The organism is Pantoea sp. At-9b (genome assembly GCF_000175935.2).
GTDB lineage: Bacteria > Pseudomonadota > Gammaproteobacteria > Enterobacterales > Enterobacteriaceae > Pantoea.
Genome location: NC_014837.1, coordinates 2,415,697 through 2,472,210, shown reverse-complemented (window position 1 = coordinate 2,472,210; position 56,514 = coordinate 2,415,697). Strand labels below are relative to the sequence as shown.

Genomic DNA, 56,514 nt, shown 5'->3' with positions numbered 1-56,514 from the left:
TTCTTGAGGCAAAGTGAATCCCGGCGGGTTTACGCCAACTAATTGCTTTGGTTTATTTAGTTCGAAAGAGTCATTCGTTTAGGGAATAAACTGACAACGGCTTTCAGGTGGTTCATTGCACGAATCAGCGCGTTTCTTTCATCGGCAGTTAGATCAGTGAAATTGGCTGAGTGCCTGTCTTTGCCGATATTCGCCAGGAAAAAGATGGCGCTTAACGCACGTTTGTTATCCTGATAATTGCAGTCAGTCACATCTCGCATTTCAGCAATAAAACGGGCCACATCTTTTTCGCAATTTCCGCCCATCAGTTGTGCGCGAAGCAGAGCAACATGATTAAGCGCGGCAACGCGTTGACTGGTAGTTAATTCGACCAGCATGGAATCGCCTTCGATAGCCATGATTTACCTCTCTTTGGTAATGCCTGAGACTTTGCTCCAGATGATGACGGCGCTGCTGGATTCCAGCGTTTACCATCTTCTCCCATGATCCAGCCGTGCCCGTAAGACATGGATGGGCTTTGACGTTTAAGCCTTCCTGCCATCGAGATCATGAATGCACCTCAACTCATGCCGAGTGATGCACCGATACCGCTGATAGCATCGACGGTAGAGGACAACGCTGGGTTAGCCTGAATTCGGGCCTGCACCGCGATTGCTGCCAGTGTTAAGCAGCGGATACCGTTATTAACGTTTTGCAGCAAACCGCGTTTACTGCTGGCGGTCATAGGCTCTGTAGAAATTGCGCCAGCGGCTAACTGGCCCACTTCTGCGGTTGCTTTCATGACATACAGAGGTAACTTTTCGTTTGCGACTTCGTTGATTGGTACGCATGGCAGGCACTGAATTTGTGCCAGCAGGCCATCAACGAGCGTTGCATCTTCAGTTACGTCGGTAAGAGTAAGAACCTCTGTTACTGTAAGCTGATGCGGCTGATCCGGGTTGAGCTTGTTACGCAGCGTTTGCGCGCGCATTCCGGCTTTATTCGCAATGTCTTCCATGTTGTGCGCTAAGGCGAATTTCCGACAGGCATCGTCATAGTGCGCATGGGTAGAAACCTTAAAATCAAACATGTTCAAATCCCTCGCAACTTGCAAAATCAAATTAGGGTTTGATATAGCGACATTTGATTGCTTGTTGGCGATTCTTTTCACGCCAGGCGGCAACATTGATAAGCGGATTTCCATGTTTAGTCATGGTGGTTTCTACCACTTCGCCGGTCTTACGGTTGGTGCGGTTTTGCGTGTATGTGAATGATGGGGTGGGAGCCAGCAATACAACGCCGTTAGCGATCCATTTCTCCAACACAGACAGGCTGATGCGGTTTGCTGTGGCGAAGTCCTGCTTAGACATAGTGGGGGAGGTTGCCAGCGTGACAGCTTTGTTGACGGCGTCATTAACCGCTTCGCTGATTGCTGGCATTAAAATGGCGGCAACATTGGCAATAAAATCTTGAGATTGCACTAAGTCAAATGCGTTCTGACTGTTTGCATTTTCAGTATGCATAACGCAGTATCTCCTCGTGGTCGTTTTGTTCTATGGTGTTTCATGTGGTGTGAGTACACTTTAGATCGTAAAAACGATTTGACAAATGATTATTTATCACTTATTGGTGTTTTTATGGTCAATGGGAAGGGCCATAGTGCTCAAATTCTAGAAAGATTGATGTCTTCTTACGGTGTAAGCACACAAAAGGACTTGGCAGCAGCACTTGCTATACCTGCTAATAACATCAGCGGCTGGACGCAGCGTGATAGTGTTCCGGGAAATTCCATAATCAAATGTGCGCTAGATACAGGCGCTGATTTGCAATGGTTAGTTACTGGTGAGCTTGCAAATGCAAACATGGGGGAGAGGCCCTATATCCTTAGGGGAGAGAGTCTCTACAATGAGATAACATCTAATGGTGGTAAGCCTGTATTACGCCGTGTCATGGATGCCTATGGGTTTACTATGCAAAAGCAACTTTGTGAGCTATTAGGCATATCTTCAGGAACTGTTAGCACATGGGTGCGAAGAAACTATTTTCCTGGTGATGTCGTTGTAACCTGCGCTCTTGATACTGGAGTGTCATTGAAATGGCTTGCTACTGGAAAAGGTACACAACATGTATTTAACGCGAGTGAAAATAAATCTATTGCTTTCCCTCGAAAAAACCTTAACGCAGGAGTGTTGCATGATGATGGTTTTTGGATCGTTGATTTAACATTTTTTCCCGAACATATTAAAGAACCATTATTTATAAAAGGCCCACTGTCTGCGTGGATAGTGGATGTTAGCATTAAAGAGATAAGTAATGGTCGGTGGTTGCTAAATATAGGAGGGAAGCTAGATGTTTATGATGTTACACTTTTGCCAAACAATAAAATAAATGTTTCGAGCAGTGGTGTAAGTTTTTTTTGTGGGGTTAATGAATTAACTCCTGAAGGGAAAGTGATTTTTACAATTAATTATGATTATTAAGTATGCAAGACATTTAATCAAAGTATCTATCTGAGTGGTCGACCAATGAAGATTTATTTGAATTATTCAAGGTATGATGAAAGTCTGGCTGTAATGATTAAAGAGTCCTTAGCCAGTGGGGATATAGAGGTGGTTTCATCTAGTTTGTTCTTATCGTTTACAAACAACGTAGCAACGAAAAAAGTGATTGTTAATGAACAGGAGAAATTAAATTATGATGTCGTCTTTAACATTCTTACGAACAGTTTCTTTAAATCAAAATATGCTGTAAATAAACTGAACGAAACTATCTTGAATAACGGGAAGATATTTAACATTGTTTTTGATGACTTGATTGTTCCTGATTATTTGAATGCATACCCTTATTACAGGCTCAAACCTAAAGGCATAAATAGTTTCAGGCAGTTAGTGAAGCACCTTAATCTCGACAGTTTTGTTAGTTTGGATTTAGCGTCACCACCACTCAAAAATGATGAAGTGAAAGAAATCACAGTAATTGATAAGATAAAGCTAAGCCTGAATTCAGGGAAGTTGACATTATTTTGTGGTGCTGGCACATCATTAGATGCAGGCATTCCCACGTGGAATAAATTACTTGATAACTTATTCGTCGAAATGTTGGATGTTATAAAAAAACAAAATGAAAATCTCAAATTTGACATCGACACTGTTAAGGATAGTGATGTTTCGAACTCTGTTTCGCCATTGATATTGGCTAAATATATAAAAAACAACGTAAAAACAAAGTTTAATGAAGTCTTAAGGAATGCATTATATAAAGAAAATCCAACTACTTGTGATTTAATAAATGCGATAGCAGAAATATCCAGACCTAGGAGGGATGGAAGGTCTATTGATTCAATCATAACATTTAATTTTGATGGGCTGATTGAAGAACGGCTATCTTCAGAACGAATTAAATATAAAGCCATACACTCTGAATCAGTTAAATTTACATCTAATGAGTTACCAATCTATCATGTTCATGGATTTCTTCCTCGGGATGGTGATATAGATAATGAGAGTAATGTTGTATTTAGTGAGGATGGGTATCATAGTCAGTTTATGGAACCATTTAGTTGGTCAAATATAATTCAGCTTCAGAAACTAACACAAAACGTCTGTTTGTTTGTTGGGATTAGTCTCACTGATCCTAATATGAGGCGTTTACTTGATGTGGCATGGAGAAAAAGTACTGATGATAATCTAGAGCATTTCATAATAAAAAAATCTCCTAAGCAGGCGAACTCAGAATCAACCAAGTTTGTTATGTATCTTGAGGAGCAAGATGCAAATGAACTCGGACTCAATGTGCTGTGGGTTGATGATTATAAAGATATACCAAAGCTACTCTTGAGCCTTAATGAATAAAAAAATCTAACAATGCTATTAATTTTCAATGCTCATAATTAAAAAATGGATTTAAAATGGCGGCATGGTGATGCATTGGCCAAATAGCCGCCACTCTTGCTAGTAACTATTTGAATTTAAGTGGTTTTAATAGTATTCGGTCTTTTTTGTCTGCACCTCTTACTAGATCATTTCCCCAGCACTTGACGCTCACCCGGCATTCAATCGATGCTACTTACCCCAACCATCTACTCACGCCGCCATGCCTGGAGCAGGTCCCGCGATGGTGAGTGCTGAAACTGTAACTTTCGTCCCGACATTGCGCTGTTGCACCCTCCGGGATGGTGCCTGATTTTGTATGTGCCGGGCGATGGATCTGTTTGCCGTCCGAGTTGGTATAGTCACCCTGTTCGATGAGTTCACTATCTTGAGATGGAACGGGTTTGTGCTGCTTTGCCTGGACCGGGTTAACGAGAAGCAACATAGCCAGAGTGAAACTTGCCAGTAACCGCATTTGTGCAATACTTCCTTATTGAAAGGTAACTCCTTTGTTTGAGTGCAATGAGATTACTCTCAATTGAGTTTAAGGCAATCCTGATATCTGAACAGCTTGGCTTGGTGCTGATTATTCTGCCGGGCAGTGATAAATCGCGCGCATGGCAGTTATTATTAAAAAACCAATAGAGTAAATTGTAATAATTTATCTCGGCGATGATTATTTTTAAGGTGGTGCTGTGGGGTGTGACAGACGCCGGTTTAAACATCAGGTACGCGCCCCGATTGGCTCGCGAGGGTGATTAGGCATTTTTGTATCCACCCAGCTGTAAGGTTATTTAAAATCTTCAGATACAATAACTAATAAAAATTACGCAAAATTTAATTTAAGCGAAGAACGTTGAAAAAATACAGATGTCAACGCTATATAAACCAACCAGTGATGTTTCTTCTAACCGCTTGGCTGGTAATGTATGATGTTTTTATGTGTGGTTGAAGTATTGAGGGCGATTATGATTTTTGATAACAATTCTGCATGTCTCTATACAGCAATATTCGGTGACTATGAAAAACTGAATGAACTGGAAGGCGATGCAAAGAAATCAAAGATTAGAAAGATATGCTTTACCGATGATAATGAGCTTACGAGTGAAACCTGGGAAATCAGGGTGGTAAAACCTGTATTTCCGCTGGATTCTGTGAGAAGCCAGAGAATGGTTAAAGTGAATCCACATCATTTTCTTTCTGATTTTAAAAGCTCTTTTTACATCGACAATACGGTGCGGCTGCTTGTCGATCCGGCATTATTGATTGAGGAGTTCTGCAGTTATGGCAACATAACCTTGCCGATCCACTCTTATCGGGAAAGTGTTTATGAAGAGTTCTTCGAAGTCGCGCAGGCAGGGCTTGATGACTCTGCAAGAGTGTTTGAGCAACTGAACCATTACCAGATAATTTGCCCTGAATCATTACACCGCAAGCCGTATTGGGCAGGAATGATTCTGCGTAACCATATGGAATCTGATGTCATCGAAATTATGGAAGAATGGTACAGGCAAATTCTGAGATATAGCCGACGCGATCAGCTTTCTTTGGTTTATTCCGAGATGATGACCGGAAATAACATCAGAAAACTCGTAATTGATAGCCATGAATCAAGTTTTCATCAATGGCCGGTTACTAATTCACGGGATTTTAGTAAACGTTCCTGGTCGTCGTCACTTTCAGGCGCGATGCCCATTTTCGAGAAGATTAAAACGGCAAAAGCCGCTGAGCGTGATGTGGAAGAAAAAATCAGACGTCTGGCGAAAATGGGTGAGGAAATAGCCGACACGTATAAACCATCCATGACACCTGAAGGTTTTGACCCTGAACTCTATCTTGCGCTTAATAAAGATGTCGCGGCTGCGGGTGCCGATGCAGTGAAACATTATCTCAGACATGGATGGCGAGAAGGCAGGCGCTGGCATTAATTATTTTGAAATCAGAAAAAGAGGAAAAGGAGTTCCTTTTTTCATTAATACGTTAACAATATCTCCCATCTAATTAATCACCCTTGTTATAAAAACGCTTCCCCTCCGCTCCCGCGTGACCCCTTTGCTGCTTCCCGGTTTAGCAAGAAATCCAGACATGACCAGATCATTCCTGCTAGCTTAACAGGACCGATTATTACCACAGGAAAAACTGTCGTGTACAAACCACTCTGCCTGCTTGCCGTCCTGTTCCTCAGTGGTTGTGCACTGAAACATTACCCGCAAGCGCCAGCGGTGACTGATGACGAAGCAAAAAGTTATGACTGCCCAGCCTTACAGACGGAGATTGCCAAAACACAGGCGATGCAACAACAAATCGATAAAACCGGGGAATTTGATGCCCTGACGGTGATCGGCTTTGTGGGCGACTTTGGCATCGGAAACGGTGTGGCGAAAGCGAGGGCTACCGATAAAGTGAGTGCACGTCTGAAGCAGCTTGAAGCACTGAAAGCCGTGCGTTGCAAGGCGGTAATGGCGGGATAACAGCCGAGGATATGCCTTCGATGGTGAAAAATGGTATAAGAGTGGCGCTAAAATGTTGTTGCCGGCTTATAAGGACTCTCGATGGCAAATACACAATATCTTCTCTGGGTGATGATTGGCACTTTAACCTTATTGTGCGTGTTTATTTCTGCGCTGGTAGGTCGGGCAAAATCCCCGCGCCATGGATTTATTACCTTCGCGGTATTATTTATTGCCTTTATGGCGGCCATTTTCTTTATCACGCGATAGCGAACAACGCGTTGCCACACCACGGGTGTGGCAAACGTCAGGTGCATTAACGGGTGACATGCAATGAATTGCGGTGCTGAGCGATCAGTTGCTCAGCGAGCTGTCGATCATCTTCATGCCGAGACACGTAGTATTCGTAAGGATCTTTCACCCCCAGGCTTTCGACATAATCCAGATGGGCGCGTTTAATCTCACGGTTAATGTACTGCACGACATCCAGCCCCATATCATCAGCGTAGACCGGCGCTTTGCTGTTAATTTCGCCAATCAAACCCTTGTTGCTCTGCATGAAGGCTTCGAGATCAATTTTATAATAATCTTTCATCGGTTCACTCCTTTTGACAACCGTACTTTAAGTCTGGCAAAAGAAGCGAGGCGTATGTGTCTGGGAATGCTAACCAATCTGCGAGCATGCATCGGCGGGCGTTACTGAAAGGGTTTTATTTAATAAATTGATTTTAAATGAGATTGTTGCGATTTGCGTTAAGTTGTTTATGAGAATGATTGTTAATATCATTTAACTTGTTCGGAATAGTCCGAAGGTTTACAGTAATGACCGTCCCTCGCAGAGCTAACACCTTAATTGAGTGCCGGAGATAAGCGCCGGAAGGGGCATTCCTCACGGCTGCAGGACGCGGCCGCTGTTGAATTTTCCCCGCGCACCATCATCCGACCACCAATAAATGTACCAGTCGTGCCAGGCTTTCCAGCAGCAACAGGCTGCCAATGAAGATCACCAGCAGAATTCCAATAAACTGTTTACGACTGTTCACGCTTCCCTCCGATGGTTACAGACCGCCAGGCTATACTTTATGCCGTAATCACTAAACTTCCAGTAAACCAGCTTTCAGGAGACCATTATGTTTTATCAAACGGTCGATGCAAAAGCGTGGCGCAATATCTGGGTGGTTGGTGACTTACACGGATGCCGTACCCAGCTTGATTCACAACTGATCTTGCACCAATTTGATAAGCAGCAGGATTTGTTGCTCTCGGTCGGTGACCTGATTGACCGTGGCCCGGACAGCCCCGGCTGCCTTGAGTTACTGCAAGAGCCGTGGTTTCGTTGTGTGCGCGGTAATCACGAGCAGATGGCGCTGGCGGCATTGCAAGGCAAAGACCCCATGCTATGGGTAATGAATGGTGGAGAATGGTTTTGGCAACTGCGTGGCAGCGCGTTGATCGCCGCTCGTCATGCATTAAAGCGCTGCAGCGAGTTGCCATTGATTTTACATCTTCAGCTCAGGGACCGTGTCGTCGTGATTGCCCACGCCGACTATCCTGCCAGCCACTATGCGCTGGGGCAGGAAGTGGACTGGCACCAGGTGGTGTGGAGTCGTGACCGTCTGGGACGCCATCAACGTGGCAATACGATGATGATTGACGGTGCCAGCGACTTCTACTTCGGTCATACCCCGCTGGAGCAGCCGCTCAACGTCGCCAATCAACACTACATTGATACCGGCGCGGTGTTTGGCAACCGCTTGACGCTGGTACAGCTGCAATAGCCGCTAGCGAAACAGGCGACCGTCACGTACCAACTCACGGGGATAACTATTTTTGATGCGATTCCCGACTTTTTTTGCCAGCCCCAGCGTTTGCTGCTGATAAGTCACAATCACTTCATCGCGGTCCGGTACGTTTTCCGGATGGATATCCTGACCGCGATACCAGCTTTCCGCTTCTGCTGCGGTGAGGGCAAAGGACAGCGCAGTGTTTGGCTGTGCCAATGCCACCACCGCTTCATGTTGCCAGCGATATCCCTTGGGGAAGGTCTCTGCGAGCTTCACACCAATGCGTGAGAAGCGCACTTTGTTCAACCAGCTTTCCAGCGCAGCAGGGAACAGCCACAGCTCTTTATCGCGCTGCCACAACTGCAAATTATCATCCCAGCTTAAACCGACCTTCGCGGCGGCCTGCTGCACTTCGGCGAGCAATTTTCGGCTGGCAGGTGAGAAGGGCAGTTTACCCAGTTTATAGCTGGGCGCTGGCAATGCGGGCAGGCTGGCAGTTTTACGCAGGCGGGCAACAAAGAACCCCTCGCTGTCAAAAATATGCGGGAAAACGTGCAGATAGCCTTCCGGTGTCAGTGCCTGTTCTGCGCCCTCGAACAGGCCTGCCAGCGATAAAATTTCGACCGTGCCGGGATAGCGTTGCTGCAACCAGCTAATCACCTGCTGGTTCTCAATCTGATTCAGGGTACAGGTGGAATAGATTAACGTACCGCCAGGTTGCAACGCATGAAAGGCGCTGTCGATGAGATCGCGCTGGGTGGCGGCAATCTCTTCAGTGCTGGCCAGTGTCCAGTTGCGCAGCGCATCAGGGTCTTTACGCACCACGCCTTCCCCGGAACAGGGTGCATCCAGCAGGATGGCATCGAACTGCTCCGGTAACGCGGCACCAAACACCCGGCCATCGAAATGGGTGAGAGCGACATTACTGACGCCGCAACGGCTGATGTTAGCGTGCAGCACTTTGACACGGCTGGCGGAGTATTCGTTAGCCAGAATTGCACCCTGGTTGTGCATCAAGGCGGCGATTTGTGTGGTTTTTGACCCCGGCGCAGCGGCGACATCCATCACCTGGTGCGCATCCGGTGCTGCGTCAAACAATGCTGCCACCGGAAGCATTGAGCTGGCTTCCTGAATATAAAACAACCCGCTGAGGTGCTCTGCCACGCTGCCCAATGGCAGTGATTCGTCGTCGCGATCGATCCAGAATCCTTCCGCACACCACGGGATCGGCGTAAGTCGCCAGCCGTAATCTGCCGTTTGTGCGAGAAAATCGGCCACGCTAATTTTTAAGGTGTTGACGCGCAGGCTGCGACGCAGGGGTTGTTGACTGATGGCGATAAAGCGTTGCATCTCAGCATCGTCGGTCAAACTGGTACGCATTAGCGCAAGAAAATCTTCAGGAAAGCGATCGGACACAGGTTTCTTCCGGGGAAAACAAACAGAGCGCGAAGTGTAACACGTGAAAAAGAATCGGGCAGCCAGGCTGCCCGATTTGCTTAGGGTTGTGCGGGGTCAGGAATCGCCGTGCCCCAATTGCGCCAGTCTTTGGGGGCTTCATCCTGCAACAGGAAATGTTTGTCTGCGCCCGCCTGGGGTGCCAGCGGCACCGTCGGTGGCGTGGCAAACTGAATGCCACCCTGAATGAACTGCTGGAAGGTGCCGGTTTTCACCACGCCGCCAATCAGACCGAAATTCAGGTTATAGCCGGATGCCAGCCAGAACACGGAATTGTTGCGCACCAGATGTTGATATTTCTTACTGATCCGCAGGGCGACCTGCACGCGGTCCGCCATGTTACCCAGTGAAGTGCCGGTGACCGTACCGACTTCCACACCGCGGAACAACACCGGGGTGCCGACGGAGAGCGAACCCGCTTCGGTGGCATCCACAAAAATATTCAGACCGTTAAGATAACGGGAGTCGGTGATGGTGCTGTCCTGCAGCTCGAACGTCCGTGCCTGGGCGCCTTTGCCCGGATCGACATTGACATAGGGCTGGAGCAGGGTTTCGAGGTGATTGACACCCGCCGCCGAAATCTGCGGGGACACCACGGAGAAGCGGCTGCCAATACGGGCGAAATCCTGCACGTATTCCGGATACAGCACCGCTTTCGCTACCACCTGGTTGTTATCCGCACTGAGCGACAGCGATTCCACCTGACCGACATTGATACCGAGATAGCGAATTGGCATCCCGGCGGAAAGTTTGCTGGCATCAAAGGTGTGCAAGGTAATCTGGCTACCCACGGCACGTGCGGCAGTTTCTGAGGGATACAGGACACGTTTGACCCCTTTGGCCGCCTGTGCACCGCTCAAATTATCGAAACTGATCGCGCCTTTCAGCGCGCGGTTCAGTGGGGAAGCCTGCACGGTCAGGCCGCTACCATTGAGCTGAACTTTGGCTCCGCCTTCCGCCCAAAATACGCTTTCACTGGTCAACAGTTTGCGATATTGCGGTTCAATATGTATCGAAATTTCAAAGGCATCAGCGCGGGGAATGACATCGACCACTTCGCCCACCTGGAATTTACGATATAGCACCACCGATCCTGCCTGAACATCGGGCAAGCTGGTGGCCGTGAGTTTCAGCGTGGCAGGGGGTTGTTCACCGATGATGCCTTCTTCTGCACGCTCGGCGTCGGCATACAACGGATAACTGCTTCCCGGATTGCCTTTGGCCCCGGGCACCAGACGGATACCGCCGTCCACCCATTCACGCGCACTGGCACCCAACACCTGCATGCCATCCAGGCCAAATTTAACGTTGATACGACTGTTGACGACAAATTTGCTGTCAGCGTGCACCAGATGGCGATATTCCGGGTTAATCGCCACCACAAAACTGATGCCTTTTTCATCCAGCTGGCGCGAAATCACCTGACCGATCTGCATCCCGTAGAGCATCACCGGTTGTCCGGCATCGATGCCATACGTTTCCGGGGCATTCAGTTTTAACGTCAGCACGTCCGGTTTTTGCAGCAACGATTCACTGGCAGGCAGCACGCTAAAGTGGTCCTGCGGTTGGCCCTCACCGGGGATCAGCTCAAAGGTGTTACCGGTCAGCAGGCTACTGAGGTTGGTATCCGTGAGGCTGATTTTCGGTGAACGCATCTCAATGCGCGTACCGCTGCGCATCAAACCGGCAACGGAAGGGTCGACGGTCAACTCACCGGTAACTTTACCGCCGGGCAGTAAATTGAGTTTCGTTAAGGTGCCGACTTCGAGGCCCTGATACATCAAAGGGGTGCTGTCGGCTTTCAGGTTATCACCACTGGGTAAATCAAGGCTGACCTGCACCCCACGCTGGCTTTGGGCCAGATCGGGATACAGCGTGTAGTTTTCATCGGTGGCAGCCTGCTGACCCTCATCCGGCGAGTCGAAGGCGATCGCCCCGTTTACCAATGCCGCCAGACTCTCCAGCTTCACTTTGGCACCGCTCAGGCTGACATCCGCATCCACGCCCGACACATTCCAGAAACGGCTCTGCTTTTTAACCAGATTGAGAAAACGACGCTCGATCAACACATCGATAGTCACGCCATCGGTATTGCTGTTGATGCTGTAGTCATACACCCGGCCGACCGGGATTTTGCGGTAATACACCAGTGAGCCGGTATTGAGCGAGCCAAGATCCGGTGCGTGCAGATGGATCAACAGCTCACCGGTATTAACACGATATTTCGGTTGGGTATCCAGCGCGGTAAAGTGTTCTTGTGGGTTACCGCTGCCCGGCATCATGCCGATATAGTTACCGCCCACCAGCGCATCGAGGCCGGAAACCCCTGCCAGCGACGCTTTCGGGGTCACCAGCCAAAACTGTGTGTTGTCACGCAGAGCATCACGCATATCACTTTTGATGCTGGCTTTGATCTGGATGCTGCGATAGTCATCGCTCAACACGATACCCTGCACCGTACCGACTTCCACGCCCTGATAACGAATCGGCGTGCGCCCCGGCACAATACCGTCTGCACTCTGGAAGTTAATGGTGATGATGGTCCCGCGTTCCTGATAGTTAGTCCACAACAGCCATGCGGCAATCAGCAGGGCAATAATGGGCAGTAACCAGAACGGCGAAATCTTGCGTTTGTTACGCAGATTAGCGCTAGTCGGTGTAGTCGGCGTTTCCTGTTGCATGTGCATCCCAAATCAGGCGGCTGTCAAGCCACTCAACAGCCATAATGGTCAGGATTACTGCCGCGCCAAAGTAGAGCGCGGCGGGTCCCATCGTAAAAGCCAGCAACTGATCGCGATTGACCAGCGACATGGTTAATGAAATGACGAACAAATCCAACATTGACCAACGGCCTACCCAGGTCACGGCGCGTAGCAAGCGGATGCGGGTTTTCAGTCCCTGTTCACATTTAAAGTGAATACTGAGCAATAAGGTCAGCATCACCAACACCTTGGTAAACGGCACCAGGATACTGGCAATGAATACCACGGCAGCCACCGGGATATTGCCAGACGCCAGGCCAAGTATACCGGAGAAGATGGTATCTTCGCGCCGCGCGCCGTTGACGTAAACCACTGAAATGGGCAGCAGGTTAGCTGGGATCAACAACACGATGGAAGCGATCAGCGAGGCCCAGGCCTTTTGCAGGCTATGACGGCGGCGAAAATCGAGCGGCGTGTGACAGCGGGTGCAACGACCCCGATCGTCAGCCATACCGGTGTGATGGCAATTCAGGCAGACCTGCCAGTTTTCCGGGGGCGATGTTGGTATGGATTGCGGGTAATAATGTTCCCACAGCTGTTCAACGTTGAGGTGGATCAGCGTCAGGACGCTGAGCAGCGTCAGCGCGATATACGCCACCATGCCATATCCGACCTCCAGCGTGGCGTAATCCTGGACCTTGATCGAGGCCACCGCGACGCCCACCAGATAGATATCCAGCATCACCCACTCTTTTAATTTCTCCAGCATCAGCAACACCGGGCGCAAATTCATCCCCAGCGCATGACCAATGCCTAAATAGCTGATCCCCGCCACCAGGGTGACCGGTGCGCCAATGGTGCAGAACGCGACAATCGACGCGGTCAACACATCACCTTGCTGCGTCATCTGAATCACGCCTTCCAGCAGGCTGGCATTGATGCGCATTCCGAGCAGGCGAATGTCTACCAGTGGCAGGGTGAAGGCGAAGGGCATAAGTACCAGCATCGTGACGGCCATGGCGGTAAGACGCGTCATTGACCAGTCAAAACCACTCTGGATTCGGGCATGGCAACGCGGGCAGTAGGCCGCCTGATGCGATTTAACATCCGGTAAGGAAAAAAGGGTATCGCATTGTGGACAACGCTGATAACGTGCGTGGGGCAACGTCTGGCTGATAGCGTGAATTTTCATAGGGTGACGCAAGTGGCCCATCGTTCGTTACAGTTACCGGCATGCCAGGCAGCCTGAGCTGACTGAGACGTCTGTGGTGGTATTAAGTTCGATCCACAGCATGCTAAGGGTATAGTAACTAACACAATGATTCACCTTGTGAGGCTGGATTATTAGTGCTTATTTTAACAACTGAGTGACATAGCGGCTCTGCTGTCGTGGATTATGGTTAAACAATGAACAAAAAAGCCTTTTACGAGGATTTAAATCGCGATGCTCGCGCACTGCTGGCGGGCGAAACCTCTTTCCTCGCTGCGCTGGGTAATTGCAGTGCGCTGCTGTTTGAACGCCTGGATGGCGTGAACTGGGCAGGATTTTACTTGCTGACTGAAGCGAATACGCTGGTACTGGGTCCTTTTCAGGGCAAAATTGCCTGCGTGCGCATTCCTGTGGGCAAAGGTGTTTGTGGCACGGCGATTGCAGAAGAGAAAGTGCAGCGCGTGGAAGATGTGCACGCTTTCCCCGGTCATATCGCCTGTGACGCCGCCAGCAATGCGGAAATCGTGATTCCTCTGAAAGTGAATGGCACGTTAGTCGGTGTGCTGGACATCGATAGTACGGTTTATTCTCGCTTCGACAGTGAGGATGAAGCGGGGCTGGTGGCCCTTACTGACGGGCTTTGTGAAGTGCTGGCGGGCAGCGATATTGAAAAATTTCTTCAACTGACGCGCAGCTAATCGACTGGATCACATAGCATTTGGCGATGTTGTCATTATAATGTCGCCTGTTCATGCCTGCTCTGGTCGGCAAACCCGTTGTAATCAGGAAATTTCATGGAAAATCAACCTAAGTTGAATAGCAGTAAAGAAGTCATCGCCTTTCTGGCGGAGCGTTTTCCGCACTGCTTTAGCGCCGAAGGTGAAGCGCGTCCGCTCAAGATCGGTATCTTTCAGGATCTGGTCGAGCGTGTTCAGGGCGATATGGGCCTGAGCAAGACGCAACTGCGTTCGGCTCTGCGTCTTTATACCTCAAGCTGGCGTTACCTTTACGGTATTAAAGCGGGTGCCATTCGTGTTGACCTCGACGGTAACGCCTGTGGCGTGCTGGATGAGCAACATGTAGAACATGCGCGCAAACAGCTGGAAGAAGCGAAAGCACGTGTGCAGGCACAGCGCGAACAGCAAAAAGCGAAGAAGCGTGAAGCCGGCGAAGAGACGGGCGAACCGCGTCGTCCGCGTAAACCCGCACCGCGTAAAGCGGCAGAAGGTGATGCGCCGCGCAAACCGCGTCCGCAGGCACCGCGTGCTGCGTCTTCTGAACGTAATGCAGCACCTCGCCCGCCGCGAGCTAAACCCATCACTGATACCTCAACTTTGCAACCCGGCCAGAATATTAAAGTTAAAGCAGGCAAAAGTGCGATGGACGCAACCATTCTTGAAATTACTAAAGATGGCGTTCGGGTACAGCTCGCTTCCGGCATGGCAATGATTGTGCGCGCAGAACATTTGCAGTTCTGAAACGGAGGCTGACCCTGGCATGAACAATTTTTTAAAGATCGGTATGATCGCGGGCCTGCTGCTGGCAGGCCCCAGTTTCGGCGCTGACAACATTACCCGCGCTGACCAGATTCCGCAGTTGCATGAAGAACCACAGCATCCCACCGTCAGTGAACGTGTTACCTCGCGTTTTACCCGTTCTCATTACCGCCAGTTCGATCTGAATCAGGATTTTTCGGCGAAAATATTTGATCGCTACCTGAATCTCCTCGATTACAGCCACAACGTGCTGTTGGCTTCTGATATCGCGCAGTTTGCTGATAAGAAGACCACCCTCGGTGATGAGCTGCGCAGCGGTAAACTGGATGTCTTTTACGATTTATACAATCTGGCGCAGAAACGCCGCTTTGAGCGCTATCAATACGCGCTAAGCGTGCTGAACCGCCCGATGAATTTCACTGGAAATGACACCATCGATATCGATCGTGGCAAGTCTCCGTGGCCGAAAAGCACTGATGAGCTGAATGCGCTGTGGGATGCCAAGGTGAAGTACGATGAGCTGAGCCTGAAGCTGGCAGGCAAAGATGACAAAGAGATTCGTGAAACGTTGACCAAGCGCTACAACTTTGCCATCCGTCGTCTGGCGCAGAGCAACAGCGAAGACGTTTTCCAGTTGGCAATGACGGCTTTTGCGCACGAAATCGATCCGCATACCAATTATCTGTCGCCACGTAATACCGAGCAGTTCAACACGGAAATGAGCCTGTCGCTGGAAGGCATTGGCGCAGTGTTGCAGATGGATGACGATTACACGGTGATCAACTCGATGGTTGCCGGTGGTCCGGCAGCCAAGAGCAAATCGATCAGCGTTGGCGATCGCATTGTTGGCGTTGGTCAGCCCGGCAAACCGATGGAAGATGTGATCGGCTGGCGTCTGGATGACGTCGTGGCGAAGATCAAGGGACCGAAAGGCAGCAAAGTGCGCCTTGAGATCCTGCCTGCCGGTAAAGGCACCAAAACCCGTACTGTGACGCTGACGCGCGAGAAAATCCGCCTGGAAGATCGCGCGGTGAAAGGCACCGTACACACTGTTGGCAACGAGAAAGTCGGGGTGCTGGATATTCCGGGCTTCTACGTTGGCCTGACCGATGACGTGAAAGTGCAACTGCAAAAACTGCAAAAGCAGAATGTGGATAGCATCGTCATCGACCTGCGTACCAACGGCGGCGGGGCGCTGACTGAAGCGGTGTCGCTCTCTGGCCTGTTTATTCCGAGCGGCCCGGTAGTGCAGGTACGTGACAACAATGGTCGCGTGCGTGAAGACAGCGATAACGACGGTATTGTCTACTACAAAGGTCCGCTGGTGGTGCTGGTTGATCGCTTCAGTGCTTCTGCATCGGAAATCTTCGCGGCGGCCATGCAGGATTATGGCCGTGCTCTGATTGTCGGTGAACCGACCTTCGGTAAAGGCACCGTGCAGCAGTACCGCTCACTGAACCGTATCTATGATCAGATGTTGCGTCCGGAATGGCCTGCACTGGGTTCGGTACAGTACACCATTCAGAAGTTCTACCGTATCAACGGCGGCAGTACACAGCGTAAAGGGGTGACCCCAGATCTGCTGATGCCGACGGGCGTGGAAGCGGCTGAAACCGGTGAGAAGTTCGAAGACAATGCCTTACCGTGGGACAGCATCAACGCGGCGACCTATACCAAAACCGGGGATATCACTCCGCTGGTGCCGCAGCTGACCAAGGAACATGAGGACCGCATTGCGAAAGACCGCGAGTTCCAGTACATCATGAAAGATATTGCGCGCTTCAATGCGACCAAAGACAAACGCAATATCGTGTCACTCAATCTGGTTCAACGCGAGAAAGAGAACCATGACGAAGATGCACTGCGTCTGGAGCGTATCAATGCGCGTTATCAGGCTGAAGGCAAAGCACCGCTGAAGAGCCTTGACGATCTGCCGAAGGATTACAAAGAGCCAGATCCGTACCTGGATGAAACGGTGAAAATTGCCAACGATCTGGCGCAGCTGGAAAAATCCCAGCCGCAAGCGGCGGCCAGTAAATAACCGTAAGAACCGACCACAAGCACCGCGAAATGCGGTGCTTTTTTTTGCCTGCAATTTAATGGTTAGATGTCTGAATGCTTGCAAAGCGATAAGGCGTTACTGAATGTAAAGTTATGTCTTTTTAGACACTTAAACATTAAGGTTGCTTGAAATGCTGCGTAATGACCCTAGGATATATATCCGCGTATAAGTGCGTGCACAACTGAGGAAGATTAACGTTTATGATGCGTATTGCTCTTTTCCTGATCACCAACCTGGCGGTGATGTTGGTTTTCGGACTGATTCTCAGTCTGACAGGAATCCGGTCAAGCAGTGTTCAGGGTCTGATGATTATGGCAGGTCTGTTTGGCTTCGGCGGTGCGTTTGTTTCACTGCTGATGTCTAAATGGATGGCGTTGCGCTCGGTAGGCGGGGAAGTGATTGAACAACCGCGCAACGAGACGGAACGCTGGCTGATGGATACCGTTGGCCGCCAGGCACAGCAGGCTGGCATTGCGATGCCGCAAGTGGCGATTTATCACGCGCCTGATATCAACGCCTTTGCGACCGGCGCACGCCGTGATGCGTCGCTGGTGGCGGTCTCAACCGGGCTGTTGCAGAACATGAGCCGCGATGAAGCGGAAGCGGTGCTGGCGCACGAAATCAGCCATATCGCGAATGGCGACATGGTCACCATGACCTTGATTCAGGGGATTGTGAACACCTTCGTCATCTTTATCTCGCGTATCATTGCGCAGGTGGCTTCCGGCTTTCTGTCTGGTAACCGCGATGGTGAAGAGAGTAGCAACGGCAATCCGCTGGTCTATTTTGCGGTCGCAACCGTGCTGGAACTGGTGTTCGGTATTCTCGCCAGCATCATCACCATGTGGTTCTCACGTCATCGTGAGTTCCATGCTGATGCCGGTTCCGCGAAACTGGTAGGGCGTGAGAAAATGATTGCCGCGTTGCAACGCCTGAAAACCAGTTATGAGCCGCAGGAGCCGAGCAGCATGATGGCGTTCTGCATCAACGGTAAAGGTAAGTCGCTGAGCGAGTTGTTTATGTCCCATCCGCCGCTGGATAAGCGCATTGAAGCGCTGCGTAGCGGTGCCTACCTGAAGTAATTGCAGAAACTAAAAGGCCGCCAAACCGGCTAATGCTGGTCAGTTAAGGCCATATTCTGGTAAGGCTGCCATTTTTTAAGGAATGGCAGCCTTTTTTTCATGCGTGCTCTGCTGTGGGCCATCGCCCCTCTGCTGCTGCCGGGCAGTCCTCGCGCCGCTGACGCGGTGCCTTCGGCTTCAACGTCGTGCCGACGGACCGTTCGGGGAAGTCCATCCCTGTCCACCCCGAACTGACTCACGCATCCCTGCGTGAGTCTCCTGGCACAACGTTAAAGCCTCAGCGCTGCGAATAGCCCTTTGCAGCAGCAGAGGGGCGATGGCCTTCACGATTGTGCCCTTTCTGACAACACACACCAGACTGCGTCATCACCGATTGCTTAAGTGGCCAGCATTAGCCTGATGGCGCCCTTTGTTTTATGACTCTGCCGTCTCACGCGACTGCGTCATACGCGCCATACTGACCAGCGCGGCGACAGTTGAAAATGCTCCCGCCAGAATCAACGAAGCGTGGGTGCCGCTCTCGCTAAACAGGTTAAACATCAATGCCACCAACGCGGCACCGCTGCTTTGCCCCAGCAGACGTGCCGTACCCAGCATGCCGCTGGCACCGCCGCTACGGTTGCGCGGTGCGGAAGAGATAATGGTGTGATTGTTCGGCGACTGGAACAGACCAAAACCGGCACCACACAGCATCATACGCCAGATGATATCGGCGTCACCCGGTTGGGCGGGCAACAAGGCCAGCAGGAACAATCCGGCGGCAAACATCGCCAGCCCCAAACCTCCCAGTAGCCCCGCATGGACTTTTTCAATCAGGCGTCCGGCAATCGGGGCCATCACCATCGTTGCCAGCGGCCACGGGGTCAACAGCAGGCCGGTCGCCACCTCATCACGTCCCAGTACGTTTTGCAGAAAGAAGGGTAATGAAACCATGGCCAGCATCTGGGCGCAAAATGAACAGATTGATGTGCAGAGCGACAGGGTAAAAATCGGGATGCGGAGTAAATCCACCGGCAATAGCGGCACCGGCATCGCTAACTGACGGCGAATAAATACCACCCCAACCAGCAGCAGGGCTACCACTTCGCCGAGTACCAACCAGTGATTTTGCCCTTGGGCAAAGCCGCTGAGTGCGGAGATCAGTAAGCCAAAAAACAGGGCATTCATGATGGCACTGGCGACATCAAATTTCTGCTGCTTCGCCTTCTGCTGGTTATCCGGCAGGAAACGCAGGGCCAGCCACAGTGCAATGATGCCAAGCGGGACGTTGATCAGAAACAGCCATTGCCAGCTGGCGACAGACAAAATCGCCGCCGCCACCGTCGGGCCTGCCGCCGTGGAGACCGCGACAATCAGCGAGTTGATCGCCATACCCCGCCCGAGAAAGCGCTGCGGGTAGATAATGCGTATCAATGCGGTATTCACGCTCATCAGTGCGGCACCGCCAAACCCCTGCAACACGCGAGCCAGCGTCAGCATATTGAGCGATGAAGAGAGCGCGCAGAACAGCGACGTGGCGATGAACAGCGCCAGGCCTGCCTGATAAACACGTCGATAGCCGAGCATATCACCGAGAAACGACAGTGAAAGCAACGAGATCACGATAGCAATCTGGTAGGCGTTAACAATCCAGATTGATTCCGCCGGACTGGCGTGTAATTCACGGGAAATGGTGGGCAGGGCGACATTGGCAATCGCGCCATCCAGCACCGCCATCATAATACCCAGCGCGATGGTGATAATCGCGCCATAACGCTGGGGAACGGGTAAACCATCCTGAAGTGAGCTTGCGGACATAGAGAGAATAAGTGAAGGAAGTGAATATCATCATGCTAATCAATTCTGTAACGGAAAGCACCGCATGCGGTGACAAAAAGTATCAAGGAATGTGTCGCTGAGTGCTATCGATTGCCGCTGACGGTCTGAAGCGAATATACTGGCAAGATTGTTCCGTTTTTTTTGAAACAACCTCAAAAAAGGATACGCGATGGCGAACGCTGAAAACGATAAACAGCCTGACTCCGTTTCATCGGTGATGAAGGTGTTTGGTATTTTGCAGGCGCTGGGCGAAGAGCGCGACCACGGCATCACGGAGCTGTCTCAGCGCGTAATGATGTCAAAAAGCACCGTTTATCGCTTCTTGCAAACCATGAAGTCGCTGGGCTATGTCGCTCAGGAAGGGGAAACGGAAAAATATTCGCTGACGCTGAAGTTATTCGAATTGGGTGCGAAAGCCTTGCAGAACGTCGATCTGATTCGTAGCGCGGATGTGCAGATGCGTGAACTGTCACGCCTGACCAAAGAAACCATCCATCTTGGTGCGCTGGAAGAAGACAGCATCGTTTATATCCATAAAATCGATTCACTCTACAACCTGCGCATGTATTCACGCATTGGTCGCCGTAACCCGCTGCATACCACCGCGATTGGTAAAGTGCTGCTGGCCTGGCGCGATCGCAGCGAAGTGCAGGAAATTCTCAGCGAAGTGGAGTTTCGTCGCAGCACCGCCAACACCATCGTGAGCGCCGAGGCACTGCTTAAGGTGCTCGATCAGGTCAAAGAGCAGGGCTTTGGCGAAGATAACGAGGAACAGGAAGAGGGATTGCGCTGTATTGCCGTGCCGGTTTTTGATCGGTTTGGTGTGGTGATTGCGGGCCTCAGCATCTCATTCCCCACCATTCGCTTCTCCGAAGAGGGGAAAAACGAATACGTGGCGATGTTGCATCGTGCTGCTCGGGCGGTCTCAGAGCAGATGGGATACCACGATTATCCTTTCTGAGTCAGTAATAAACGGGCTGTTGCCAGCCCGTTTATTCAGTAATCAATTATCGACCACTTCACCACTTTTCTTCAGTATCGGGCAGTCAGTCACGCCGACAATGCCGCTATCAGTATGCAGATACTGCGCGGTGATCATGCCTCGCGCGGTAAGATAGCTACATTGCAGACCGAGTCCGGCTGCGTTTTTATTGCTGCCGGTTAACACGCCATAGCCCGTGAATAACATCGCCAGCCAGATAACAGCGATCACCACGATCGCCCGGATGAATAGTTTCATTTTGTCTCCATGTGATACATAACGCAGCTGTCCTGGTGCTGCTGCCATCACTATAGTAGCAGCTTGCCTCATTGGGTCGATCAGAGATAACTGAAAGGTGATGTACAGGAAAATCTGCATTCAGTCCGTCCCCATTATCTTTTCCTGCCGCAAAGAGTAGAATTACTCGCTAAGTGAGTATTTGACGTTAATCAGTAATCTGAGGCAGTTATGAATGAGTTAGCCGCAAATTCCAGTCCATTGTTCAGCTACGGTGTACTGGCCATCATTATCATTGTGGCCTTTATCGCCTGGTTCTTTGTCAATCGGGCCAGCGTGCGCGCCAGCGAGCAGATACAGTTGCTGGAAACGCTGTTGGAAGAGCAGAAAAAGCAGAATGCGCTGTTGCGCCGCCTTGCGGATGCACAGCCGGACACAGCAACGAAAGATACCGAGGAAGAAGACGAAAAACGTGATTTTATTCGTCTGATTCCGGAGCGTTAATCGACAGATGGAGTGGTAATGGCCTGGCAAAACCCCTGGTACGATGCGGCGAAACAACACCATACGCCGCAGGGTTTTCGTAACCCGGAAGAAGAGTTAAGGCAACCGGGGGATTTACAGCGCTGGCAGCGTGAACGCAAAGAACAGGGCTTACCCTTCCCACCCCGGGCCGGTTATCCGGCCTTTATCAACGACTGGTGCCAGCCAGTCGATTTGCAGGGTGAAGATGATCGTATCTGGTGGCTCGGCCACGCTGCCTTATTACTTCGCCTGAATCAGCGTTATCTGTTAATTGACCCGGCGCTGTCGCAGCGCGCATCCCCGTTACCCTTTGCGGGACCACAGCGCAAAACGCCAGCACCGTTACGTGTGGCGCAGTTGCCGCATCTGGATTATGTGCTGATCTCACACAACCATTATGATCATCTGGATCGCCCAACGGTGAAACGCATCGCCAGACAATTTCCGGAGGCGCGTTTTCTGGTGCCACTGGGGATGGGGAAATGGTGTCAGCGTCGTGGTGTCCGCCATGTCACTGAACTTGACTGGTGGCAAAGTGTTGCGCTGGGCAGCGTGCAATTTAGCGCGGTGCCAGCACGCCACTGGAGTATGCGTACCTTCTTCGACCGGAATCGCTCCTTATGGTGCGGTTGGGTGATCCGCCATGCAGCGCTTAATTTTTGGTTCGCCGGCGACAGTGGTTATAGCGATAACCTGGGTCTGATCGCAGAAAAACTCGGGCCTTTTAATCTGGCCGCTTTGCCAATAGGTGCTTACGCACCAAAATGGTTCATGCGTGGGCAACACATGGATCCTGATCAGGCGGTACAATTGTGGCAACAGATTGGCCGCCCGGTGACGATTCCAATCCACTGGGGCGTGTTTGAGTTGGCCGATGAATCGCTGGATGAACCCCCGGTGGTGCTGGCTAAGGCGCTCAGCGCTGCAAACGAGGCAAGTCGCGACTTTATGCCGTGGAGAATAGGGGAAAGTCGGAGCCTGCTGAATATCGATTCAGATTTGTCCTAAGCCCTTTTTGTTAAATCCAGCCTGCTGGTGCGTTTTTTTAACATTTATTTGTTTTGATGTTAGAAAAAAATGAGATAACTGCCAAACGAAATGGATGCGTATATTTGGGGCAAGGGAGAATATATTTTCCTGATTTTGGTGCAAAACTATTAATAACCTGTACCTGATAAAAACGATTGTACAGGATTTGCACGATGCACATATGTTGCGCCATACGTTAACATTTTGGTGGAATTCATTATCTATGCCATATTTGTGCAATATTTTTTGCGTATGATTATCGATTTAAATAGCGTGATATTGGACAAAATTCAGCCATTGAACTACAACAATTTTTGGCTGTAACGCTACTGATCAATAACCCTTTTTTGTGCAGGCTTGGTGACGCGAGGAAGTGAGAAGGCAGCCGAAGTTTGTGTCTTCGCCAGCAATTATGTGCGGCAAGTCGATCACCGTTTAAAAATGGCTTGCCATTAATTTGCGGATATGTGATAACGATTCGTGGGTCAAACGAGGTACAGTTCTGTTTATGTATGGCATCTTCAGTAAAGAAGTTACGAGTAAAGACGTTGACGTTGAATACCGCTTCCTTGCCGAAACCTTAAATTAGTGCCTCATGCAGTAATGTCTCTGGTTTTTCTGTAAGTCTGCCCTCGGGCAAAATAAACACTCTAAGGAATTTGCAAAAATGGCAAAAATTAAAGGTCAGGTTAAGTGGTTCAACGAGTCTAAAGGTTTTGGTTTTATCACTCCTGCTGACGGTAGCAAAGATGTGTTCGTACACTTCTCTGCAATCCAGGGCAATGGTTTTAAAACTCTGGCCGAAGGCCAAAATGTTGAATTCGAAATCCAGGACGGCCAGAAAGGTCCGGCTGCAGTCAACGTCACTGCTATCTGATTTCGTCGCCAGGCTCGGTGTCATGCACCACTGAAACGAATCCTAAAGCCCCGGTCTGTGACCGGGGCTTTTCTTTATCCTTTCTGTAAACAGATGACCAGGGTACACTGCGCCGCGAATCGCTAACCCGGAGTTATCTATGTCTTTGATTTGCCCACTTTGTCATCAGCCACTTCTGCTGCAAAGCGCCAGCTACCGCTGCGATGCCGGTCATCAGTATGATTTGGCGAAAGAAGGGTATGTCAATCTGCTCCCGGTCCAACACAAAAGCTCCCGCCAACCCGGTGACAGCCCGGAAATGCTGCTGGCGCGCCGCGAATTTCTCGATGCCGGTTACTATCAACCGCTGCGCGATCGCGTGTCAGCATGGCTGTCTCAGCGCTTACCCGCGACCGCCACGCAGTTGCTCGATATCGGTTGTGGTGAAGGGTATTACACGGCGGCAATGGCAGCGGCGGTGCCGCAGGCTCAGGTTTATGGTCTGGATGTGGCGAAAGCGGCGATTCGCATGGCGGCGAAACGTTACCGCGCAGTAAAATTTTGCGTCGCGTCGAGCCAACGGCTGCCGTTCGCCGACGCGTCTCTTGACGGCATCGTGCGTATCTATGCGCCCTGCAATGAAGAGGAACTGAGTCGGGTGGTGAAGTCTGGTGGCTATTTGCTGACGGTCACACCCGGTGCCCACCATCTGGAGCAGTTTAAGGCGCTTATCTATCGTGAAGTGCAGCTGCATATGGCGGAAGAGAAAGCCTATGCGGGCTTTCATCAGGTGGCGCAGGAAAACCTGCGTTATGGCATGACGCTCAGCGGTAGCGCGGCCACCACCTTATTACAGATGACGCCTTTTGCCTGGCGTGCGCGTGAGGACGTATGGCAAAGCCTGGCGGCGGCCACCGCCTTTGCATGTGAGGCCGACTTTACGCTGACGCTCTGGCAGCGCGATTAACGCGCATCCACCAGCGTGTGGTAGATCTTTTCTAAATCGTCGAGTTGTTTCACCGCAATCAGCAGGCGGCGTTGCTCAAGTTGCATCACGAGGATGCCGTCTTCGGACAGGTTCATGCTTTGAATGCGCTGATAATCAATCCAGACACCGGCGAAAAACAAGCCGTCATTCTTCATCAACAATTTCGGGCTACGTAGCCAGAACAGCCAGAATGCCATGAAGCACAGCACCATCAGTAAGGTGGTGGTGAGCTGCGGCCCCTGATGGCTGACGTTGTTCCACAATAAAATTAACAACAACACGATAAAGATGGCGCTGTCGATTTTATGGCGGCGGCGCAGCGCGACGCGCAATTTGGTGGGGCCGTTACGCCGGGGCAGAATCGCCTCATCGTAGATAGCAAACAGCAACAGGCCAGCGATAAGCAGTGCAATCAGGGCGTCAGTCAGTGACATGATGATTCCTTAACAGAAGTGACCTCAGCGTTGGCGCTCAGGTAACCCCTGTAAAACAACCGGGGGCACATGGCCCCCGGCAAGCTTTACAGACCGAGTAAGCCGATCCAGTAACCGAAAATACCAATCGCAAAGAAGCCAACGATAATCCACAATGCGTTGACCTTACGACGCAACAGCCACATACAACCAAAGGTTAACAGCAGCGGAATCAGCCCTGGCATCAATTGGTCGAGAATCGACTGAACGGTCGTTACCGTCGTTTTTCCCGTCTGGTCAGTGATGCGCGACACCACCAATGGCACATTTACATGCGTCCACTTGTTAACCAACGCCCCCATGACAAACAGGCCGAGAATTGACGCCCCCTCGGTCAGTTTTTGCAGGAAGCCACCGCCCATATCGCTAACGATATCTACCCCTTTGCGGTAGCCATAGGCCACGCCGTAGTAGCGAGTCAGCAAGCGCGCAATGTTGAACAAGAGGAAAAACAGCAGTGGGCCAAGCAGACTGCCGCTCATGGCGATCCCTGCGCCGAGGGCAGCGAACACCGGACGGACCGTACCCCAGAAAATCGGGTCACCGACCCCCGCCAGGGGTCCCATCAGACCGACTTTGATACCGTTGATGGCACCATCGTCAATCGCGGCGCCATTAGCACGCTGCTCTTCCATCGCCATTGTCACGCCGAGGACCGGCGCGGCGACGAACGGATGGGTGTTGAAGAACTCCAGATGGCGTTTGATGGCCTGTTTGCGGTCATCGTTGTTTTCCGGATAGAGACGGCGAATGACCGGCACCATCGAGAAGCAGAAGCCCAGCGCCTGCATACGTTCAAAGTTCCACGAACCCTGGAACAGGTTGGAGCGCAGGAACACGCCACGGACATCGCCCGGAGTGAGTTTCTTTTGAGACTGAGTAGTATCAACCATGATGTCACCTGTTCCTTAATCGAGTTCGTTGTCGAGGTCGTTTTGCGCAGGACCGGCAGCCGCAGCGCCCGCAACACGGTTATATTTCGGAGCCAACTGGATATACAGCACGGCCATTACCACGCCAATCACGCCCAGTGCCACCAGGTTGAAGTTGGTGAATGCGGCAGTGACGAAGCCGAGGTAGAAGAACGGCATCAGGTAGCCCGCGCGCATCATGTTGATGACCATCGCATAACCGACGACGACGATCATGCCGCCCGCGATATTCAGGCCATTGGTGACCACTTCCGGGATGGAACTCAGCAGGGTATGAACCGCGCTGGTGCCGACGGAGATGGCAACGATCAATGCCGGAATGGCGATACGCATTGCCTGCAACAGCAGGGCAGAGACGTGTATCCACGAAATGGCGGACAGGTTGCCTTTCTCTGCTGCTTTATCGGCAGCATGCTGGAAGGCCACGGTGATAGTACGAACGATAATGGTCAATACCTGACCGGCCGCTGCCAACGGGATGGCTAACGCGATACCGGCACCGACGCTTTGACCACCGGCAATAACCAGAATGGTCGAGATGATAGAGGCGAGGGCGGCATCCGGTGCCACTGCTGCACCGATGTTCATCCAACCCAGGGCGATCATCTCCAGCGTACCGCCGATGATGATACCGGTCTTCATATCACCCAGCACGGCACCGATCAGGGTACAAGCCACCAACGGACGGTGGAACTGGAACTCATCAAGAATCGATCCCATCCCAGCGATACAAGCCACAATAAATATCAAAATGATTTGTAGCGAGGTTATCTCCATTGCATTTCTCCTAAGCAAAGGTCACGAAATATTCGCCCGCGCAAGCAGGCACAGATGGCGAATTACGCATTTACCTTCGCAATCAGGTCCATCATTTTCAGTTTCGGGTCGTTAGAAACTTTGCGCACTTCCAGCTCGATACCACGGTCATTGAGTTTGCGGAACGCGGCAATATCCTTCTCATCGACGGATACGGCGTTGTTAACCTGAGTTTTGCCCTGGCGGAACGCCATGCCGCCAATATTGACGGATTTGATGTCCACACCTTGTTCCACAATCCGCTCGACATCGGTCGGATTGGTGAACAGCAGCATGACGCGGTCGCGACCATATTTCGGGTTATTCCAGACGCGAATCATTTTATCGACATCTACCACGTGCGCCGTCACACCGGGTGGTGCCACCTGGGTGAGTAACGTTTTACGGACGTGGTCGTTGGCGACTTCATCACTGACAACAATAATGCGTGTGACGTTGGTTTCTTTGGTCCAGCGGGTGGCGACCTGACCATGAATCAGACGGTCATCAATACGGGCCAGACCAATCTTCATATGCTCGCCAGGGGCCAGCGGCTTCTGCGGCTGAGGGGCCGCTTTGGCAACGGGGACGGCAGGTGCAGGCTCAGCCGTTTCAGTTTTCAGCGCTTTAACGCCTTCGCGACCCGCTTCGACCGCGATGTGAATTAACTCCTCCAGTGAGGGATTATCATCACGTCCCATCAGGGTCTCGACTAACATCGGAATGTTGACCCCAGCAATGACATCATGGTCCGGTTTATCTACCACGATGCGGCTTGCCGCGTTGAAGGGACTGCCACCCCAGGTGTCGACCAGGAACAGTACACCTTTAGAGGTGTCCATTGTCGCCAGTCGCGCCTGATACTTTTCAATTAGCGTTTCTGCATTTTCGCCGGGAACGAAATCAATCCATCCGACATTTTCCTGCTCACCCAACAGCATTTCTGCTGTTTTCAGCAGCTGTTCTGCCGCCCAGCCATGTGTACCAATTACAATAGCAATGGTCACTTGCTACCTCCGTTCGCATGAGAGATTCTCTGGCTTCGCCGGGAATCGATGAAAATTACCGTTGTAGTTTCCTGTGGATCGTTTCGGTCGAAGGTGAAGAAAACATCGATTAAAAATCCAAAACTTTCCGCTACACAGCGATAAGGTCGCGATTTATTTTAGTGAGTGAAAAAATAAATTATGTGATGTTTGTCAGTAATTCAGAGCGCAGCGGTGTTAATTCGTGCTTTTATCTCTCCTTCTTTCAGACTGTTACCGTTTGTAAATGTAAGAAAATTTTTTGACGCCCGTGATGTAACTGATACATTAACGATCTGTTTATTAATCAGGAGTACCGGGCATTAGCTCACCTTTATGGACCGTCACCGACGTCGCTTCACCTCTTCTCAGCGCCTGCTGGCGCATGCATCCACGCCTTGCGGCGTAACCCCATTCGTTAACGATCTGCTGTCTCGCCCTGTGGCGCAGGCCGACTTTCGTGCGCAGCTTTTCCCGGTAAGGAGCCATTGATGGAATTTCTCTTCGACCCTTCCATCTGGGCGGGTTTGCTGACGCTGATCGTGCTGGAAATTGTCCTCGGCATCGATAACCTGGTTTTTATCGCGATCCTCGCTGACAAACTGCCGCCTAAACAGCGTGATAAAGCACGCCTGATCGGCCTGTCGCTGGCGCTGGTGATGCGACTGGGCCTGCTGTCACTCATCTCGTGGATGGTGACATTAACGCGACCCCTATTCAGCGTAGGCGATTTCAGCTTTTCCGGGCGCGATTTAATCCTGCTGGTGGGTGGTTTGTTCCTGTTGTTCAAGGCAACGATGGAGCTGCATGAACGTTTAGAGAACCGCAATCTGGAGCACCAGGGCAACCGCAGCTATGCCAGTTTCTGGGCGGTAGTGACGCAGATTGTGGTGCTGGATGCAGTGTTTTCACTGGATGCGGTGATTACCGCCGTGGGGATGGTGAACCATCTGCCGGTGATGATGACGGCAGTAGTGATCGCCATGGGCGTGATGTTGCTGGCCTCAAAACCGTTGACCCGTTTTGTTAACGCGCATCCGACCGTGGTGGTGTTGTGTCTCAGCTTCCTGCTGATGATCGGTTTGTCGCTGGTGGCAGAAGGTTTTGGTTTCCATATTCCGAAAGGCTACCTGTATGCGGCAATTGGCTTCTCGATCCTGATCGAATTGTTTAACCAGATCGCCCGCCGTAACTTTATTCGCCATCAGGCTCATCGCCCCATGCGTGAGCGCACCGCCGAAGCGATTCTGCGTCTGATGGGCGGTCGTCAGCGTAAGCAGGCGGCGACGTCTGAAGAGCAGGCGCTGGTGGAAGCGATGCCGCAGGAAGCCTTTAAAGATGAAGAACGTTATATGATCAACGGCGTGCTGACGCTGGCACAACGTTCCATTCGCAGCATTATGACGCCTCGCGGTGAAATCTCCTGGGTGGATGTGGAGCGTCCGTTGGATGAGATTCGCATCCAGCTACTGGACACGCCGCACAGCCTGTTCCCGGTATGCCGGGGCGAGCTGGACGAGATTATCGGCGTGGTGCGTGCGAAGGAGCTGTTGGTAGCGTTGGAACACGGCATGGATGTCGCCACCTTTGCGGCGAACACCCCGGCGATTGTGGTGCCGGAAACGCTGGACCCGATCAACTTGTTGGGCGTGCTGCGGCGCGCGAAGGGGAGCTTTGTTATCGTCACCAACGAGTTTGGTGTGGTGCAGGGCTTGATCACCCCACTGGACGTGCTGGAAGCGATTGCGGGTGAGTTCCCTGACGAAGACGAAACGCCAGATATTATTGCCGACGGTGAGGGCTGGCTGGTGAAGGGCGGCACCGATCTGCATTCATTGCAACAGCTGCTGGACTATCACGAACTGGTGAAAGCCGAAGATGATCACGCCTCGCTGGCCGGTCTGCTAATTGACCAGAAAGGGCAGTTGCCGCTGCCGGGTGAGGTGATTGATCTGCCACCGCTGCATTTCCAGATTATCGAGGCGACAGATTACCGCATTGATCTGGTGCGTGTGACGAAAGACAAGCCGCACGAGGATGAAGAAATATAAAAATTTGGCACCTTCGGGTGCCAAACTTTTTCATTCAGTGTAGCGGCGCGATTTATCGCGCTTGTCTTGACCTACCGGGTGCAAAATACGCGCGATAAATCGCGCCGCTACGCACTCAGTTGTGCCTGATGTTGCTCCAGCCAGGCAGGGAAATCCTCAATGGGCATCGGACGTGCATAGAAATAGCCCTGCAAATGGTCAACACCGCGCTCGCGCAGATAATGTGCCTGTTCAGCCGTCTCCACACCCTCCGCCACCAGCGCGATATTCAGACGTTGTGCCAGCGAAATCACCATATCTGTCACGGTAGCGTTAATGGCATCGGTGCCAATCGCGGCGGTAAAAATCTTGTCGATCTTCAGAACATCCGGTTTGAGATCTTTCAGATAAGCAAGGGAACTGTGCCCGGTGCCAAAATCATCAATGGCCAGCCGCACACCAATTTCATGCAGTTGCGCCACCACCGCTTGATCAATCACCGGGAGCGCATCGCGTTCGGTTAACTCCACGACCAGCTTGGGTAACGGGTTGGCTGGCCACCAGATACGTTGCAGATCTTCAACAATCGCCCGATCGTGAAAGTGGCTGGCGGCGACGTTGATGGCGATATGGAAAGAGGGGCAGTGGGGCAGATTCGGCAATTCATCCACGACTTTGGCAATGACGAAGCGTGTCAGGGGCGCAATCAGGTTCTGTCGCTCGGCCAGCGGAATAAACACATCCGGCGCGATCCAGCCCTGGCGCGGGTTGTGCCAGCGCAGCAACAGCTCGATACCATCACATTCACCGCTTTTGGCGTTAATCAGTGGCTGGCAATAAACCATAAACTCATTGGCGGTGATGCCATAACTGATTTGCCAGCTGAGACTCATGCGGTTAGCGGTCGCCAGCCAGACGATATAACCCATCAATAAACTGAGCAGCACCGCCAGCGGCAATTGCGACGGCATGGTGCTCAACGCCAGACGCGCCGGTGAGGGGCCGTACAGCGTGATGGTGTAGGGGTAGCGTAGCGATGCCTGATCGTAAGCGACTTCATCTTCTGACGGTAGCGTGGGTTCAATCAGCGGATTGCCATATTCCAGGCTTTGTCCGCCCACGTTGAATATGGCACGTTCAACCCAGGGCAATTGCGGCTCAAGCAGGTAATTGGTCATTAACTCAATATTAATCACCTGCAATAACCCTTCCCGATTATCCAGCGACTTGGGCGTCCACAGCAGCAATACCGGGGAACCTTTTAACAGATAATCGTCGGTGGTGAGCATCATGCGCTCATTATTAATCGCCAGCTGGGGATAGGTCTGGCTGAAGGAAATATTTTGCGGCCCGTAAATACTGGAGCAATAGAGCGTGTCATTCTCCACCAGCAAAATCGAGCGCACGGTTTGCAGGGCGGCAATTTTTTCAATCAGTGGAAAACGGACTTGCGGGCAAGGCACACCGACCAGGCCAAGGGTGTTATTGGCGGAGACATCCAGCGGAGAAAACATACGGTCAAAACGTTCGATGGCGCGAGAGGCAAAATCCAGAGACTGCTGCTCAATACGTGACTTCTCTTCTATATAACGAAAAGTCAGCGTTAAAATTAAAACCAGCGCGGCGATCACTAACGCAATAAGCAATCGCTTACGGCGAAATTGACCAACAAATTGCTGGGCTATGAGCATCAGTAACCACCTTGCAAAGACTAAGAATAAAGCCAAAGAACGTCTAGGTTATCGGCATAGCGGCGGCCAGGTTTAGCACGGCTCAGGAAAAAAAGCGGTACTGAAAAAACGACGCGGCCAACGAGGGCCGCGTGTAAATTACTCTATCTGGTTTAGCAGGATGGAGGTAGCAGCAGTTGCATAAAATTGTTCAATCGGTGTTTTTTTGCACACCGAAGAAAGCAACTGCCGGAGGGTGTTAGTCGCACTGTACCTTAATGGCCAGACCACCGCGTGACGTCTCACGGTATTTCGCATTCATATCTTTGCCGGTTTCATACATGGTCTCGATCACCTTATCCAGCGAGACACGCGGCTCACTGGTGCGGCGCAGCGCCATACGTGCAGCATTGATGGCTTTTACCGAGGCAATGGCATTGCGTTCAATACAGGGAACCTGTACCTGTCCAGCGACCGGATCGCAGGTCAGACCCAGATTGTGCTCCATACCGATTTCGGCAGCTACGCACACTTGTTCCGGGCTGGCCCCCAACAATTCAGCCAACCCCGCCGCAGCCATTGAGCAGGCGACACCCACTTCCCCCTGACAGCCGACTTCCGCACCGGAAATGGAGGCATTCATTTTATACAGAATGCCAATGGCCCCGGAGGCAAGGAAATAGCGGATGTAAATGTCCGGCGTGACGCTTTCAATAAAATGATCGTAATACGCCAGCACCGCAGGCACGATGCCGCACGCACCGTTGGTCGGGGCGGTGACCACGCGGCCACCGGCGGCATTTTCCTCATTCACCGCCAACGCAAACATATTGACCCAGTCAATCACGTTCATCGGATCATTGGAGTGTTTGGTGGAGGAGACCAGTAAACGGCGCAGGGAAGCCGCACGACGTGGCACACGCAGTGGGCCTGGCAACACGCCCTCAGTATTCAGGCCGCGATCAATGCACGCCTGCATGGTCTGCCAGACGTTGGCGAAGTAGCTATAGATTTCGTCGCGGCTGTGCAGCGCCAGCTCGTTCTTCAACACCAGGCCAGACAGCGACAGGCCACTCTCCCGACAGTGAGAAAGCAACTCTTTGGCCGAATGGAACGGGAACGGCACAGAAACCTGATCCAGTACCGATTGCCCAAAATGTTCTTCATCAACGATAAAACCGCCGCCGATGGAGTAATAGGTTTTGCTCAGGATCAGCAGATCACCGGCGAAGGCAAACAGGGTCAGGCCATTTTCATGCAACGACAGATTTTCGCTGCGAAACACCATGCCGCCCTCACGCGGGAAATCGACTTCGTGGGCACCGTTCGCCAGCAGCAGGCGTTCGCGTTGTTCTACATCCTGGATAAAGGCGGGGATGCTGTCGATATCCACGGTATCCGGTGCCGCGCCGGCCAGACCCATGATGATGGCGATGTCGGTGTGGTGACCTTTACCGGTGAGCGACAGGGAGCCGTAAACGTCCACCGCAACCCGCGTGACGTCCTGTAACTTACCCTGTTCAGCCAGCAGATCGACAAACTGTTTGCCCGCTTTCATCGGGCCGACGGTATGTGAACTGGAAGGGCCGATCCCCACTTTAAACATGTCAAAAACACTAATCACCGGTGACACTCCTCACAAAGCCTATTTTTGTACGGCGCAGGCCGTTTTATGCGGCTAATAGTAATCGCACGCGCGCTGGCACGAGCAGCTTTTCGCATGAAATAAACTAATTATACAGCACAGAAATAGTTATCCATGGCGGGAGGAAAAACCGATGCAGGACGAAATGGCAAGTGCAGAGTACATCAACCCGGTAGGGCAATTTGCTGGCCGAGCGCGCGAATAATGCCAGCCGTCATCCCCCAGATAAAATAGTCTTCATACCATGACAGCCAGACCTGATGCTGACGATGACCACGCCGCAGCGTCAGGCCGCTATAGCGACTAAGGCGTAACGCTTCCGCCAGCGGCATGGCGAAGGCGCTTTCGACTTCATCAGGGTTAATCGCCAACGGCAACCCGGCGGGAATGATGCCGACCACGGGCGTGACAGCAAAACCGGTGCTGCTGGTGACCGCGGGCAGCACACCAACCACCTGAACCTGATCAGGCTGGATGCCGACTTCCTCCTGCGCCTCGCGCAGGGCGGTATAAATGAGCGAATCATCGCTGGCATCCTGCATGCCGCCGGGGAACGCCACCTGACCGGCATGCTTACGTAAGCGACTGGAACGGCGCGTCAGTAACAGCCCCGGTTCTGTATCGTTAATCAGTGGCACCAGCACCGCCGCTCGCCGACCGTTAGGCGGCGTTTTCGCCGCAGCAATTGGCGGTTGCAATACAAAGCGGCTGAGAAACTGCTCAAGGGTCAGGTCAGGGTTCATCAGGTCCGCTCCCGCAGACTGGGAAGAATGCGATTCACTTTATGCAACGTCTCCTGATACTCCGCGCTGACTTCGCTGTCGGCCACCAGACCGCCACCTGCGGCGCAGTACAATTGCTGATTTTCGGCGATAAGCGTGCGGATGGTAATGCTGGTATCCATTCGGCCACACAGGCTGATGTAGCCAATGCTGCCGCACCAGGCATTACGGCGATGCGGCTCCAGTTCCTCAATGATCTCCATGGCGCGAATTTTCGGCGCGCCAGTGATAGAACCACCAGGGAAACAGGCGCGGAGCAGGTCAGTGGCGGCAAGCTGCGCTGGCAGCCGCGCTCGCACGGTACTCACCAGATGATGCACGGCCGGAAAAGGCTCCACGACAAACAGTTCCGGCACGCTGACGCTGCCCGGTTCGGCGACACGCCCGATATCATTGCGCAGCAGATCGACAATCATCAAATTTTCCGCGCGATCTTTCTCGGCATGCGCCAGTTCTGCCGCCTGCTGGCGATCGGCGACAGGATCGGCCATGCGTGGACGCGTGCCTTTAATTGGCCGGGTTTCGATCACCTGTTGCTGCAAGGAAAGAAAACGTTCAGGTGACAGACTGAGGATCGTACTCTGCGGCAGACGCAGGAAGGCGCTAAACGGGGCGCGATTGGTTTGATTCAGATGCTGAAAAGCCTGCCATTCATCGCCCTGATAGCGAGCCTGGAAACGTTGGGCCAGATTGACCTGGTAACAATCGCCCGCCTGAATGTAGGCTTGCACTACGGCAAAGCGTTGGGCGTAGTCATCAAAGCTCAGATTGGATTGCCAGTCACTGGTCAGCGCAAAAGGTTGTTGTACCGGGGCGCGCTGTGCCTGTAACCACTGCCAGCGCGCGGCGGCATCATGCAACGACACCAGTGTCAGGCGGCGTAACTGGTGGTCAGCGATCAACGCCCAGTCATAAATGCCCACTGCCATGTCCGGTGTGTTCAGGTCATGCTGCGCCAGTTCCGGCAAGTTTTCAAAGCGACGTCCCAGGTCATAACCGAATAAGCCCAGCGCGCCCCCCTGGAAAGGCAGGTCAGGATCAAAAGCGGGTTGCACACCAAGCGCGTCGCACTGCTGCTGAAGTAAGTGCAGCGGATCATCTGCCGAGGTTTGGATGTGGTGCTGGTGGCCGATCTCCGTCATCGCCCCCCGGGTGATCAGGGTGACGCGCGGGTCGGCGGTCATAATATCGAAACGGTTATCGGCATGATCGGCCTGACCCGAGGTCAGCAGCATCGCCCACGGCTGATGAGCGAGGGGAGAAAACAGCTGTGTCAGCGTATCCGGCGTATAATTGAGAGCGAGGGTTTTTACGATCATGAGACAAATCAGATAACAGCAACAAAGACGTTAGCCTGACACATTTTTTTGTTGCTGGCACCTGTTTGTTCCGCATGGAATAATGCGTCCCCTTTTTCCCAGGAGCGATTTATGTTTTCAGGTCTTCCGGCATTATCTCACGAACAACAGCAGCAGGCAGTTGAACGCATTCAGGAACTGATGGCAGGGGGTATGGCGAGTGGCCAGGCGATTGCGCAGGTGGCACATGAGATTCGCCAGAGTCATCAGGGAGAGCAAATTCGGGCGCGGTTTGAAGACGACGACGAGGACATCTGACGCCCGAAGGTATTTATAACGCGGCGATGATCTTAATCTCGACTTTATATTTCGGATTCATCAAGCCGGCCTGCACGGTACAACGCACCGGCGCATTGCCCGGCGATACCCAGGCATCCCAGGCACGGTTCATCGCCGGGAAATCGGCTTTATCGACCAGGAAAATCGTGGCGTCGAGGATTTTGCTTTTGTCTGAACCGACGCGGGTCAGAATGGCATCGATCACGGCCAGCGCGTTGGCAGTTTGCGCCTCCGCATCTTCATCAAGGTTTTCCGGTACGCTGGTGTAGTACACCGTCTGGTTGTGAATCACGGCTTCCGACATACGGTGTCCTGGATCAATACGCGTAATGGTCATCATTTTCTCCTTATTTATCGCAGCGCTAGCCTGCCATAAGCACGGGGGCGCTGTCATCTGTTGTGGTCGCATCAACAGAATCCTGACATAATTACAGTACTTTTTGAGTTTTCGGTGAGGATGTGTGGCAGACGATTTTGCAGCTGATGGCGCGCTGGCGCAGGCAATCCCTGGCTTTAAACCGCGTGAAGCGCAGCGTGAGATGGCACAGGCCGTTGCAGAAGCGGTAAAAAGCGGCGGTGAACTGGTGGTTGAAGCTGGAACCGGCACCGGAAAAACCTATGCTTATCTCGCCCCTGCGCTGCGTGCTGACAAAAAAGTGATCATCTCCACCGGATCTAAAGCGTTGCAGGATCAACTGTACAACCGCGATCTTCCCACCATTGCTCGCGCGCTCAAGTTCAAAGGCAAAACCGCGCTGCTGAAAGGGCGTTCCAACTATCTGTGTCTGGAACGTATGGAACAGCAAACGCAAAGCGGCGGTGACCTTAGCGTTCAGGCGCTGGGCGACCTGGTTACGCTGCGGGGCTGGTCATCAGAAACCGTGGACGGCGACATCAGCAGCTGTGCTGGCGTGGCAGAAGACAGCCCGGTGTGGCCTTATGTCACCAGTACCAACGACAACTGTCTGGGCAGCGATTGCCCCTTATATAAAGAGTGCTTTGTCGTGAAAGCCCGTAAACGGGCAATGGATGCTGATGTGGTGGTGGTGAATCACCACCTGTTTCTGGCTGATTTGGTGGTGAAAGAGGGCGGCTTTGGCGAACTGATCCCTGAGGCCGATGTGATGATTTTCGATGAAGCGCATCAGTTACCGGATATCGCCAGCCAATATTTCGGCCAGCAGCTCTCCAGCCGTCAGTTACTCGATTTAGTCAAAGACATCATCATTGCCTACCGCACCGAAGTGCGGGATGTGCAGCAGTTGCAAAAATCGGCGGACCGTCTGGCACAGTGCACCCAGGATTTTCGTCTGACGTTGGGAGAACCCGGTTTTCGCGGCAACCTGCGTGATCTGCTGAGTGACAACAACGTGATGCGCATGTTGACCCTGCTGGATGATGCGCTGGAACTGTGTTACGACGTGATTAAACTGTCGCTCGGGCGCTCTGCGCTGCTGGATGCTGCCTTTGAGCGGGCGGCGCTTTATCGCACTCGCCTGAAACGCTTACACGCCATTGATGAACCGGGTTTCAGCTACTGGTATGAATGTTCCAGCCGCCATTTCACCCTCGCATTAACGCCACTATCCGTTGCCGAACGTTTTCGTGAAGTGATGGATAACCGTAAAGCAGCGTGGGTCTTCACCTCTGCCACGTTGGCGGTGAATGAGCAGATGAGCCATTTCTCTAACCGGTTGGGCGTGGATAAAGCGAAAACCTTAATCCTCAACAGCCCGTTTGATTATGCGCGGCAGGCATTGTTGTGCGTACCGCGCAACCTGCCGGAACCCAACCGTCCGGGTGGCGCACGCCGCTTAGCGCAGATGATGAAACCGCTGATTGATGCCAATAAAGGCCGCTGCTTCTTTTTATGTACCTCGCATATGATGATGCGCGAACTGGCCGCTGAGTTTCGTGCTTCGATGACCATCCCGGTGTTGTTGCAGGGAGAAACCAGCAAAGGCCAATTGCTGAAACAGTTCCTTGAAGCGGGCAATGCGTTGCTGGTGGCAACCAGCAGTTTCTGGGAAGGGGTGGATGTGCGGGGGGATGCACTGTCATTGGTGATCATCGATAAGCTGCCGTTTACCTCACCGGAAGATCCGTTGCTGAAAGCCCGTATGGAGGATTGTCGCCTGCGCGGTGGTGAGCCGTTTAACGATGTACAGCTCCCCGACGCGGTGATCACCCTGAAACAGGGGGTTGGCCGTTTGATCCGCGACACCGACGACCGTGGGGTGCTGGTGATTTGCGATCAGCGTCTGGTTTCACGTCCTTATGGCGCGCTGTTTCTCAATAGTTTGCCGCCTACGCCGCGTACCCGCGATCTTGACCGCGCCATCCGTTTTGTTCGCGAGCAGGAGAGTCACTAATTTGTGTCAGCCTGTGTTAAGATGCGCGCCATTTTGAATCTCCCGAGGTTGTTATGTCCGCCCGAATTTTAGCCCTGGACACAGCGACAGAAGCCTGTTCTGCCGCGCTGCTGAATCAACACCAGCTTGATGCCCGTTTCGAAATCGCTCCGCGTGACCATACGCAACGTATTCTGCCGTTAGTGCAGGACTTGTTGCAGGCGCAGCAACTGGAATTGACCGCGTTGGATGCGCTGGCCTTTGGTCGTGGACCGGGCAGTTTTACGGGTGTGCGTATCGGCATCGGTATTGCTCAGGGGCTGGCGCTGGGCGCGAATTTGCCGATGATTGGTGTTTCATCGTTAGCGACCATGGCGCAAGGAGCATGGCGTCTGACGGGTGCCACACGGGTGCTGGCGGCGATCGATGCGCGGATGGGTGAGGTGTATTGGGCGGAATATCAGCGTGATGCCAACGGCGAGTGGCAGGGCGAAGAGACCGAAGCGGTGTTGTCACCCGAAGCGGCTCAGGCGCGTATCGCCAGCCTTGAGGGGGAATGGACCACGGTTGGCACGGGCTGGCAAGCCTATCCACAGCTATTAACCACCCCGGGCGCACAGCGGGTTGCCAGCGAGGTGCTGCTCCCCGCCGCAGAAGATATGCTGCCGTTGGCGCTGGCGGCCTGGCAGCGTGGGGCAACCGTGGCGGTTGAACACGCCGAACCCGTCTACCTGCGCAATGAAGTGGCATGGAAAAAATTGCCGGGACGTTAAGCGGCAGCGCAACTTATCGCTACGCGCTCAGTCTAATCTGAGAAATAACAGGAGAAGTGCTATGCCAATGAGTTGTAAAGGGATGTCTGGCGCTCTGTTAGCCTGCGTGCTGTTGATCAGCGGTTGTGTTTCGGTGCCGGATGCCATTAAAGGGAGTTCACAGCTTCCACAGCAAGATTTGTTACGGGTGATGAACGCACCGCAGTTGTATGTCGGTCAGGAATCACGTTTCGGCGGTAAAGTGGTGAATGTCACCAATCTGAACGGTTTGACGCGCCTGGAAATCGCCACCCAACCGCTGGATGACGGTGCGCGACCGCAGCTCGGCGCAGCAACGGTTGGCCGCATTTTTGCCGACATCCACGGATTTGTCGATCCAACCGATGTCAGAAACCAATACGTCACCGTACTGGGTAATATCAAAGGCACGGAAAAAGGCACTATCGGTCAGGCCAGCTACAATTTTGTGGTGATCGATGTGAAAGGCTATCAGCGCTGGCATCTGACTCAGCAAGTGATGACGCCGCCACAGCCGATTGATCCATGGATTTTTTACGGTCCGACGCGTCGCCATCCTGGTTATTGGGGGCCGAACCCTTATTGGGGCATGAACAGCAGCGGACCCGCGCAGGTGCAAACCATTTTGACCGAATAAATTTTTTATATCAATTGCTTACGGCCCGATCGCGGCACACGCGAACGGGCCTTTTTATTGAATGCGCAACCGAAGCGCGAAATTTAGTGATGAGCCTCGCAACCTGAACAGGTCGACACCGGCAAACTGGTACAATCAGTTAAAATATTGTTAATAACACTGATGACAGAGGCTGCGATGGCTACGCAACAAGAATCTCGGGGTGAATCTTTGACTAAGGTTTGGCTGAAACGCTATCCGCCGGATGTACCTGCGGAAATTACTGCAGACCGTTATACCTCTTTGATCGATCTTTTTGAGCATGCAGCAACGCGTTATGCCGATCAGGTCGCGTTTATGAATATGGGGCAACCCATGACCTACCGCCAACTGGACCAGCAAAGTCGCGCTTTTGCCGCCTGGTTGCAACAGGGGCTCAAGCTTAAGGCGGGCGATCGGGTCGCGCTGATGATGCCTAACCTGTTGCAGTATCCGGTGGCGCTGTTTGGCGTGCTGCGTGCAGGCATGGTGGTGGTAAACGTGAACCCACTTTATACGCCGCGTGAGTTAAAACATCAGCTCAACGACAGCGGTGCCAGTGCGATTGTCATCGTCTCCAACTTTGCGCATACCTTAGAAAAAGTGGTGGCGGAGACGCAGGTAAAACATGTGATGCTAACGCGCATGGGGGATCAGCTGGCACCGATTAAGGGCACGCTGGTTAACTTTGTCGTCCGTTACGTGAAGAAACTGGTACCAAAATACAATTTGCCGGGTGCGATTCCCTTCCGTCAGGCATTGCAGCAGGGTGAGCAGCTTGATTATCGACGTCCCGACGTGACCAATGATGATCTGGCATTTCTGCAATATACCGGCGGCACCACCGGGGTGGCGAAGGGCGCGATGCTGACGCACGGTAATATGCAGGCCAACCTTGAGCAGGCGAAAGCGACCTATGGCAAGCTGTTGCGTCCGGGTCAGGAGTGCGTGGTTACCGCCTTACCGCTGTACCATATTTTTGCGCTGACGGTTAACTGCCTGTTGTTCCTCGATCTGGGGGGACAGAATCTGTTGATCACCAATCCACGTGATATCCCGGGTTTCGTCAAGGAACTGGCAAAGTTCCCGTTCACCGCGATTACCGGCGTGAATACCCTGTTCAACGCGCTGCTCAACGATGCCAACTTTAATAAGCTGGATTTCTCTACCCTGCGGATGTCGGCGGGCGGCGGGATGGCGGTACAAAAAGCCGTGGCTGAACGTTGGGAGAAACTCACCGGGCACTATCTGCTGGAAGGCTACGGTTTAACCGAATGCTCACCGCTGGTGTCGGTGAACCCTTATGACATCACCTGCCATACCGGCAGCATCGGTTTACCGGTGCCGTCGACCGATGTGCGCATTGTCGATGAAGAGGATCATGATGTGCTGTCCGGCGAGCCTGGCGAGCTGTGCGTGCGCGGCCCACAGGTGATGGTTGGTTACTGGCAACGCCCGGATGCGACGGAAGAAGTACTAAAAAATGGCTGGCTGCATACCGGTGATATTGTTACCGTGGACGGCGAAGGCTTTATTCGTATCGTTGATCGCAAAAAAGACATGATTCTGGTGTCCGGCTTTAACGTGTATCCTAACGAGATCGAAGATGTGCTGATGCAGCATGAGAAAGTGCGTGAGGCCGCCGCGATTGGTGTGCCGAGCGATCTTTCCGGTGAAGCGGTGAAGGTGTGCATCGTGAAGAAAGATCCCACCCTGACCAAAGAAGAAGTGCTGGATCACTGTCGTCGTCAACTGACCGGCTACAAAGTGCCAAAGATTATCGAGTTTCGCGACGAATTGCCGAAGACCAACGTCGGCAAGATTTTACGTCGTGAATTGCGCGATGAGGTGAAGCGGGAAGGCTAAGTGCGCGCACCTCGCTCAAAGGTTAACGCCGGCAAAGTCCGGCGTTTTTATTGCTTTTAACATGGAGCGCTGTACGAAGTGGGCTGCAGCGAAAACATAACGTGAATTATTCCCTGATCGACCAAAATGACCAACTGGCTGCGGTGTGCGATAAAGCACGTCAGCATTCCGCCGTCGCGCTGGATACTGAATTCGTCCGCACTCGCACTTACTATCCACAGCTCGGGCTGATCCAGCTGTTTGATGGCGAGCAATTGGTTCTGATCGATCCTCTCAACATTAGCGACTGGGCCCCGTTTGTCGCGCTGCTGCGCGATACCCAGGTAACAAAATTCCTCCACGCGGGCGGGGAAGATCTCGAAGTTTTTCTGCATCGTTTTGGCTGTCTGCCGGACCCCATGGTCGATACACAAATTCTGGCGGCGTTTGCCGGTCAGCCACTGTCATGGGGCTTCGCGGCGATGGTGATGCACTTCAATCAAATCGAACTGGATAAAAGCGAAGCCCGGACTGACTGGCTGGCACGTCCATTGACGGCACGGCAGTGTGAATACGCAGCGGCGGATGTGGCTTATCTGTTGCCGATTGCCCATCAACTGGTGGCGCAAACGGAAGCCGCTGGCCACATGGCCGCCGCGCTGAGCGAATGCGATATCTTATGTCAGCGTCGCCTGGATGTGCTGGCTCCCGAAGATGCCTGGCGGGATATCACCAATGCCTGGCAGTTGCGTCCCCGTCAGTTGGCGGCGTTGCAGCGCCTCGCCGCGTGGCGGTTGAATCTTGCGCGGCAGAAAGATATGGCGGTGAACTTCGTGATACGTGAAGAGAACCTGTGGAAAGTGGCGCGCTTTATGCCTGGCAGCCTTGGCGAGCTGGATCATTTGGGCCTGAACGGTCATGAGATCCGCTTCCATGGTAAAGCGCTGGTGGCGATGGTCGCGGAAGCACAGGCGCAGGATGAAAGCACATTGCCGCAACCGTTGGGTAATCTGATTGATCACCCGCACTATAAGCAGACATTCAAAGCCATCAAAGCGTTGGTACAACAGGTAAGCGAAGAGACGGGTTTTAGCCAGGAGTTACTGGCTTCACGTCGTCAGATCAATCAGGTATTGAGCGTACACTGGGGATTGAAAAACCCGTCACGTACCCCGGAATTGATCACAGGTTGGCGTGGCGATTTGCTGAAGGCGCGCATCGACGAGATTTTGCAGGCGCACTAAGCGCAACATTTTCCCCTGCAAACTGCGCAGGGGAAAATCAGGAGACCGCTGGCGTCATTTGGTGACTTCTTCCGTCTCCGGTAGCGTCACGTTCAGCTCCAGAATCGAGATATCATCCCCCTTCTGATCCAGCTGAACGGTCACCATATCTGGGTCAATCTTCACGTATTTGCAAATCACTTCCAGAATGTCGCGCTTAAGCTGCGGCAGGTAGTGGGGCTCACTGTCGCCCCTTCTGCGTTCAGCCACAATAATTTGCAGCCTTTCCTTGGCGATGTTGGCTGTGTTCTTCTTACGGGATAAAAAGAAATCAAGTAATGCCATTGGTTATCCCCCGAACAGGCGTTTCAGGAAACCCTTCTTCTCTTCTTCAATAAAGCGGAAGGGGCGTTCTTCGCCAAGCAGGCGGTCTACGGTATCAGCATAGGCTTTACCGGCATCTGAGGTGGCGTCGAGGATCACCGGCTCACCTTGGTTAGAGGCGCGCAGTACCGATTGATCTTCCGGAATCACGCCAACCAGCGGAATACGCAGGATGTCCAGCACGTCTTCCATACTGAGCATATCACCACGGCTCACGCGTCCCGGGTTGTAACGGGTCAGCAGCAGGTGCTCTTTCACGGCTTCTTCGCCATTTTCGGCACGACGAGATTTAGACGCGATGATGCCAAGAATACGGTCGGAGTCACGGACAGAAGAGACTTCCGGGTTAGTGGTGATAATCGCTTCGTCAGCAAAATAAAGTGCCATCAACGCACCGGTTTCGATACCGGCTGGTGAATCACACACCACAAAATCAAAATCCATTGCGGCCAGGTCATTGAGCACTTTCTCAACGCCTTCGCGGGTCAGAGCGTCTTTGTCACGGGTCTGCGACGCAGGCAGAATGTAGAGTTGCTCGGTGCGCTTATCTTTAATCAGCGCCTGATTCAATGTGGCATCGCCCTGAATCACGTTGACGAAGTCATAAACGACACGACGTTCACAACCCATGATCAGGTCGAGGTTACGCAGACCGATATCGAAATCGATGACCACGGTTTTTTTGCCTTTCTGCGCGAGTCCAGTGGCGATGGCCGCGCTTGACGTGGTCTTGCCAACGCCCCCTTTACCGGATGTAACTACAATGATGCGTGCCATAAATATTGATTTCCTTAACGAAAGAAAAGGGGCCTAATTAAGTGTCTGAATGGTGAGTGCGCCTTCTTTGAGGCACAGGCGCGCAGCTTTACCAAAAAACTCTGCCGGAATCTGATCCATGATCCAGTACTCCCCGGCGATGGAGACCAACTCTGCTGCGAGGTTGGTGCAAAAAATCTGGCAGTCACGATCACCGCTGGCACCCGCCAGCGCGCGGCCGCGCATCATGCCATAAATATGGATGTTGCCATCGGCAACGAGCTCGGCACCGGCGCTGACACTGCTGGTGACAATCAAATCAGCATTGCGTGCGTAGATTTGCTGGCCGGAACGTACCGGCGTATTAATGATGCGGGTTTTATTGACGGTCTCAGCCACGACGGGGGCGGCCACGGGTGCAGCGACCGGCGTTTCCGCGCGCTTTTTACGATCGCTCCCTTCCGACAACACCGGTAAGCCAGCGCGCGCAATCATCTTTTTCAGCGCATCATCTTTACAACCGCTGACGCCAACGATACGCAAACCTGTTGCGCTGACGGCCTGTTGCATCTGCTTCCAGTTGATGTCGCCGTTCAATGCCGACACATTCAGCACGACCGGCGCATTTTTCAGAAAGCCAGGCGCCTGGTCGATTTTGTCCTGCAACGCCTGACGAATCACCTCAGGTTGCGAATGGTGCAGATGAACGACTGACAGGGTAAAACTGCTTCCCTTGAATTCGATTGGCATTTGCGACATCTGTCCTGACTCGTCCTGTTTTCACTACCGTCCGATGAATGTCGATAAAATCGTCATTAACACCACACGGTCAATATTCGAAGTTCAGCAAGCATGTTATAGTTACTGCTATATTCAGGCAAGTGACGCCATCAGTTAATTCGAGTAAAAAATATGTTTTGTGTGATCTACAGAAGCCCGCAGCGCGACCAAACTTATCTTTATGTTGAAAAAAAAGACGATTTCTCCCGCGTGCCGGAAGAATTGCTGCGCGGCTTCGGCAAACCTCAGCTTGCAATGGTGCTGTCGCTGGAAAAACGCGGCAAACTGGCCAACGCGGATATCAATAAAGTAAAGCAGGCGTTGAGCGATCAGGGCTATTATTTACAAATTCCGCCCCCGCTGGAAAGTCTGCTGAACATACATCTTCAGCAGGACAAAAAAGATTAATTCGGATTCATCTGTAAATATATCCAGATTTAATCATCGGCAGAGAGCACTTTATTTATTTGCCTGCGCTAAACCCATTATTGCAGGCAATATAGTGAATTCGATTAACGTCTTTTGACAATTTCCGCACAGCCCGCAGTCGCAAACCAGCTTAATATATTGACCCTCAGCCGCCGCGTTCCGGCACTGAAGCAAACACAACGCGCCAGTCGGACTGGCGTCACACTCAAACTAAAGCAGGGGAATAGCATGTATCAGCATCATAACTGGCAGGGCGCTTTATTGGATTACCCGGCCAGTAAAGTGGTCTGTGTTGGCAGCAACTATGCTAAGCACATTAAGGAGATGGGAAGCGCAACGCCTACCGAGCCGGTGGTGTTCATCAAGCCGGAAACCGCGCTGTGCGATCTGCGTCAGCCACTGTCCATTCCGGGTAACTTCGGTGAAGTGCACCACGAAGTCGAACTGGCGGTGCTGATTGGTGCCACGCTGAAGCAGGCGAGTGAAGAGCATGTCGCAAAAGCCATTGCCGGTTATGGTGTGGCACTGGATTTGACGTTGCGTGACGTGCAGGCCGGTCTGAAGAAAGCGGGCCAGCCGTGGGAAAAATCGAAAGGTTTTGATAACTCCTGCCCGCTGTCAGGCTTTATCCCGGCCGCTGAATTTAGCGGCGACCCACAAAATACTGAACTGAAACTGGTCGTGAATGGCGAAGTCCGCCAGCATGGCACCACTGCGGATATGATCCACAAAATCCTGCCGTTGATTGCCTACATGAGCCAGTATTTCACGCTGCGCGCGGGCGATGTGGTGCTTACCGGTACCCCGGAAGGGGTGGGGCCGATGCGTTCTGGTGACAAACTGGAAATCTCACTGGCCGGTCACGGTATTTCCACGCGCGTGCTGTAAAACTTGCATCACCGCACCTTAACCTTTATAAGGTGCGGTCTTTACGCTAATCCGGACCGCCATCATGACTGACTTACCTTTCTGGCAGACAAAACGCCTTGACCAAATGGACGACGCTGAGTGGGAATCGCTGTGCGACGGTTGTGGTCAGTGCTGCCTGAATAAATTGCAGGATGCGGATACCGATGAAATCTACTTCACCAACGTTGCCTGCAATCAGCTCAACATCAAAACCTGTCAGTGTCGCAACTACGAACGGCGGTTTGAGTATGAAGAAGATTGCATCAAACTCACGCGTGAGAATCTGACCACCTTCAACTGGTTGCCGCGCACCTGCGCCTATCGTCTGCTGGGGGAAGGTCAAACTTTACCGGGCTGGCATCCGCTGGTGGCGGGTTCAAAGAAAGCGATGCACGCGCAGCGCATCTCGGTGCGGTATATCGCGGTACGCGAGAGTGAAGTGCGGGATTGGGAAGATCATATTATCGACCGACCGGATCGCAACGGATAAAAAAACAGGCAGCGGAAGCTGCCTGTTTTATGTTGTTTAACGACCAAACAGGTCGCGGCGTTTCGCTTTAAAAGGTTGCGCCAGCAGCACCAGCAGACCGACCACAATATAAGCCGCGAAAATGACGATCATCCACTGCGGCATGCTCCAGCCAAGGAAACTCCAGTCAATAGCGGCGCAGTCACCACGGGCCACAAACACCGCCGGCAGCCATTTGTCGAGCGGCAGCCAGGTCGGGAAGCGAGCGGCAAAATCGCAGGTGACAAACGGGTTCGGGTGCAGCTGGATCATGGTGTGTTCGTAAGAGAGGCGCGCTCCCTGAATCGCACTGTACAGCCAGATGAGAATCGCCACCCAGCGCAACGGCGTTTTCGGCGCAATGGCTCCGACAATACCCGCACCCATCACGCCAAACAGCGCACAACGCTCATAAATACACATCACACAGGGTTGTAATCCCATGACGTGTTGAAAAAAGAGCGCGGTCAGTTCGAGTGCCAGTGCCGTCAGTGCCAACAATAACCAGGCTCCGCGTCCGCGCGAACATTGGTTCAAATATCGCAACATATTGCCTTTCCTGTAGCCATTAATGTTTCGCAGTGTAAACCAAAAGCGGGACCATGCCAGCCCGGACGCAGGAAAAAATCATGTATAAAAATGACTTATCCTGATCCAGGCCAAAAAACCTCAGAGTTGTGCGGCGCTAAGCCAACCTTGCTGGATGAAATAATCACTCATCGGCACCAGCAATACGTTGATGCAGAAAAATCCCACCAGTGACAGCACCAGGGTAAACGGCAGCGCCATCCACACCATGCGGCCATAGGAAAGGCGAATCAGGGGTGCCACCGCAGAGGTCAGCAGGAACAGAAACGCCGCCTGGCCATTTGGGGTCGCGACGGACGGCAGGTTGGTGCCGGTATTGGTGGCTACCGCCAGCAGTTCAAACTGACGCAGGTCGATCGCCCCATTCTGGAAGGCATGTTTGGCTTCATTGATGTAAACCGAACCAACGAACACGTTATCGGAGATCGATGACAGCAGGCCATTAAACACATAAAACCAACTGAGCTGCGAGGCTGGCTCGGACTGCAACACAAAATGGATCAGTGGCTGGAACAGCTGCTGCTCAATGATCACCGCGACAATGGCAAAAAACACCGCCAGCAATGCGGTAAAGGGCAGGGCTTCGGTAAAGGCCTGGCCGAGCGTATGCTCATCGGTAAAGCCACACAGTGAGGTGGCGAGAATGATCACCGACAGACCAATCAAGCCAACCTCGGCGAGATGAAAAGCCAGCGCGATAATCAGCCAGACACCGATCAGTGCCTGCACACCAAGTCGCAGCGTATCCTCACGTGTGCGCTGTGCGCTGGCCTGGCGATCGCTCTCCAGCAAGATATTGCGCACCGCGTCTGGCAACGTTTCACCGTAGCCAAACAGGCGGAAGCGCTCCACCAGCACGCTGGTGACAATACCGCACAGCAGAACCGGTACGGTCACCGGTGCCATGCGCAGGAAAAATTCAGTGAAGTTCCAGCCTGCGGCATGCGCAATGATCAGGTTCTGCGGTTCGCCCACCATCGTCATCACGCCACCGAGGGCGGTGCCGACACCGGCCTGCATCATCAGGCTGCGCAAAAACGAGCGAAATTTCTCCAGCGTTGCTTGCTGTGCCGCGTCGTCATGGTCAGGCAGCCCGGAAGAGGCCACGCGAGAATAAATATCATAAAAACCCATAGCGACACTGATCACCACTGCCAGTACGGTCAGTGCATCAAGGAAGGCAGAGAGGAAGGCGGCAGCAAGACAAAACGTCAGCCCGAGCAGAACCTTACTGCGTAACGACAGCAAGATACGGGTAAAGACAAACAGCAGGAGCTGCTTCATAAAGAAGATCCCCGCCACCATAAAAATCAGCAGCAGCAAGACTTCAATATTGCCGGCCAGTTCGGTTTTCACCTGTTCAGCACTGGCCATGCCAATGGCAATGGCCTCGACAGCCAACAATCCGCCGGGCAGCAAGGGGTGGCATTTTAACGCCATACCCAGGGTAAAAATAAATTCTGCCACCAACAGCCAACCTGCCAGAAATGGGCTGACAAAGAAGAACAGCAGTGGATTGATGACCAAAAAGATAATCAGTGTCAGTTTGTACCACTCGGGTGATTGCCCGAGAAAATTGCGCCTGAAGGCTTGTGTGTAGCTGAGTTCCATCATCTCTCCCTGAGATATTGCCATGTCGTAAATTTTGCCAAGGGTAATGTGTTAGCAGGCGTCACGCAAACGCAGATCGCAGGGGTATTAAATGATGTGGAAATTTGCGACAGCGCGCGCTTTTAATCCGTTGCCAGGCTATATCCGCTATAGCCCCTCTGGTATGATGAGTCCAATTACGACAAAGAAAGCAACGAGAAATAAATGCTATGGTGATTAAGGCGCAAAGCCCTGCAGGATTTGCTGAAGAGTATATTATTGAAAGCATCTGGAACAGTCGTTTTCCGCCGGGGTCGATTCTGCCTGCCGAACGTGAGCTTTCTGAACTGATTGGGGTAACCCGCACCACGCTGCGTGAAGTGTTACAACGTCTGGCGCGCGATGGCTGGCTGACCATTCAGCACGGTAAACCCACGCGTGTGAATGATTTTTGGGAAACATCAGGTTTAAACATTCTCGAAACCCTGGCGCGACTCGATCATGATAGCGTACCGCAGCTGATTGATAATTTATTGTCGGTGCGCACCAATATCGCCTCGATTTTCATCAGTCGTGCTTTACGCCATCATCCTGACAAAGCGCGTGATGTGCTGGAAACCGCGCTGAGCTCTGATGATCAGGCTGATGCCTATACCGAGCTGGACTATCGCGTGTTCCGTGGACTGGCCTTTGCCTCCGGTAACCCGATTTACGGTTTGATTCTCAATGGATTGAAAGGCCTGTATACCCGTGTTGGCCGTCACTACTTCTCCAATCCGGAAGCGCGTGAGTTGGCCCGTAGTTTCTACCGTCAATTGGCTGATCTCTGTGGCGTAAAACCCACTCAGGAGCAGATTGTTGACTGTGTGCGCGATTATGGTCGCCGCAGCGGTGAAATCTGGCACGGGATGCAGAAAAGTATGCCAGACGATTTAGGTAGCAAGCGTTAATTCAACCTGCCTTTATCCAATAAAAAACCGCCATCGATACGATGGCGGTTTTTTTGTTGCCGTTACAGCGCCGGACCACGAGCCGGGCTACGATCCAGCAATTCTACGCTGCCATCCTCGTTCTGTTGCTCAAGAATGACATCAAAGCCCCACAACCGATGAACGTGTTTCAGTACCTCACGGCGGCTCTTATCCAGTGGCGCACGTTGCTGCGGCACATAACGTAGCGTCAGCGAGCGATCACCACGCAGGTCAACGTTGTACACCTGGATGTTCGGTTCCAGATTACTCAGGTTGTATTGCGCAGAGAGCTGCTGGCGAATCGCCCGATAACCGGCTTCATCATGAATCGCGGCAATCTCCAGATAATTGTTGCGATCATCATCCAGCACGGTGAACAGGCGGAAATCACGCATCACTTTTGGTGACAGGAACTGACTGATAAAGCTTTCATCCTTAAATTCCCGCATCGCAAAGTGCAACGTCTTCAGCCAGTCGGAACCGGCGATATCCGGGAACCAGTAACGGTCTTCCTCGGTCGGTGACTGACAAATACGTTTGATATCCTGGAACATGGCAAAACCGAGGGCATACGGGTTGATGCCGTTATACCACGGGCTGTTGTACGGTGGCTGGAACACCACGTTGGTATGACTGTGCAGGAATTCCATCATAAAGCGTTCCGACACTTTTCCCTCGTCATACATATGGTTGAGGATGGTGTAGTGCCAGAACGTCGCCCAGCCTTCGTTCATGACCTGGGTTTGCTTTTGCGGATAGAAATACTGGCTCACCTTACGCACGATGCGCAGTACCTCACGCTGCCATGGTTCCAGCAGCGGCGCATTTTTCTCCATAAAATAGAGTAAGTTTTCCTGCGGTTCAGAGGGATAGCGAGCCGCTTCAATGTGCACCGACTCTTTCTCTTTACGCGGCAGGGTACGCCACAGCGTATTGACCTGGCTTTGCAGGTACTCTTCACGGCTTTTTTGCCGCGCTTTCTCTTCCTGCAAGGAGATCTTTTGCGGACGTTTATAGCGATCTACGCCGTAATTCATCAGGGCATGGCAGGAGTCCAGTAAGCGCTCCACTTCCTCAACCCCATAACGCTCTTCGCAGTCAGAGATGTAATTACGCGCAAACAACAGGTAATCGACAATCGAACTGGCATCGGTCCAGCTACGGAACAGGTAATTATTTTTGAAGAACGAGTTGTGACCATAACAGGCATGCGCCATCACCAGCGCTTGCATCGTCATGGTGTTCTCTTCCATCAGATAGGCGATACAAGGGTTGGAGTTAATGACGATCTCATAAGCCAGACCTTGCTGCCCGTGCTTATAGCGTTGCTCGGTCTCAATAAATTTTTTGCCGAAGGACCAGTGGGCATAGTTGATCGGCATACCCACACTGGAGTAGGCGTCCATCATCTGTTCAGAGGTGATCACTTCAATTTGGTGCGGATAGGTATCCAGCCCATAGAGTTTGGCTACGCGGTCAATTTCAGCCAGATAGACATCAAGCAACTCGAATGTCCAGTCAGGTCCGTCACTGAGTCGTTTACTGTTCCTGGTTGGCTCGTCAAAGATTGTCGTCATAGCGCACCTCTGTTTTGCAGAGTGGCAGGTAACGGAATGTCACCTGTCACGAACGTTTAAGGCTTCATCCTGAGAAAGACAGCCCAAAAAAGCTGAGCGAACACATCAATGATAGTCCACTGTCGCTTATCCGAAACCGGAACTCAAACGAATTCTTTTGGCACAAAATCATTCAAAAAAACCGCGCAGGTGATTTCGTCATTTCAAATATGGATTACGCGCATTTTTACAGAATAAAATTCTGTTTATAAGTGCAATGTATGACTGCGGCGCTTTCTCCTGAAAAAAGTGAAAATGACTGATTCCCGCATCATAAATTGCTGATTTATGAATTTTCAGCATAAAAAATCCTGATTTTGCCGTGATGACATGATTTTAGTTACCAGAAAGGTAAAAAACATGTGAAATGTCACTATCAGATGTGAGGTGGTTTCCGGTGTCTGGTTATGCTGTGCCAGGCTTGATATGTGGTCAATTATGCTTTTTTGGTGGTGGCGAGGGTCTTATGCGCGTAGTGATTCTGGGAAGTGGTGTGGTTGGCGTCGCAAGCGCCTGGTATCTGGCGCAGGCCGGTCATGAGGTAACCGTCATTGATCGTCAGCCGGGAGCAGCGCTGGAAACCAGCGCGGGCAATGCCGGACAAATATCCCCCGGCTATGCAGCGCCCTGGGCTGCGCCTGGCGTGCCACTTAAGGCGGTGAAATGGATGTTCCAGCGTCACGCTCCTCTGGCGATCCGCCTTGATGGCAGCCGCTTCCAGTTGGAATGGATGTGGAACATGCTGCGCAACTGCGATATGCGCCACTATCAGGAAAATAAAAGCCGGATGGTGCGGATTGCGGAATACAGCCGCGACTGTCTGAAAGCCTTACGTGAATCCACTGGCATTGCTTATGAAGGCCGTCAGGGCGGCACGTTGCAACTGTTCCGCACCCGGCAGCAATTCGAAAGCGCCAGCAAAGATATTGCCGTGTTAAAAGAGGCCGGCGTGCCATACCAGTTGCTGGAATCCCATGAGCTGGCGAATGTTGAACCGGCGCTGGCGGCGACCGCCCATAAACTGACCGGCGGTTTGCGTCTGCCCAATGATGAAACCGGCGATTGCCAGCTGTTTACCCAACGGCTGGCGGCGATGGCGCAGGCCGCAGGTGTCACCTTCCGCTTTGATACTCCGGTTGATCACCTGCTGCGTGAAGGAAACCGTATTTACGGTGTGAAGTGCGGTGATGAGGTGATCAAGGCTGATGCTTACGTGGTGGCGTTTGGTTCTTACTCGACCGCGTTGCTGAAAGATATCGTCACCATTCCGGTCTATCCGCTGAAAGGGTATTCGCTGACCATTCCGATTAAAAATGCCGCCGCCGCCCCGGTGTCCACCATTCTGGATGAGACCTACAAAGTTGCCGTCACACGCTTTGACGATCGCATCCGCGTGGGCGGCATGGCGGAAATTGTTGGTTTTAACACCAAACTGTTACCGGCACGTCGTGAAACGCTGGAGATGGTGGTCAGCGATCTCTATCCTGAAGGCGGTTATGTTGAACAGGCCACATTCTGGAGCGGATTGCGTCCGATGACGCCGGACGGCACCCCGATTGTCGGACGGACCCCGATCTCTAATCTCTATCTTAATACCGGTCATGGTACGCTGGGATGGACGATGGCCTGTGGTTCCGGCCAGTTGCTGGCCGATCTGATTTCCGGGCAGAAACCGGCCATCGCTGCTGACGATTTGTCAGTGCTGCGCTATTTACCGGGTTTCGCGCCTAACACTTCGCCGTTGCGTAACGCTGACGCAGCGCGTTAAGCATTCAGGGAGAGTAACAGCATGTCACGTCCGATTGTCGCCACCATTAATCAACAGGCGCTGCGACATAATCTCGCCGTCGTTCGTCAAGCGGCACCCGCATCACGTATCTGGTCTGTGGTGAAGGCTAACGCTTATGGTCATGGTATCCGCCGCGTCTGGCAGAGCCTGGCCGAAACCGACGGTTTCGCGCTACTGAACATGGAAGAAGCTATCCTGCTGCGCGAGCAGGGCTGGAAAAAACCGATTTTACTGCTGGAAGGTTTCTTCCACGCTGAAGATCTGCAACTGATTGATCGTTATCGCCTGACCACCAGCGTGCACAGCAACTGGCAGATCCAGGCGCTGGCGCAGGCGCAACTCTCTGCGCCCATTGATATCTACGTGAAAGTTAACAGTGGTATGAACCGTCTCGGTTTCCGCCCTGAGCAGGTGAACGCCGCCTGGCAGGCACTGCGGGGGTTAGCGAATGTCGGTGAGATGACGCTGATGGCGCACTTTGCTGATGCAGAGAATCCGCAGGGGATCATCGAACCGATGAAACGCATTGAGCGTGCGGCTGAAGGGCTGAATTGCCCACGTTCGCTGTCGAATTCGGCGGCAACCTTGTGGCATCCCGAAGCGCATTTTGACTGGGTTCGTCCAGGCATCGTGTTGTACGGTGCTTCGCCGAGCGGCAACTGGCAGGATATTGCCAGCACCGGGCTTACACCAGTGATGACGCTCACCAGTGAGATCATCGGTATTCAACAATTACAGGCGGGTGATGGCGTCGGTTATGGTTATCGCTACCATGCTTCCGCAGCACAGCGCATTGGTGTGGTGGCCTGTGGCTATGCGGATGGGTATCCACGCCATGCGCCAACGGGCACGCCGGTGAGCGTGGACGGGGTCATGACGCGTACCGTTGGGGCGATTTCAATGGATATGATCATGATTGATCTCGAACCTTGTCCGCAGGCAGGCATTGGTTCGAAAGTGGAACTGTGGGGCGAGCAGGTGAAGATCGATGACGTGGCAAAAGCCGCCGGAACGGTGGGCTACGAGTTGATGTGCGCATTGGCACCACGCGTTCCGGTGGAAATTATTTAACCGCGGTTAGCGAACCGTGCATACGTTTACTGCAGCGCCAGGCGATCAACGCCAGCGCTGCACCCGCCAGCATCATCAGCGCCAGCGCTGATTTCTCCGCCAACGGTAGGGCAACCACCAACAGGCTGCCGCCCGCACCGCACGCCATCTGAATAAATCCCTGTAATGCCGCAGCGACGCCTGCCTGCTGCTGATACGGTTCCAGCGCATAGCTGGTGGCCGGACCGACGGTAAAGGCCAAACCAGCGACGGAGATGGCAACCGGGATCATGTACAACGACCAGTGCGTTTGCCAGGCAGCCGGGAACAGCGTCATGCCAGCGGTCAGCAGCAGCGCCCCGACCAGCATGGCGACAAAGCCCATCGCAAGACAAAACGGACGTCCGGCTTTGCGAATGGTTTTATTCACGAAGGCACTGACCAGCATGATCCAAAAGCCGTTGGCACCAAAGGCAAAGGAGAATTGCAGTGGCGTCAGTCCACCTTCGGTCATCAACACATGGGGTGCCAGCGATACATAGGTCAGCACCATGCCGAGTGCGCCTGCATTGGCAAAGGCGAAAGCAAGAAAACGCGGCTCACGGGCAATCGCGAGGTACTGCGCCAGCGGCAGTCCGGCAACACGCAGCGTATTAGCCGGTCGGGTTTCCGGTAACCACAGCAGCACGATCGCGGTAATCACCACGGCGTAAAGTGACAAGAACCAGAAGGGCGCACGCCAGCCCCAGGCATCAGCCAGCAACCCACCCAGCAGCGGTGCCAGGGCGGGAACGATATTCAGTGCACCATTGAGAAAGCCGTAGGCGCGCGCGGCGGCTTCACCGCTCAGTCGGTCGCGAACGCCGCTGAACGCCACCACTGCGGTGCAACACACCGCACAGCCCTGAATCAGGCGTGCCAGCATAAACATCGGCCAGACGCTGGCGGTGGCGGCCACGGCGCTACCGATGATATAGAGCGCCAGCCCAATCAGCGCGATGGGTTTACGGCCAAAGTTATCCACCAGCGGTCCGGTAACCAGTTGACCGATCCCCATCACCAGTAAGAACAGTGGGATAGTGGTCTGGATCAGACTCACCGGGCTGTTTAGCCCTTCGGCAATTTGCGGTAGCGTTGGCAGATAGAGATCAATGCCGAGCGGTGCCAGTAGCACCAGGCTCAGAAGCAGCAGGGTAAATTTTTGCATCACAAACCAGAAACATCCTGTTAATCGAGCGGGAAGGGTAATGATTCAGCAGGAAAAAAGAAAGGATTAAAAAAAGCGATGTCTGCCAGACGGCAACAGACATCGCGTCGAGGGTATCAGTAGGCGCCGTCGCGACGCAGAACCACACCTGCGGTCTTGAACAGGATGGCGATATCTGTCCACAGTGCCCAGTTCTTAACATACCAGGAGTCAAAATAGACACGGGTATCGTAGTCGATATCATTACGGCCACTTACCTGCCATAAACCCGTCATACCCGGTTTCGCCATCAGATAGTAATCCACGTCCCCGGCGTAACGTTCCAGTTCGGCCTCAATGACCGGACGCGGCCCCACCAGACTCATTTCGCCACGGATTACGTTCCACAGCTGCGGTAATTCATCGAGGCTGGTTTTACGCAGGAAGCCGCCAATTTTGGTAATGCGTGGATCGTTTTTCAGTTTGAAGTCGCGATCCCATTCGGCACGCGCTTCCTCACTGGTCGCCAGCAGCTGTTGCAGCACTTCCTGGGAATTGGTCACCATCGAACGGAATTTCAGGCAGTGAAATTTCTTGCCTTCGAAGCCCACTCGCTCATGACCGTAGATCGCGTTGCCGCCGTCGCGCTTCACCATCCAACACAGCAGCGCAAACACGGGAGCAAGGAACAGCAACAGCAACGAAGCGACGATAATATCGAAGCTACGCTTGAGGAAACGCGAAGACCGTTTGGCCAGATTATTGCTGACGCGCAGGATCATCACTTCATGGCTGAAGATGAATGACATATCCGTACCATACAGCGGGACACCGCGCAGTGTCGGGATGACAGAAACCGAACGGCACTGCATTTTCGACAGGAACTTCAGCCATTTATCACGCACCACCTGCTGTTCGAACTCGGTGGCGACGATAAATTGGGTGTTGTCCCGATCCATGGTTTGCCAGTTAATATCTTCCCAGGTAATCACTGGCACGCCATTGACATGTTCCGGGCGTTTGTCGTCTTCGAGGGCAATAAACGCCTGCACGTTATAGCCAAGAATCTCCTCACTTTGCAGGGCAGCATAAGCTTCGAGAGCATTTTTCCCGGAACCGATAATAATGGTCTCTTTTTGCCATTGTCCGGCGCGATTAATGGCGCGTTTCACGCCAGCACGCATTAGCGGCAGCAGCAGCAGGGCATAGCTCCAGCTGAACAACCACACCATGCGCGAGAAGTCCCATTTTGAGAAGGCAATCAGCGCCAGGTCGAGTAAAGAGAACACAAACAGGGTTTTGACGATTTCTTTCAGTTCGAACCAAAAGGGTTTGCGATAGGTGTAATGACGGAGGCGCACCCAAAACCATAGGGTACAAAGCAGTGAAAGGCCGAGCTGAGCGATGAAGCGATATTCAATTTGTTGCGGTGGAATAAAGGTGTCCAGTTCTCCCCAAATCCCCTGGATAGTGGCGGCGGATAAAAAAAGTGCCAGATTCAGTGCAATTAAATCAGAAATGCTTAGGGCTATTTTTGCAATGATATTTTTTCGCAAGCCGCTCCATGAGCGGGCTGCATT

General features: G+C 52.6%; 57 protein-coding genes (1 of these 57 only partly in view). 29 read left to right on the top strand and 28 right to left on the bottom strand.

What is annotated here, in order from left to right; translation table 11 throughout:
- Positions 1-56: 56 nt before the first annotated feature.
- Genes PAT9B_RS11440 through PAT9B_RS11430 form a run of 4 tightly spaced genes read right to left on the bottom strand, consistent with a single transcriptional unit; the run spans position 57 to position 1,502 of the window.
- Positions 57-398 carry a DUF5347 family protein gene (locus PAT9B_RS11440; RefSeq protein ID WP_013509429.1) on the bottom strand — a complete coding sequence of 114 codons (342 nt, stop codon included), beginning with the start codon at positions 396-398 and terminating at the stop codon, positions 57-59.
- Positions 362-550 carry a phage filamentation protein Fil family protein gene (locus PAT9B_RS29690; protein WP_071883902.1) on the bottom strand — a complete coding sequence of 63 codons (189 nt, stop codon included), beginning with the start codon at positions 548-550 and terminating at the stop codon, positions 362-364. The genes PAT9B_RS11440 and PAT9B_RS29690 overlap by 37 nt, the downstream gene beginning before the upstream one ends.
- A gap of 9 nt (positions 551-559) precedes the next feature.
- On the bottom strand, positions 560-1,069 hold the full coding sequence (locus tag PAT9B_RS11435; RefSeq protein ID WP_013509428.1) for a phage regulatory CII family protein: 510 nt from the start codon (positions 1,067-1,069) through the stop codon (positions 560-562).
- Between the two features lie 31 nt (positions 1,070-1,100).
- Positions 1,101-1,502, bottom strand: coding sequence for a hypothetical protein (locus PAT9B_RS11430; protein WP_013509427.1), 402 nt, complete (start codon positions 1,500-1,502; stop codon positions 1,101-1,103).
- A 114-nt stretch (positions 1,503-1,616) separates the two neighbouring features.
- Between PAT9B_RS11430 and PAT9B_RS11425 the strand changes: the two genes are divergently transcribed.
- Positions 1,617-2,459 (top strand): phage repressor protein CI, encoded by an 843-nt coding sequence (locus tag PAT9B_RS11425; RefSeq protein ID WP_041525958.1) that lies wholly within the window; start codon positions 1,617-1,619, stop codon positions 2,457-2,459.
- A gap of 45 nt (positions 2,460-2,504) precedes the next feature.
- Positions 2,505-3,830 carry an SIR2 family protein gene (locus PAT9B_RS11420; protein ID WP_013509425.1) on the top strand — a complete coding sequence of 442 codons (1,326 nt, stop codon included), beginning with the start codon at positions 2,505-2,507 and terminating at the stop codon, positions 3,828-3,830.
- A gap of 214 nt (positions 3,831-4,044) precedes the next feature.
- Here the strand turns inward: PAT9B_RS11420 and PAT9B_RS11415 are convergent, their stop codons facing one another.
- Positions 4,045-4,323, bottom strand: coding sequence for a DUF3761 domain-containing protein (locus PAT9B_RS11415; RefSeq protein WP_013509424.1), 279 nt, complete (start codon positions 4,321-4,323; stop codon positions 4,045-4,047).
- A 454-nt stretch (positions 4,324-4,777) separates the two neighbouring features.
- On the opposite strand from PAT9B_RS11415, the gene PAT9B_RS11410 reads away from it, so the two are divergent.
- From PAT9B_RS11410 to PAT9B_RS30925, 3 genes are all read left to right on the top strand, one after another.
- Entirely contained in the window at positions 4,778-5,776 is a 999-nt protein-coding gene (locus tag PAT9B_RS11410) for a glycosyltransferase domain-containing protein (RefSeq protein ID WP_223300446.1), read from the top strand.
- 216 nt (positions 5,777-5,992) lie between these two features.
- The gene (locus tag PAT9B_RS11405) at positions 5,993-6,319 is read left to right on the top strand and encodes a hypothetical protein (RefSeq protein ID WP_013509422.1); all 327 of its coding nucleotides are present in this window, start codon (positions 5,993-5,995) and stop codon (positions 6,317-6,319) included.
- 81 nt (positions 6,320-6,400) lie between these two features.
- Positions 6,401-6,568, top strand: coding sequence for a hypothetical protein (locus PAT9B_RS30925; protein WP_013509421.1), 168 nt, complete (start codon positions 6,401-6,403; stop codon positions 6,566-6,568).
- Between the two features lie 46 nt (positions 6,569-6,614).
- Here the strand turns inward: PAT9B_RS30925 and PAT9B_RS11400 are convergent, their stop codons facing one another.
- Complete coding sequence (locus tag PAT9B_RS11400; RefSeq protein ID WP_013509420.1) at positions 6,615-6,893, bottom strand: hypothetical protein; 279 nt, start codon at positions 6,891-6,893, stop codon at positions 6,615-6,617.
- A gap of 535 nt (positions 6,894-7,428) precedes the next feature.
- On the opposite strand from PAT9B_RS11400, the gene PAT9B_RS11395 reads away from it, so the two are divergent.
- Positions 7,429-8,076: a metallophosphoesterase gene (locus tag PAT9B_RS11395; RefSeq protein WP_013509419.1), complete on the top strand. Its 648-nt coding sequence runs from the start codon at positions 7,429-7,431 to the stop codon at positions 8,074-8,076.
- 3 nt (positions 8,077-8,079) lie between these two features.
- Here the strand turns inward: PAT9B_RS11395 and rsmF are convergent, their stop codons facing one another.
- From rsmF to yebS, 3 genes are all read right to left on the bottom strand, one after another.
- Positions 8,080-9,498 (bottom strand): 16S rRNA (cytosine(1407)-C(5))-methyltransferase RsmF, encoded by a 1,419-nt coding sequence (gene rsmF / locus PAT9B_RS11390; protein ID WP_013509418.1) that lies wholly within the window; start codon positions 9,496-9,498, stop codon positions 8,080-8,082.
- Positions 9,499-9,578: 80 nt separating this feature from the next.
- Entirely contained in the window at positions 9,579-12,218 is a 2,640-nt protein-coding gene (locus PAT9B_RS11385; protein WP_013509417.1) for a PqiB family protein, read from the bottom strand.
- Positions 12,187-13,431, bottom strand: coding sequence for a membrane integrity lipid transport subunit YebS (yebS, locus tag PAT9B_RS11380; protein WP_013509416.1), 1,245 nt, complete (start codon positions 13,429-13,431; stop codon positions 12,187-12,189). Before yebS ends, PAT9B_RS11385 begins: the two co-directional genes overlap by 32 nt.
- Before the next feature lie 215 nt (positions 13,432-13,646).
- Here yebS and PAT9B_RS11375 point away from each other — a divergent pair, with 215 nt between their 5' ends.
- From PAT9B_RS11375 to htpX, 4 genes are all read left to right on the top strand, one after another.
- Positions 13,647-14,147 carry a GAF domain-containing protein gene (locus tag PAT9B_RS11375; protein WP_013509415.1) on the top strand — a complete coding sequence of 167 codons (501 nt, stop codon included), beginning with the start codon at positions 13,647-13,649 and terminating at the stop codon, positions 14,145-14,147.
- 96 nt (positions 14,148-14,243) lie between these two features.
- On the top strand, positions 14,244-14,927 hold the full coding sequence (gene proQ, locus PAT9B_RS11370; RefSeq protein WP_013509414.1) for an RNA chaperone ProQ: 684 nt from the start codon (positions 14,244-14,246) through the stop codon (positions 14,925-14,927).
- A 19-nt stretch (positions 14,928-14,946) separates the two neighbouring features.
- The gene (gene prc, locus PAT9B_RS11365; RefSeq protein WP_013509413.1) at positions 14,947-16,986 is read left to right on the top strand and encodes a carboxy terminal-processing peptidase; all 2,040 of its coding nucleotides are present in this window, start codon (positions 14,947-14,949) and stop codon (positions 16,984-16,986) included.
- A gap of 221 nt (positions 16,987-17,207) precedes the next feature.
- Positions 17,208-18,089 (top strand): protease HtpX, encoded by an 882-nt coding sequence (htpX, locus tag PAT9B_RS11360; RefSeq protein WP_013509412.1) that lies wholly within the window; start codon positions 17,208-17,210, stop codon positions 18,087-18,089.
- Between the two features lie 414 nt (positions 18,090-18,503).
- On the opposite strand, the gene PAT9B_RS11355 is transcribed toward htpX, so the two are convergent.
- Positions 18,504-19,886 (bottom strand): MFS transporter, encoded by a 1,383-nt coding sequence (locus tag PAT9B_RS11355; RefSeq protein ID WP_013509411.1) that lies wholly within the window; start codon positions 19,884-19,886, stop codon positions 18,504-18,506.
- Between the two features lie 190 nt (positions 19,887-20,076).
- Between PAT9B_RS11355 and kdgR the strand changes: the two genes are divergently transcribed.
- Positions 20,077-20,868, top strand: coding sequence for a DNA-binding transcriptional regulator KdgR (kdgR, locus tag PAT9B_RS11350; RefSeq protein ID WP_013509410.1), 792 nt, complete (start codon positions 20,077-20,079; stop codon positions 20,866-20,868).
- 42 nt (positions 20,869-20,910) lie between these two features.
- Here kdgR and PAT9B_RS11345 read toward each other — a convergent pair whose 3' ends face one another.
- Entirely contained in the window at positions 20,911-21,147 is a 237-nt protein-coding gene (locus tag PAT9B_RS11345) for a YobH family protein (protein WP_013509409.1), read from the bottom strand.
- Between the two features lie 210 nt (positions 21,148-21,357).
- Here PAT9B_RS11345 and PAT9B_RS11340 point away from each other — a divergent pair, with 210 nt between their 5' ends.
- From PAT9B_RS11340 to rlmA, 5 genes are all read left to right on the top strand, one after another.
- Complete coding sequence (locus PAT9B_RS11340) at positions 21,358-21,630, top strand: YebO family protein (RefSeq protein ID WP_013509408.1); 273 nt, start codon at positions 21,358-21,360, stop codon at positions 21,628-21,630.
- Positions 21,631-21,648: 18 nt separating this feature from the next.
- Positions 21,649-22,659: an MBL fold metallo-hydrolase gene (locus tag PAT9B_RS11335; protein WP_013509407.1), complete on the top strand. Its 1,011-nt coding sequence runs from the start codon at positions 21,649-21,651 to the stop codon at positions 22,657-22,659.
- Positions 22,660-23,188: 529 nt separating this feature from the next.
- Positions 23,189-23,269: a DUF2627 domain-containing protein gene (locus PAT9B_RS30605; protein ID WP_139810977.1), complete on the top strand. Its 81-nt coding sequence runs from the start codon at positions 23,189-23,191 to the stop codon at positions 23,267-23,269.
- Positions 23,270-23,347: 78 nt separating this feature from the next.
- Entirely contained in the window at positions 23,348-23,557 is a 210-nt protein-coding gene (gene cspE / locus PAT9B_RS11330; RefSeq protein ID WP_001062678.1) for a transcription antiterminator/RNA stability regulator CspE, read from the top strand.
- Positions 23,558-23,696: 139 nt separating this feature from the next.
- A complete protein-coding gene (gene rlmA, locus PAT9B_RS11325; RefSeq protein WP_013509406.1) occupies positions 23,697-24,503 on the top strand; it encodes a 23S rRNA (guanine(745)-N(1))-methyltransferase in 807 nt (268 codons plus the stop codon).
- Here rlmA and PAT9B_RS11320 read toward each other — a convergent pair.
- The 4 genes from PAT9B_RS11320 to manX form a co-directional block, all read right to left on the bottom strand.
- Entirely contained in the window at positions 24,500-24,958 is a 459-nt protein-coding gene (locus tag PAT9B_RS11320) for a DUF986 family protein (RefSeq protein ID WP_013509405.1), read from the bottom strand. The genes rlmA and PAT9B_RS11320 overlap by 4 nt on opposite strands.
- A gap of 86 nt (positions 24,959-25,044) precedes the next feature.
- Positions 25,045-25,890, bottom strand: a complete 846-nt coding sequence (locus tag PAT9B_RS11315; RefSeq protein WP_013509404.1) for a PTS mannose transporter subunit IID — start codon at positions 25,888-25,890, stop codon at positions 25,045-25,047.
- Positions 25,891-25,905: 15 nt separating this feature from the next.
- Positions 25,906-26,706 (bottom strand): PTS mannose/fructose/sorbose transporter subunit IIC, encoded by an 801-nt coding sequence (locus tag PAT9B_RS11310; RefSeq protein ID WP_013509403.1) that lies wholly within the window; start codon positions 26,704-26,706, stop codon positions 25,906-25,908.
- Between the two features lie 62 nt (positions 26,707-26,768).
- On the bottom strand, positions 26,769-27,731 hold the full coding sequence (gene manX / locus PAT9B_RS11305; protein WP_013509402.1) for a PTS mannose transporter subunit IIAB: 963 nt from the start codon (positions 27,729-27,731) through the stop codon (positions 26,769-26,771).
- A 509-nt stretch (positions 27,732-28,240) separates the two neighbouring features.
- Between manX and PAT9B_RS11295 the strand changes: the two genes are divergently transcribed.
- Entirely contained in the window at positions 28,241-29,800 is a 1,560-nt protein-coding gene (locus PAT9B_RS11295; RefSeq protein WP_013509401.1) for a TerC family protein, read from the top strand.
- A 107-nt stretch (positions 29,801-29,907) separates the two neighbouring features.
- Here PAT9B_RS11295 and PAT9B_RS11290 read toward each other — a convergent pair whose 3' ends face one another.
- The 4 genes from PAT9B_RS11290 to pabB form a co-directional block, all read right to left on the bottom strand.
- Entirely contained in the window at positions 29,908-31,470 is a 1,563-nt protein-coding gene (locus PAT9B_RS11290; protein WP_013509400.1) for an EAL domain-containing protein, read from the bottom strand.
- Between the two features lie 238 nt (positions 31,471-31,708).
- Positions 31,709-33,073, bottom strand: coding sequence for an L-serine ammonia-lyase (locus PAT9B_RS11285; protein WP_013509399.1), 1,365 nt, complete (start codon positions 33,071-33,073; stop codon positions 31,709-31,711).
- Positions 33,074-33,258: 185 nt separating this feature from the next.
- The gene (locus PAT9B_RS11280) at positions 33,259-33,837 is read right to left on the bottom strand and encodes a CoA pyrophosphatase (RefSeq protein ID WP_013509398.1); all 579 of its coding nucleotides are present in this window, start codon (positions 33,835-33,837) and stop codon (positions 33,259-33,261) included.
- Positions 33,837-35,195, bottom strand: coding sequence for an aminodeoxychorismate synthase component 1 (gene pabB, locus PAT9B_RS11275; protein WP_013509397.1), 1,359 nt, complete (start codon positions 35,193-35,195; stop codon positions 33,837-33,839). Before pabB ends, PAT9B_RS11280 begins: the two co-directional genes overlap by 1 nt.
- Positions 35,196-35,306: 111 nt before the next feature.
- Between pabB and PAT9B_RS11270 the strand changes: the two genes are divergently transcribed.
- The gene (locus PAT9B_RS11270) at positions 35,307-35,492 is read left to right on the top strand and encodes a YoaH family protein (protein ID WP_013509396.1); all 186 of its coding nucleotides are present in this window, start codon (positions 35,307-35,309) and stop codon (positions 35,490-35,492) included.
- A gap of 13 nt (positions 35,493-35,505) precedes the next feature.
- Here PAT9B_RS11270 and PAT9B_RS11265 read toward each other — a convergent pair whose 3' ends face one another.
- The gene (locus PAT9B_RS11265; protein ID WP_013509395.1) at positions 35,506-35,850 is read right to left on the bottom strand and encodes a RidA family protein; all 345 of its coding nucleotides are present in this window, start codon (positions 35,848-35,850) and stop codon (positions 35,506-35,508) included.
- Positions 35,851-35,974: 124 nt separating this feature from the next.
- Between PAT9B_RS11265 and PAT9B_RS11260 the strand changes: the two genes are divergently transcribed.
- From PAT9B_RS11260 to rnd, 5 genes are all read left to right on the top strand, one after another.
- Positions 35,975-37,885 carry an ATP-dependent DNA helicase gene (locus tag PAT9B_RS11260; protein ID WP_013509394.1) on the top strand — a complete coding sequence of 637 codons (1,911 nt, stop codon included), beginning with the start codon at positions 35,975-35,977 and terminating at the stop codon, positions 37,883-37,885.
- Positions 37,886-37,938: 53 nt separating this feature from the next.
- The gene (gene tsaB, locus PAT9B_RS11255; RefSeq protein WP_013509393.1) at positions 37,939-38,637 is read left to right on the top strand and encodes a tRNA (adenosine(37)-N6)-threonylcarbamoyltransferase complex dimerization subunit type 1 TsaB; all 699 of its coding nucleotides are present in this window, start codon (positions 37,939-37,941) and stop codon (positions 38,635-38,637) included.
- A gap of 61 nt (positions 38,638-38,698) precedes the next feature.
- The gene (locus PAT9B_RS11250; RefSeq protein ID WP_013509392.1) at positions 38,699-39,292 is read left to right on the top strand and encodes a Slp family lipoprotein; all 594 of its coding nucleotides are present in this window, start codon (positions 38,699-38,701) and stop codon (positions 39,290-39,292) included.
- Positions 39,293-39,502: 210 nt separating this feature from the next.
- Positions 39,503-41,176, top strand: a complete 1,674-nt coding sequence (fadD, locus tag PAT9B_RS11245) for a long-chain-fatty-acid--CoA ligase FadD (RefSeq protein WP_150105788.1) — start codon at positions 39,503-39,505, stop codon at positions 41,174-41,176.
- Between the two features lie 101 nt (positions 41,177-41,277).
- Positions 41,278-42,399 carry a ribonuclease D gene (rnd, locus tag PAT9B_RS11240; protein WP_013509390.1) on the top strand — a complete coding sequence of 374 codons (1,122 nt, stop codon included), beginning with the start codon at positions 41,278-41,280 and terminating at the stop codon, positions 42,397-42,399.
- Positions 42,400-42,453: 54 nt separating this feature from the next.
- Here the strand turns inward: rnd and minE are convergent, their stop codons facing one another.
- The 3 genes from minE to minC are packed head-to-tail and all read right to left on the bottom strand — an operon-like array spanning position 42,454 to position 44,277.
- A complete protein-coding gene (gene minE, locus PAT9B_RS11235) occupies positions 42,454-42,723 on the bottom strand; it encodes a cell division topological specificity factor MinE (protein ID WP_013509389.1) in 270 nt (89 codons plus the stop codon).
- 3 nt (positions 42,724-42,726) lie between these two features.
- Positions 42,727-43,539: a septum site-determining protein MinD gene (gene minD / locus PAT9B_RS11230; RefSeq protein WP_013509388.1), complete on the bottom strand. Its 813-nt coding sequence runs from the start codon at positions 43,537-43,539 to the stop codon at positions 42,727-42,729.
- Positions 43,540-43,572: 33 nt separating this feature from the next.
- Positions 43,573-44,277 (bottom strand): septum site-determining protein MinC, encoded by a 705-nt coding sequence (gene minC, locus PAT9B_RS11225; protein ID WP_013509387.1) that lies wholly within the window; start codon positions 44,275-44,277, stop codon positions 43,573-43,575.
- Positions 44,278-44,430: 153 nt separating this feature from the next.
- On the opposite strand from minC, the gene PAT9B_RS11220 reads away from it, so the two are divergent.
- The 3 genes from PAT9B_RS11220 (at position 44,431) to PAT9B_RS11210 (ending at position 46,126) form a co-directional block, all read left to right on the top strand.
- The gene (locus tag PAT9B_RS11220) at positions 44,431-44,706 is read left to right on the top strand and encodes a YcgL domain-containing protein (RefSeq protein WP_013509386.1); all 276 of its coding nucleotides are present in this window, start codon (positions 44,431-44,433) and stop codon (positions 44,704-44,706) included.
- A gap of 249 nt (positions 44,707-44,955) precedes the next feature.
- Positions 44,956-45,615 (top strand): fumarylacetoacetate hydrolase family protein, encoded by a 660-nt coding sequence (locus tag PAT9B_RS11215; RefSeq protein WP_013509385.1) that lies wholly within the window; start codon positions 44,956-44,958, stop codon positions 45,613-45,615.
- 64 nt (positions 45,616-45,679) lie between these two features.
- Positions 45,680-46,126 carry a YcgN family cysteine cluster protein gene (locus PAT9B_RS11210; protein ID WP_013509384.1) on the top strand — a complete coding sequence of 149 codons (447 nt, stop codon included), beginning with the start codon at positions 45,680-45,682 and terminating at the stop codon, positions 46,124-46,126.
- 36 nt (positions 46,127-46,162) lie between these two features.
- Here PAT9B_RS11210 and dsbB read toward each other — a convergent pair whose 3' ends face one another.
- Both dsbB and nhaB read right to left on the bottom strand, forming a co-directional pair.
- Complete coding sequence (gene dsbB / locus PAT9B_RS11205; RefSeq protein ID WP_013509383.1) at positions 46,163-46,693, bottom strand: disulfide bond formation protein DsbB; 531 nt, start codon at positions 46,691-46,693, stop codon at positions 46,163-46,165.
- 120 nt (positions 46,694-46,813) lie between these two features.
- Positions 46,814-48,343 carry a sodium/proton antiporter NhaB gene (nhaB, locus tag PAT9B_RS11200; RefSeq protein ID WP_013509382.1) on the bottom strand — a complete coding sequence of 510 codons (1,530 nt, stop codon included), beginning with the start codon at positions 48,341-48,343 and terminating at the stop codon, positions 46,814-46,816.
- 209 nt (positions 48,344-48,552) lie between these two features.
- Between nhaB and fadR the strand changes: the two genes are divergently transcribed.
- Positions 48,553-49,272 (top strand): fatty acid metabolism transcriptional regulator FadR, encoded by a 720-nt coding sequence (gene fadR, locus PAT9B_RS11195; RefSeq protein ID WP_013509381.1) that lies wholly within the window; start codon positions 48,553-48,555, stop codon positions 49,270-49,272.
- 62 nt (positions 49,273-49,334) lie between these two features.
- On the opposite strand, the gene PAT9B_RS11190 is transcribed toward fadR, so the two are convergent.
- Positions 49,335-50,870: a SpoVR family protein gene (locus PAT9B_RS11190; protein ID WP_013509380.1), complete on the bottom strand. Its 1,536-nt coding sequence runs from the start codon at positions 50,868-50,870 to the stop codon at positions 49,335-49,337.
- A 505-nt stretch (positions 50,871-51,375) separates the two neighbouring features.
- On the opposite strand from PAT9B_RS11190, the gene PAT9B_RS11185 reads away from it, so the two are divergent.
- Together PAT9B_RS11185 and dadX are read left to right on the top strand one after the other, a co-directional pair.
- Complete coding sequence (locus PAT9B_RS11185) at positions 51,376-52,677, top strand: D-amino acid dehydrogenase (protein ID WP_013509378.1); 1,302 nt, start codon at positions 51,376-51,378, stop codon at positions 52,675-52,677.
- 21 nt (positions 52,678-52,698) lie between these two features.
- Positions 52,699-53,769, top strand: coding sequence for a catabolic alanine racemase DadX (dadX, locus tag PAT9B_RS11180; RefSeq protein WP_013509377.1), 1,071 nt, complete (start codon positions 52,699-52,701; stop codon positions 53,767-53,769).
- Here dadX and PAT9B_RS11175 read toward each other — a convergent pair.
- Together PAT9B_RS11175 and wbaP are read right to left on the bottom strand one after the other, a co-directional pair.
- Positions 53,762-54,955: a multidrug effflux MFS transporter gene (locus tag PAT9B_RS11175; protein WP_013509376.1), complete on the bottom strand. Its 1,194-nt coding sequence runs from the start codon at positions 54,953-54,955 to the stop codon at positions 53,762-53,764. The genes dadX and PAT9B_RS11175 overlap by 8 nt on opposite strands.
- A 116-nt stretch (positions 54,956-55,071) precedes the next feature.
- Positions 55,072-56,514, bottom strand: partial view of an undecaprenyl-phosphate galactose phosphotransferase WbaP gene (gene wbaP / locus PAT9B_RS11170; protein WP_013509375.1) — the 3' portion only. 24 nt of this gene lie beyond the right edge of the window; 1,443 of the gene's 1,467 nt are visible here — the last part of the coding sequence; its start codon lies beyond the right edge, outside the window; the stop codon is at positions 55,072-55,074.

Bases quoted from the DNA above. Each gene is read 5' to 3' on its own strand.
- PAT9B_RS11440 (WP_013509429.1), bottom strand. From the start codon at position 398: ATGGCTATCGAAGGCGATTCCATGCTGGTCGAATTAACTACCAGTCAA.
- PAT9B_RS29690 (WP_071883902.1), bottom strand. From the start codon at position 550: ATGATCTCGATGGCAGGAAGGCTTAAACGTCAAAGCCCATCCATGTCT.
- PAT9B_RS11435 (WP_013509428.1), bottom strand. From the start codon at position 1,069: ATGTTTGATTTTAAGGTTTCTACCCATGCGCACTATGACGATGCCTGT.
- PAT9B_RS11430 (WP_013509427.1), bottom strand. From the start codon at position 1,502: ATGCATACTGAAAATGCAAACAGTCAGAACGCATTTGACTTAGTGCAA.
- PAT9B_RS11425 (WP_041525958.1), top strand. From the start codon at position 1,617: ATGGTCAATGGGAAGGGCCATAGTGCTCAAATTCTAGAAAGATTGATG.
- PAT9B_RS11420 (WP_013509425.1), top strand. From the start codon at position 2,505: ATGAAGATTTATTTGAATTATTCAAGGTATGATGAAAGTCTGGCTGTA.
- PAT9B_RS11415 (WP_013509424.1), bottom strand. From the start codon at position 4,323: ATGCGGTTACTGGCAAGTTTCACTCTGGCTATGTTGCTTCTCGTTAAC.
- PAT9B_RS11410 (WP_223300446.1), top strand. From the start codon at position 4,778: ATGATGTTTTTATGTGTGGTTGAAGTATTGAGGGCGATTATGATTTTT.
- PAT9B_RS30925 (WP_013509421.1), top strand. From the start codon at position 6,401: ATGGCAAATACACAATATCTTCTCTGGGTGATGATTGGCACTTTAACC.
- PAT9B_RS11400 (WP_013509420.1), bottom strand. From the start codon at position 6,893: ATGAAAGATTATTATAAAATTGATCTCGAAGCCTTCATGCAGAGCAAC.
- PAT9B_RS11395 (WP_013509419.1), top strand. From the start codon at position 7,429: ATGTTTTATCAAACGGTCGATGCAAAAGCGTGGCGCAATATCTGGGTG.
- PAT9B_RS11385 (WP_013509417.1), bottom strand. From the start codon at position 12,218: ATGCAACAGGAAACGCCGACTACACCGACTAGCGCTAATCTGCGTAAC.
- yebS (WP_013509416.1), bottom strand. From the start codon at position 13,431: ATGAAAATTCACGCTATCAGCCAGACGTTGCCCCACGCACGTTATCAG.
- PAT9B_RS11375 (WP_013509415.1), top strand. From the start codon at position 13,647: ATGAACAAAAAAGCCTTTTACGAGGATTTAAATCGCGATGCTCGCGCA.
- proQ (WP_013509414.1), top strand. From the start codon at position 14,244: ATGGAAAATCAACCTAAGTTGAATAGCAGTAAAGAAGTCATCGCCTTT.
- prc (WP_013509413.1), top strand. From the start codon at position 14,947: ATGAACAATTTTTTAAAGATCGGTATGATCGCGGGCCTGCTGCTGGCA.
- htpX (WP_013509412.1), top strand. From the start codon at position 17,208: ATGATGCGTATTGCTCTTTTCCTGATCACCAACCTGGCGGTGATGTTG.
- PAT9B_RS11355 (WP_013509411.1), bottom strand. From the start codon at position 19,886: ATGTCCGCAAGCTCACTTCAGGATGGTTTACCCGTTCCCCAGCGTTAT.
- kdgR (WP_013509410.1), top strand. From the start codon at position 20,077: ATGGCGAACGCTGAAAACGATAAACAGCCTGACTCCGTTTCATCGGTG.
- PAT9B_RS11345 (WP_013509409.1), bottom strand. From the start codon at position 21,147: ATGAAACTATTCATCCGGGCGATCGTGGTGATCGCTGTTATCTGGCTG.
- PAT9B_RS11340 (WP_013509408.1), top strand. From the start codon at position 21,358: ATGAATGAGTTAGCCGCAAATTCCAGTCCATTGTTCAGCTACGGTGTA.
- PAT9B_RS11335 (WP_013509407.1), top strand. From the start codon at position 21,649: ATGGCCTGGCAAAACCCCTGGTACGATGCGGCGAAACAACACCATACG.
- PAT9B_RS30605 (WP_139810977.1), top strand. From the start codon at position 23,189: ATGTATGGCATCTTCAGTAAAGAAGTTACGAGTAAAGACGTTGACGTT.
- cspE (WP_001062678.1), top strand. From the start codon at position 23,348: ATGGCAAAAATTAAAGGTCAGGTTAAGTGGTTCAACGAGTCTAAAGGT.
- rlmA (WP_013509406.1), top strand. From the start codon at position 23,697: ATGTCTTTGATTTGCCCACTTTGTCATCAGCCACTTCTGCTGCAAAGC.
- PAT9B_RS11320 (WP_013509405.1), bottom strand. From the start codon at position 24,958: ATGTCACTGACTGACGCCCTGATTGCACTGCTTATCGCTGGCCTGTTG.
- PAT9B_RS11315 (WP_013509404.1), bottom strand. From the start codon at position 25,890: ATGGTTGATACTACTCAGTCTCAAAAGAAACTCACTCCGGGCGATGTC.
- PAT9B_RS11310 (WP_013509403.1), bottom strand. From the start codon at position 26,706: ATGGAGATAACCTCGCTACAAATCATTTTGATATTTATTGTGGCTTGT.
- PAT9B_RS11295 (WP_013509401.1), top strand. From the start codon at position 28,241: ATGGAATTTCTCTTCGACCCTTCCATCTGGGCGGGTTTGCTGACGCTG.
- PAT9B_RS11290 (WP_013509400.1), bottom strand. From the start codon at position 31,470: ATGCTCATAGCCCAGCAATTTGTTGGTCAATTTCGCCGTAAGCGATTG.
- PAT9B_RS11280 (WP_013509398.1), bottom strand. From the start codon at position 33,837: ATGAACCCTGACCTGACCCTTGAGCAGTTTCTCAGCCGCTTTGTATTG.
- pabB (WP_013509397.1), bottom strand. From the start codon at position 35,195: ATGATCGTAAAAACCCTCGCTCTCAATTATACGCCGGATACGCTGACA.
- PAT9B_RS11270 (WP_013509396.1), top strand. From the start codon at position 35,307: ATGTTTTCAGGTCTTCCGGCATTATCTCACGAACAACAGCAGCAGGCA.
- PAT9B_RS11265 (WP_013509395.1), bottom strand. From the start codon at position 35,850: ATGACCATTACGCGTATTGATCCAGGACACCGTATGTCGGAAGCCGTG.
- tsaB (WP_013509393.1), top strand. From the start codon at position 37,939: ATGTCCGCCCGAATTTTAGCCCTGGACACAGCGACAGAAGCCTGTTCT.
- PAT9B_RS11250 (WP_013509392.1), top strand. From the start codon at position 38,699: ATGCCAATGAGTTGTAAAGGGATGTCTGGCGCTCTGTTAGCCTGCGTG.
- minE (WP_013509389.1), bottom strand. From the start codon at position 42,723: ATGGCATTACTTGATTTCTTTTTATCCCGTAAGAAGAACACAGCCAAC.
- minD (WP_013509388.1), bottom strand. From the start codon at position 43,539: ATGGCACGCATCATTGTAGTTACATCCGGTAAAGGGGGCGTTGGCAAG.
- minC (WP_013509387.1), bottom strand. From the start codon at position 44,277: ATGTCGCAAATGCCAATCGAATTCAAGGGAAGCAGTTTTACCCTGTCA.
- PAT9B_RS11220 (WP_013509386.1), top strand. From the start codon at position 44,431: ATGTTTTGTGTGATCTACAGAAGCCCGCAGCGCGACCAAACTTATCTT.
- PAT9B_RS11215 (WP_013509385.1), top strand. From the start codon at position 44,956: ATGTATCAGCATCATAACTGGCAGGGCGCTTTATTGGATTACCCGGCC.
- PAT9B_RS11210 (WP_013509384.1), top strand. From the start codon at position 45,680: ATGACTGACTTACCTTTCTGGCAGACAAAACGCCTTGACCAAATGGAC.
- dsbB (WP_013509383.1), bottom strand. From the start codon at position 46,693: ATGTTGCGATATTTGAACCAATGTTCGCGCGGACGCGGAGCCTGGTTA.
- nhaB (WP_013509382.1), bottom strand. From the start codon at position 48,343: ATGGAACTCAGCTACACACAAGCCTTCAGGCGCAATTTTCTCGGGCAA.
- fadR (WP_013509381.1), top strand. From the start codon at position 48,553: ATGGTGATTAAGGCGCAAAGCCCTGCAGGATTTGCTGAAGAGTATATT.
- PAT9B_RS11190 (WP_013509380.1), bottom strand. From the start codon at position 50,870: ATGACGACAATCTTTGACGAGCCAACCAGGAACAGTAAACGACTCAGT.
- PAT9B_RS11185 (WP_013509378.1), top strand. From the start codon at position 51,376: ATGCGCGTAGTGATTCTGGGAAGTGGTGTGGTTGGCGTCGCAAGCGCC.
- dadX (WP_013509377.1), top strand. From the start codon at position 52,699: ATGTCACGTCCGATTGTCGCCACCATTAATCAACAGGCGCTGCGACAT.
- PAT9B_RS11175 (WP_013509376.1), bottom strand. From the start codon at position 54,955: ATGCAAAAATTTACCCTGCTGCTTCTGAGCCTGGTGCTACTGGCACCG.